The organism is Lactonifactor longoviformis DSM 17459 (genome assembly GCF_900129135.1).
Lineage (GTDB): Bacteria > Bacillota > Clostridia > Lachnospirales > Lachnospiraceae > Lactonifactor > Lactonifactor longoviformis.
On record NZ_FQVI01000013.1, the window covers coordinates 1 to 57,671 of the forward strand.

The 57,671-nt window shown below is 47.0% G+C and carries 53 protein-coding genes, 2 pseudogenes and 1 other annotated feature (1 of these 56 running past the window's edge); of the genes and pseudogenes, 33 read left to right on the plus strand and 22 right to left on the minus strand.

Features of this window, described 5'->3' with window-relative positions; all coding sequences use genetic code 11:
* Positions 1–57: 57 nt before the first annotated feature.
* Entirely contained in the window at positions 58–231 is a 174-nt protein-coding gene (locus BUA56_RS12620; protein ID WP_341443427.1) for a hypothetical protein, read from the plus strand.
* A 199-nt stretch (positions 232–430) separates the two neighbouring features.
* Here the strand turns inward: BUA56_RS12620 and gap are convergent, their stop codons facing one another.
* Positions 431–1,456, minus strand: coding sequence for a type I glyceraldehyde-3-phosphate dehydrogenase (gene gap, locus BUA56_RS12625; protein WP_072852274.1), 1,026 nt, complete (start codon positions 1,454–1,456; stop codon positions 431–433).
* Positions 1,457–1,878: 422 nt separating this feature from the next.
* Between gap and BUA56_RS12630 the strand changes: the two genes are divergently transcribed.
* On the plus strand, positions 1,879–2,100 hold the full coding sequence (locus BUA56_RS12630) for a tautomerase family protein (protein ID WP_072852276.1): 222 nt from the start codon (positions 1,879–1,881) through the stop codon (positions 2,098–2,100).
* Between the two features lie 45 nt (positions 2,101–2,145).
* The gene (locus tag BUA56_RS12635; protein ID WP_072852278.1) at positions 2,146–3,072 is read left to right on the plus strand and encodes an AEC family transporter; all 927 of its coding nucleotides are present in this window, start codon (positions 2,146–2,148) and stop codon (positions 3,070–3,072) included.
* 181 nt (positions 3,073–3,253) lie between these two features.
* Here the strand turns inward: BUA56_RS12635 and BUA56_RS23660 are convergent, their stop codons facing one another.
* Positions 3,254–3,394, minus strand: a complete 141-nt coding sequence (locus BUA56_RS23660; RefSeq protein ID WP_242946769.1) for a hypothetical protein — start codon at positions 3,392–3,394, stop codon at positions 3,254–3,256.
* A 20-nt stretch (positions 3,395–3,414) separates the two neighbouring features.
* Positions 3,415–3,855, minus strand: coding sequence for a hypothetical protein (locus BUA56_RS23665; RefSeq protein ID WP_072852280.1), 441 nt, complete (start codon positions 3,853–3,855; stop codon positions 3,415–3,417).
* 161 nt (positions 3,856–4,016) lie between these two features.
* Between BUA56_RS23665 and BUA56_RS12645 the strand changes: the two genes are divergently transcribed.
* The 9 genes and pseudogenes from BUA56_RS12645 to BUA56_RS12690 all read left to right on the plus strand — a co-directional run bounded on the left by BUA56_RS12645 (position 4,017) and on the right by BUA56_RS12690 (position 9,964).
* The gene (locus BUA56_RS12645; RefSeq protein ID WP_072852282.1) at positions 4,017–4,358 is read left to right on the plus strand and encodes an arsenate reductase family protein; all 342 of its coding nucleotides are present in this window, start codon (positions 4,017–4,019) and stop codon (positions 4,356–4,358) included.
* Positions 4,359–4,655, plus strand: coding sequence for a hypothetical protein (locus BUA56_RS12650; protein ID WP_242946770.1), 297 nt, complete (start codon positions 4,359–4,361; stop codon positions 4,653–4,655).
* Positions 4,655–5,146, plus strand: coding sequence for an RNA 2',3'-cyclic phosphodiesterase (gene thpR, locus BUA56_RS12655; protein WP_072852285.1), 492 nt, complete (start codon positions 4,655–4,657; stop codon positions 5,144–5,146). The genes BUA56_RS12650 and thpR overlap by 1 nt, the downstream gene beginning before the upstream one ends.
* Positions 5,147–5,362: 216 nt before the next feature.
* The gene (locus BUA56_RS12660; RefSeq protein WP_072852287.1) at positions 5,363–5,965 is read left to right on the plus strand and encodes a (Fe-S)-binding protein; all 603 of its coding nucleotides are present in this window, start codon (positions 5,363–5,365) and stop codon (positions 5,963–5,965) included.
* Between the two features lie 160 nt (positions 5,966–6,125).
* A pseudogene (locus tag BUA56_RS23670) lies at positions 6,126–6,340 on the plus strand (peptide deformylase); the annotation flags it as partial.
* Positions 6,326–6,598 (plus strand): annotated as a pseudogene (locus BUA56_RS12665) (EamA family transporter); the annotation flags it as partial. The pseudogenes BUA56_RS23670 and BUA56_RS12665, both read left to right, overlap by 15 nt.
* Positions 6,599–6,697: 99 nt before the next feature.
* Entirely contained in the window at positions 6,698–6,841 is a 144-nt protein-coding gene (locus tag BUA56_RS24080) for a LysR family transcriptional regulator (protein WP_084067913.1), read from the plus strand.
* Entirely contained in the window at positions 6,826–7,554 is a 729-nt protein-coding gene (locus BUA56_RS22640) for an aminomethyltransferase family protein (RefSeq protein WP_084067915.1), read from the plus strand. The genes BUA56_RS24080 and BUA56_RS22640 overlap by 16 nt, the downstream gene beginning before the upstream one ends.
* A 340-nt stretch (positions 7,555–7,894) precedes the next feature.
* Positions 7,895–8,146: a binding site (T-box leader), on the plus strand.
* Positions 8,147–8,251: 105 nt separating this feature from the next.
* Positions 8,252–9,964 (plus strand): proline--tRNA ligase, encoded by a 1,713-nt coding sequence (locus BUA56_RS12690; protein WP_072852291.1) that lies wholly within the window; start codon positions 8,252–8,254, stop codon positions 9,962–9,964.
* A gap of 65 nt (positions 9,965–10,029) precedes the next feature.
* Here the strand turns inward: BUA56_RS12690 and BUA56_RS12695 are convergent, their stop codons facing one another.
* The 6 genes from BUA56_RS12695 to BUA56_RS12720 all read right to left on the minus strand — a co-directional run bounded on the left by BUA56_RS12695 (position 10,030) and on the right by BUA56_RS12720 (position 17,543).
* On the minus strand, positions 10,030–11,058 hold the full coding sequence (locus BUA56_RS12695) for a LacI family DNA-binding transcriptional regulator (protein WP_072852293.1): 1,029 nt from the start codon (positions 11,056–11,058) through the stop codon (positions 10,030–10,032).
* Positions 11,059–11,270: 212 nt separating this feature from the next.
* On the minus strand, positions 11,271–12,749 hold the full coding sequence (locus BUA56_RS12700) for a trimethylamine methyltransferase family protein (RefSeq protein WP_072852483.1): 1,479 nt from the start codon (positions 12,747–12,749) through the stop codon (positions 11,271–11,273).
* Between the two features lie 165 nt (positions 12,750–12,914).
* A complete protein-coding gene (locus tag BUA56_RS12705; protein ID WP_072852295.1) occupies positions 12,915–14,297 on the minus strand; it encodes an MFS transporter in 1,383 nt (460 codons plus the stop codon).
* A 16-nt stretch (positions 14,298–14,313) separates the two neighbouring features.
* Positions 14,314–15,528: an MFS transporter gene (locus tag BUA56_RS12710; protein ID WP_072852297.1), complete on the minus strand. Its 1,215-nt coding sequence runs from the start codon at positions 15,526–15,528 to the stop codon at positions 14,314–14,316.
* A gap of 19 nt (positions 15,529–15,547) precedes the next feature.
* Positions 15,548–16,540 (minus strand): uroporphyrinogen decarboxylase family protein, encoded by a 993-nt coding sequence (locus tag BUA56_RS12715; RefSeq protein ID WP_072852299.1) that lies wholly within the window; start codon positions 16,538–16,540, stop codon positions 15,548–15,550.
* A 4-nt stretch (positions 16,541–16,544) separates the two neighbouring features.
* A complete protein-coding gene (locus tag BUA56_RS12720; protein ID WP_072852301.1) occupies positions 16,545–17,543 on the minus strand; it encodes a uroporphyrinogen decarboxylase family protein in 999 nt (332 codons plus the stop codon).
* Positions 17,544–17,852: 309 nt separating this feature from the next.
* On the opposite strand from BUA56_RS12720, the gene BUA56_RS12725 reads away from it, so the two are divergent.
* On the plus strand, positions 17,853–19,421 hold the full coding sequence (locus tag BUA56_RS12725; protein WP_072852303.1) for a PucR family transcriptional regulator: 1,569 nt from the start codon (positions 17,853–17,855) through the stop codon (positions 19,419–19,421).
* A gap of 196 nt (positions 19,422–19,617) precedes the next feature.
* Here BUA56_RS12725 and BUA56_RS12730 read toward each other — a convergent pair whose 3' ends face one another.
* Genes BUA56_RS12730 through BUA56_RS12740 form a run of 3 tightly spaced genes read right to left on the minus strand, consistent with a single transcriptional unit; the run spans position 19,618 to position 22,060 of the window.
* Positions 19,618–20,205 (minus strand): hypothetical protein, encoded by a 588-nt coding sequence (locus BUA56_RS12730; RefSeq protein ID WP_072852305.1) that lies wholly within the window; start codon positions 20,203–20,205, stop codon positions 19,618–19,620.
* Between the two features lie 32 nt (positions 20,206–20,237).
* Positions 20,238–21,806 carry a sodium:solute symporter family protein gene (locus BUA56_RS12735; protein WP_072852307.1) on the minus strand — a complete coding sequence of 523 codons (1,569 nt, stop codon included), beginning with the start codon at positions 21,804–21,806 and terminating at the stop codon, positions 20,238–20,240.
* 44 nt (positions 21,807–21,850) lie between these two features.
* Positions 21,851–22,060, minus strand: a complete 210-nt coding sequence (locus tag BUA56_RS12740; protein ID WP_072852309.1) for a hypothetical protein — start codon at positions 22,058–22,060, stop codon at positions 21,851–21,853.
* A gap of 402 nt (positions 22,061–22,462) precedes the next feature.
* Between BUA56_RS12740 and BUA56_RS12745 the strand changes: the two genes are divergently transcribed.
* From BUA56_RS12745 to BUA56_RS12765, 5 genes are read left to right on the plus strand one after another with little or no spacing between them, the layout of a single operon-like run.
* The gene (locus tag BUA56_RS12745; protein WP_072852312.1) at positions 22,463–24,082 is read left to right on the plus strand and encodes a class I adenylate-forming enzyme family protein; all 1,620 of its coding nucleotides are present in this window, start codon (positions 22,463–22,465) and stop codon (positions 24,080–24,082) included.
* A gap of 3 nt (positions 24,083–24,085) precedes the next feature.
* Positions 24,086–25,651, plus strand: coding sequence for an acyl CoA:acetate/3-ketoacid CoA transferase (locus BUA56_RS12750; protein WP_072852314.1), 1,566 nt, complete (start codon positions 24,086–24,088; stop codon positions 25,649–25,651).
* 19 nt (positions 25,652–25,670) lie between these two features.
* Positions 25,671–26,408, plus strand: coding sequence for a 3-oxoacyl-ACP reductase FabG (gene fabG, locus BUA56_RS12755; RefSeq protein ID WP_072852316.1), 738 nt, complete (start codon positions 25,671–25,673; stop codon positions 26,406–26,408).
* 44 nt (positions 26,409–26,452) lie between these two features.
* Positions 26,453–27,295 (plus strand): 3-hydroxyacyl-CoA dehydrogenase family protein, encoded by an 843-nt coding sequence (locus tag BUA56_RS12760; RefSeq protein WP_341443428.1) that lies wholly within the window; start codon positions 26,453–26,455, stop codon positions 27,293–27,295.
* A gap of 36 nt (positions 27,296–27,331) precedes the next feature.
* Positions 27,332–28,513 (plus strand): thiolase family protein, encoded by a 1,182-nt coding sequence (locus BUA56_RS12765; RefSeq protein ID WP_072852319.1) that lies wholly within the window; start codon positions 27,332–27,334, stop codon positions 28,511–28,513.
* 21 nt (positions 28,514–28,534) lie between these two features.
* Here BUA56_RS12765 and BUA56_RS12770 read toward each other — a convergent pair whose 3' ends face one another.
* The 8 genes from BUA56_RS12770 to BUA56_RS12805 form a co-directional block, all read right to left on the minus strand.
* The gene (locus BUA56_RS12770; protein ID WP_072852321.1) at positions 28,535–29,212 is read right to left on the minus strand and encodes a hypothetical protein; all 678 of its coding nucleotides are present in this window, start codon (positions 29,210–29,212) and stop codon (positions 28,535–28,537) included.
* 2 nt (positions 29,213–29,214) lie between these two features.
* Complete coding sequence (locus tag BUA56_RS12775) at positions 29,215–29,946, minus strand: sulfite exporter TauE/SafE family protein (protein ID WP_072852323.1); 732 nt, start codon at positions 29,944–29,946, stop codon at positions 29,215–29,217.
* Positions 29,947–29,961: 15 nt separating this feature from the next.
* A complete protein-coding gene (locus tag BUA56_RS12780) occupies positions 29,962–30,699 on the minus strand; it encodes a sulfite exporter TauE/SafE family protein (protein WP_158641003.1) in 738 nt (245 codons plus the stop codon).
* Positions 30,700–30,738: 39 nt separating this feature from the next.
* Positions 30,739–31,674, minus strand: a complete 936-nt coding sequence (locus tag BUA56_RS12785; RefSeq protein WP_072852327.1) for a pterin-binding domain-containing protein — start codon at positions 31,672–31,674, stop codon at positions 30,739–30,741.
* A gap of 49 nt (positions 31,675–31,723) precedes the next feature.
* Entirely contained in the window at positions 31,724–32,860 is a 1,137-nt protein-coding gene (locus tag BUA56_RS12790; RefSeq protein ID WP_072852329.1) for a uroporphyrinogen decarboxylase family protein, read from the minus strand.
* 22 nt (positions 32,861–32,882) lie between these two features.
* Entirely contained in the window at positions 32,883–33,533 is a 651-nt protein-coding gene (locus BUA56_RS12795; RefSeq protein ID WP_072852331.1) for a cobalamin-dependent protein, read from the minus strand.
* Positions 33,534–33,692: 159 nt separating this feature from the next.
* Complete coding sequence (locus BUA56_RS12800; RefSeq protein ID WP_072852333.1) at positions 33,693–34,439, minus strand: GntR family transcriptional regulator; 747 nt, start codon at positions 34,437–34,439, stop codon at positions 33,693–33,695.
* 414 nt (positions 34,440–34,853) lie between these two features.
* The gene (locus BUA56_RS12805) at positions 34,854–35,801 is read right to left on the minus strand and encodes a LysR family transcriptional regulator (RefSeq protein ID WP_072852335.1); all 948 of its coding nucleotides are present in this window, start codon (positions 35,799–35,801) and stop codon (positions 34,854–34,856) included.
* Positions 35,802–35,972: 171 nt separating this feature from the next.
* On the opposite strand from BUA56_RS12805, the gene BUA56_RS12810 reads away from it, so the two are divergent.
* The 12 genes from BUA56_RS12810 to BUA56_RS12860 all read left to right on the plus strand — a co-directional run bounded on the left by BUA56_RS12810 (position 35,973) and on the right by BUA56_RS12860 (position 53,910).
* Positions 35,973–37,172, plus strand: coding sequence for a DUF819 family protein (locus BUA56_RS12810; protein ID WP_072852337.1), 1,200 nt, complete (start codon positions 35,973–35,975; stop codon positions 37,170–37,172).
* A gap of 25 nt (positions 37,173–37,197) precedes the next feature.
* Positions 37,198–38,682 (plus strand): M81 family metallopeptidase, encoded by a 1,485-nt coding sequence (locus BUA56_RS12815; RefSeq protein ID WP_072852339.1) that lies wholly within the window; start codon positions 37,198–37,200, stop codon positions 38,680–38,682.
* A gap of 346 nt (positions 38,683–39,028) precedes the next feature.
* Positions 39,029–39,151 carry a hypothetical protein gene (locus BUA56_RS23875; RefSeq protein WP_278320862.1) on the plus strand — a complete coding sequence of 41 codons (123 nt, stop codon included), beginning with the start codon at positions 39,029–39,031 and terminating at the stop codon, positions 39,149–39,151.
* 145 nt (positions 39,152–39,296) lie between these two features.
* On the plus strand, positions 39,297–40,298 hold the full coding sequence (locus BUA56_RS12820; protein WP_158641004.1) for a substrate-binding domain-containing protein: 1,002 nt from the start codon (positions 39,297–39,299) through the stop codon (positions 40,296–40,298).
* A 15-nt stretch (positions 40,299–40,313) separates the two neighbouring features.
* A complete protein-coding gene (locus BUA56_RS12825; protein WP_072852343.1) occupies positions 40,314–41,801 on the plus strand; it encodes a sensor histidine kinase in 1,488 nt (495 codons plus the stop codon).
* 21 nt (positions 41,802–41,822) lie between these two features.
* Positions 41,823–43,418 carry a response regulator gene (locus tag BUA56_RS12830; RefSeq protein ID WP_072852346.1) on the plus strand — a complete coding sequence of 532 codons (1,596 nt, stop codon included), beginning with the start codon at positions 41,823–41,825 and terminating at the stop codon, positions 43,416–43,418.
* Positions 43,418–44,458, plus strand: a complete 1,041-nt coding sequence (locus BUA56_RS12835; protein WP_072852348.1) for a sugar ABC transporter substrate-binding protein — start codon at positions 43,418–43,420, stop codon at positions 44,456–44,458. Before BUA56_RS12830 ends, BUA56_RS12835 begins: the two co-directional genes overlap by 1 nt.
* 155 nt (positions 44,459–44,613) lie before the next feature.
* A complete protein-coding gene (gene chvE, locus BUA56_RS12840; RefSeq protein WP_072852350.1) occupies positions 44,614–45,774 on the plus strand; it encodes a multiple monosaccharide ABC transporter substrate-binding protein in 1,161 nt (386 codons plus the stop codon).
* Between the two features lie 66 nt (positions 45,775–45,840).
* Positions 45,841–47,379, plus strand: a complete 1,539-nt coding sequence (mmsA, locus tag BUA56_RS12845) for a multiple monosaccharide ABC transporter ATP-binding protein (RefSeq protein WP_072852352.1) — start codon at positions 45,841–45,843, stop codon at positions 47,377–47,379.
* 3 nt (positions 47,380–47,382) lie between these two features.
* Entirely contained in the window at positions 47,383–48,543 is a 1,161-nt protein-coding gene (gene mmsB, locus BUA56_RS12850) for a multiple monosaccharide ABC transporter permease (RefSeq protein ID WP_072852354.1), read from the plus strand.
* A 130-nt stretch (positions 48,544–48,673) separates the two neighbouring features.
* The gene (locus BUA56_RS12855) at positions 48,674–53,389 is read left to right on the plus strand and encodes a bacterial Ig-like domain-containing protein (protein ID WP_072852356.1); all 4,716 of its coding nucleotides are present in this window, start codon (positions 48,674–48,676) and stop codon (positions 53,387–53,389) included.
* Positions 53,390–53,568: 179 nt separating this feature from the next.
* A complete protein-coding gene (locus BUA56_RS12860) occupies positions 53,569–53,910 on the plus strand; it encodes a transporter (RefSeq protein WP_072852358.1) in 342 nt (113 codons plus the stop codon).
* A 6-nt stretch (positions 53,911–53,916) separates the two neighbouring features.
* Here BUA56_RS12860 and BUA56_RS12865 read toward each other — a convergent pair whose 3' ends face one another.
* Both BUA56_RS12865 and BUA56_RS12870 read right to left on the minus strand, forming a co-directional pair.
* The gene (locus BUA56_RS12865; protein WP_072852360.1) at positions 53,917–54,519 is read right to left on the minus strand and encodes a DNA-3-methyladenine glycosylase I; all 603 of its coding nucleotides are present in this window, start codon (positions 54,517–54,519) and stop codon (positions 53,917–53,919) included.
* A gap of 95 nt (positions 54,520–54,614) precedes the next feature.
* On the minus strand, positions 54,615–55,364 hold the full coding sequence (locus tag BUA56_RS12870) for a FadR/GntR family transcriptional regulator (RefSeq protein ID WP_072852362.1): 750 nt from the start codon (positions 55,362–55,364) through the stop codon (positions 54,615–54,617).
* A gap of 346 nt (positions 55,365–55,710) precedes the next feature.
* On the opposite strand from BUA56_RS12870, the gene BUA56_RS12875 reads away from it, so the two are divergent.
* The 3 genes from BUA56_RS12875 to BUA56_RS12885 form a co-directional block, all read left to right on the plus strand.
* Entirely contained in the window at positions 55,711–55,980 is a 270-nt protein-coding gene (locus BUA56_RS12875; protein WP_072852364.1) for a hypothetical protein, read from the plus strand.
* Between the two features lie 22 nt (positions 55,981–56,002).
* The gene (locus BUA56_RS12880) at positions 56,003–56,947 is read left to right on the plus strand and encodes a serine hydrolase domain-containing protein (protein WP_072852366.1); all 945 of its coding nucleotides are present in this window, start codon (positions 56,003–56,005) and stop codon (positions 56,945–56,947) included.
* A gap of 83 nt (positions 56,948–57,030) precedes the next feature.
* Positions 57,031–57,671 carry the 5' portion of a polysaccharide deacetylase family protein gene (locus BUA56_RS12885; protein ID WP_072852368.1) on the plus strand. The gene runs 295 nt beyond the window's last position, so only the first 641 of its 936 coding nucleotides appear in the window; its start codon is at positions 57,031–57,033; the stop codon falls past the right edge of the window.

Consider the following 57,671-nt stretch of genomic DNA (forward strand, 5'->3'; position numbering starts at 1 on the left):
ATTCGTATGTGCATATGGAAACAGTGGAAGTTACCCAAAACAAGGAAAAGAAACCTTATGAAACACGGAATACCCGAATATTTTGCACATCAGGCGGCAAACAGCCGCAGGAAATACTGGTATGTATCGGGAATGGGAGCGGTCAACAGAGCATTAACAAAAGAAAGATTGATAAACAGTGGCTTCTATGATTTAGCCACTGCCTATCAGTCTGTGCACGTCAACTATTGAAACCGCCGTGTACCGAACGGTACGCACGGTGGTGTGAGAGGACGGGAGTTAATCACTCCCTCCTACTCGATCCGGAAACCGGGTGATATAGTATTCTATGTATGGTACATAATCGTAATGACGAATGTATATGCCCCCTACAAGTAACCGGATACAGCGACAAAGATACGCTTAGCTGCAAAAATGGTAATCCGGCGTGTTACGCCTCCTGATAATCTACCTGATGCATGTGCTGAATCATGCGGAAAATCTGGCTGGTATAGCCCCACTCGTTGTCGTAAAAACAGATAAGCTTGAAGAAGTGCCCGTTCACCTGGATTCCCTCTCTGGCATCAAAAATGGAAGCATGAGGATCTCCGATAAAGTCAGAGGATACTACCTCATCATCTACGTAGTCCAAAATTCCCGCCAGTTCATTTTCTGTGGCTTCTCTTACTTTCTTACATATATCTTGGTAGTTTGTCTCTGTTTTCAACATAACATTTAGGTCAACAATTGAGACATCTGAGGTTGGAACCCGGTATGAGATTCCGGTCATCTTTCCCTTTAAGGAAGGGATGACCTTGGATACTGCCTTCGCGGCACCTGTGCTGGAAGGGATCAGGTTTCCGAACACAGCCCGTCCCGTCCGCCAATCTTTTAGGGAACGGCAGTCTACTACTTTCTGTTTCGCGGTAGCTGCATGAATGGTTGACATAAGGCCCTGCTCAATCCCATAGTGATCTTCAAGAACTTTGCAGATTGGAGCAAGACAGTTAGTGGTACAGGAAGCATTGGATATTACCTTCATATCTCTGGTGTAGTTTGCTTGATTGATTCCCATAACAAAGGTAGGAGTCTCCTCATCTTTCGCCGGAGCCGATATAATAACTTTTTTAGCGCCTGCATCAATATGTCCCATTGCTTTTGCTGTGGTGCAGAAGGCACCTGTGGCATCGATAATATATTCTGCGCCGCATGAGTCCCACGGGATATGAGATGCATCACTTTCTGAAAAGACAGGGATTTTCTTTCCGTTTACGATAATCCCCCCATCGCAGGCGGAAAGTTCTCCCCTGAAACGCCCGAATATGGTATCGTATCGGATCATATATACCATATAATCCAGATCTGCGTTGCGGACATTGATTCCGCACAGGTGGAATGTTTCGGGTTGACTGATGGCTATACGGAATGAAACCCTCCCAATACGTCCAAATCCGTTTATGCCAATGTTAATCGCCATTATTTGAATACCTCCTCATAAGATACATTGCCGTGCAGCAGTTTTGGCACGGCTGACCCGGGGCATGTGCAGCCTCGGGTATACATTAGTTTTTGCACTGCTCCTTCTTTGTTATGACAGCTATATTCCTGTACCAAGCGATTTTCTTTGTTCTCTGCAATCCAGTGTTAGTTTATCATGTCTGTCAGAGGAATACTATAGAACGGGAAGTAATTAAAGTTTTAACGTGAAAGTACAGGATGTTGTACAAATGAATCTGGTTTTACCCTGGGAAAACGGGGTGCAAATTGAGGAAATTGTACAAAAAGCAGTGAGTAATACAAAGATTATTGATAAAATGTTCACAGAATGTTCAAAAAGTTCACAGATAGTATTTTTTTATAAGGTATTCTATTAAGAAACAGCAGAAAGGAGATAAAAATATGCCGCATATTATCGTACAAATGTTCCCTGGAAGGGATGAAGCATCTAAAAAGGAATTGGCAGAAAAGCTGGCAGGGCTCACTGCAGAGACTCTGGGGCTTTCAAAGAGTGCCGTCTCGGTCACCGTGGAGGAGGTGGCCAGAGAGGAGTGGAAGGACAGAGTATACCGCAAACTCCTGGAGGATAAAAATCTGTTGGTTCCTCCGGGCTATGAGATGTAGGAGTGAAGGATACATATGTATACGAAAGATGAGTGGTACAGATAAATGGGGATTAGTATTGTAATAATGGAACAGATGCTCCAGCTTTTTCTGATAATGGTAATGGGGGGAGTCATAGTCAAAACTGGAGTCTTAAAGGGGCAGGACAGCCATATTTTGTCGGCAGTGACACTGTATCTCATATCGCCCTGTGTGATTTTGGAGGCATTTCAGGTGGATTACACCCTTCGGGTAAGAAACGGGCTTCTTTTGGCTTTGGGAGCTGCTGTCATCATACACATACTAATCCTGCTGTCTCTCCCGGTTCTAGGGCGGATATTCCGGCTGGATGCAGTGGAGAAGGCATCTATTGCCTACTCAAATTCAGGAAATCTGATCATTCCTCTGGTGACAGCCGCATTGGGGAAGGAGTGGGTTATTTACTCCAGTGCATTTTTGTCTGTGCAGCTGTTTTTTATGTGGAGCCACGGAAAGATGCTCCTCTGCGGGGAGAAAAAGATAGCGCTAAGAAAGATATTTTCTAATATAAATATGATTGCTGTTATAGCCGGAGCGGTACTTTTTATATCCGGATGCAGGCTGCCCTCTCTGGTGCGGGGAGCTATGGACTCTGCAGGGAAGATGATAGGTCCCATGTCCATGCTGATTGCCGGGATGCTGATAGGAGATATGAGCCTGAAAAAAGTATTCTCCTACCGCAGGCTGGGGCTGATTACATTTCTGCGGATGATTGTATTTCCGGCCCTTTCCCTGGCAATACTAAAATACAGCCCGCTGGCCGGGCTGACGGAAGACGGATTTACCATACTTTTGATTACACTTCTGGCGGTTATCACACCAACGGCCTCCTCTATTACACAGATGTCTCAGATATACGGGAAGAATGCGGAGTATGCCAGTGTAATTAATGCAGCAACCTCTGTGGTCTGTATGGTTACCATGCCTCTTATGGTTTTTTTGTACCAGCTATAACATATGATACGGCGTTCCCGGAACCGCGGCGTGTGAACAGCGGCGATATGGTTACTATTCACGGGGCGGTTGAAACTTAAAGCCTCCATAATCTTAAGAGCTCCCGGCCAATAGGCCGGGAGCTCTTAGATAAAACAATGGTTTTAATTATTTTTGCACGGCAACAGGAAGCAGCCTCTTCTTAAACTGCCCCTGCCTCCGGGATGCTGTTCCTGTAATGGATTGCTTCTTTTATCCATTCCAGCACCTGCCCTTCTGACACACATATCATGACAGAACCCTGTTTCCCATTTACACGGCCAAAGGTGAAATCCACGTGCATGTAAGGGGAGGACAGCAGCTTCAGGAAGATTTCACTGCGTTCTTCTTCCGTTTTCTCTGAAAACTCTTTGAAAGACCGCATATCATCCCGGCGGACAGGGCAAGCTTTCCCCCTGAGACTGCTTTTAGGAATTCTCCTGTTTTGCTGATGGATACGCAGCATTGGTTATTGAGCAGGTATGCCGCCGCCTTTACCGTCCCGTCATAGTTCACATCATCCCTGACACCACCTCGGTCGTCACATGCAGGATGACCACCTGCCTGCGGATCTGTCTGCCCCGGCTTCCGGCCGGTCTTTTCCCTGCCGTTATGGATTTTTACATGGTTCGGGCTCTGGGATGAGGGTTTTGACGAATTGGTATAGTCGCAGTTGACGCGCGCCGCCAGTTCCCGGTTCTTTTCCTTTTCCTCCTCAAGCTGTGTCTTCTCTTCATAAAGTTCTCGATAATAGGAAGTTTGCACAGCGTGCGTTCTATTATTGTCATGCTGTAGTCTGTAGATTGTATATAACGTATAAGGGGATTTACAGATTTATATAGATTTTCATATTTTGTAATAGTATAATTAAGATAACAGTGAAGGTGCTGAACAGTTGCCAATTAAGTAAAAGACAGGGGACGCATATGAATATACAGATTTTTGGAAGCAAGAAGGACTTTGATACTAAGAAAGCAGAGCGATATTTTAAGGAGCGCGGTATCAAGGCCCAGTTTATAGATATGAAAGAGAAGGGCATGAGTAAGGGTGAGTTCAACTCCGTTTGCCAGGCTGTTGGTGGATATGAAAAACTAATCGATCAGAACTGCAAGGATAAAGACTTATTAGCTCTTGTGACCTATATTGCAGAAGAAGACCGTGTCGAGAAGATGCTGGAAAATCAAAAGATCATCAAGAAGCCCATTGTCCGAAATGGTAAGCAGGCCACTATCGGCTATCAACCTGATGTCTGGAAGGAGTGGAAGTAAATGAAGCCCAGGAGCGAAAAATGCATGGAGCTTTATCGCTTGATGCTGAAGCGCGGCTATTCGGAACCATTTTGCGATGAGGTAACAAAGAATCTGAATACCGATTGGACTGCACAGCGAATGATCGGATATTTATCTCATTATGAAAAGCTGCGTCTGGAAGATATGGCAGATGAGGTGCTGGCAATCTTGAGTGACCGGAATCGGATCATGGATAAAAAATTAACCGAGGCTGCCAATATCAGATGGAATGAGATGATGTGGGATGGGTTTCCCTACGGAGAGGAGGATGAATAATGCGTTTATTTGTGGCAATCCAGCTTTCCGATGAGATGAAGACATCCCTGATTGGCCTGATGCATGACTGCAAAACTCAGGGAATCAAGGGAAATTATACGCCGGCTCAGAATCTGCATCTTACTTTGTGCTTCATCGGTGAGACGAAGGAAAAGGATACGATCAAGCAGGCATTGAAGGCAGTAAAATATAAGCCATTCAAATTGGCACTGACCGAAACCGGCAATTTTGATGATCTGATTTGGGCAGGAGCCCGCAGCGGACAGAGTATCAACTCGCTGGTGACAGATATTAGTAAAGCCCTGCACGAAGCTGGGATTCCTTTCGATGAGAAGAAGTTTGTTCCGCATATTACCCTTATTCGGAAAGCTTCGAAAAATCCGGGAAAACTGGCCATAAAGAAAGTGGATATGATGGTGAAGAAAATTTCACTGATGAAGTCAGAACGAGTGAATGGGAAAATGGTATACACTGAGATTTTCTCATTTTGATGTAAGAGAGGAGGACGAGTAATGTTGCAGCAGCCGATATCAGAGAGCCATCTACAGAGAAATTGGTCACGGCCTGAATCCGAAGGTGCTGCGGATCGTGGGTGGAGACAATCCGGGAATTACAGCGGACGAGATCCTTTATTCGCTGCTTAGCAGAGCTGCAAATACCGCTAAGCTAATGATAAAAGATAAATCCCAGTTTGCGCAGGAGGTAACATGAAAATATTATTTGCGTCAGGGTGTGCCTTACGAAATTATAAGCCAGAATTGGTAAATAGAATGACTTCCTTTTTGACAGAAGCCGGTATAATCGACGGAACCTATGAAATCTGCTGTAAGTCCGGTCAGACCATAGATGAAGAGACGATTCTGATCGATTGCTGTCCAGGATGCAGTTATAAATTTGAGATATACCCAAATGTGAAGGTCGTTTCTCTTTGGAAGGTTCTTCTTAATTCTGATTTTCCATTTCCAAATTACAACGGAAGAATGATGACGATACACGATACTTGTCATGCACGAAAACGAAACTCCACGGAAATGCAGGATACTGCCAGAGAATTGTGCGGAAGGATGAATATTACTCTGATAGAACCATTAAAGACAAGAGATGAAACTCCTTGCTGCGGAGGATGCGCGAAGGATTATGAAACCAGAAAGAAGATGGCAATACACAGAGCAGGACAGCTTCCGGTGAAAGATGTAGTTCTATATTGTACCGGATGCACACGCAGCTTCAGCATTACGGAGACCGTACCGCATCATCTGCTTGATCTACTTTTTGAGGAAGAAACAGATGGTCTTACAGTAATCAGATAGATCCCAGTTTGTCGAGGAGTAACGCATACTCACATAAATGGTAATTGCGAGGAGTAGGATAATCAAGTAGGAGAAAAAGAAAATGAAATTTATTTGTTATGCAAAATGTCAGAGAGACCAATCAAGGAAGCCGAGTGGGCAGGAAAGTTAGGGAAATAAGATGGTTAAACCAATCGTAAAGGATGTCTTCTTCCTGGGCCACGCCTTAGCGCCCAGTGGACCTTGTCATCGGAGAAGTCAGAGCCAGCCCCCAAGGAGGATCTGCAGGTGGGAAGAGACTTACAGGATACATTAAAAGCACACTGGGCAGAGTGCGTCGGCATGGCGGCTAACATGATCGGTGTGAAGAAGAATATTATTATCGTTAACATGGGCTTCAGTGATGGTGTGAATTCCAATCTGGCGACGGCCATCCGTACCATGGTCGTGGTAGTGATGGCCTGGGGAATGGTATTTCTGACACATGCTCAGAGTGCATTGCCATAAATCAGCAGGAAAAGCTGAATCTTCTTGGTGCTGTCCGGTCTGGCAACGGGGGCATCCTGGCTTTGCTATTACAGGGCCCTGCAGATGGGCGAAGCCTCCACGGTGGTGCCCATCGACAAGCTGTTGGTGGTAATCACTCTGGTGTTGACGAGCGCCGGGAGTTAGATGAGCGCGAAAATCATAATCCATGTGAACAATCTAGTAACAGCGCATGAAGTCACTAACAAAGAACGATAGGTGGCAGAAATGAAGATTGAATATATTAGAGAATTCATAGAATTGATACAATCACAAAGTTTCAGTAGAACTGCAGAGAAATATTATTTATCCAGATCTGCTCTTACTAAACATATCTCAGCACTGGAAGAACCGGAATGGCAGGCACTTTAGGGTATGAAGTCCATGGGAAATTTGAAGATGCACTTACCGTATATGAAGCACTAATGGATGCCGGAAAAAAATATGGAATTACTCCAATTGGAAATCATGCCTATAGGAATGCTCATACAGAGGGCAGTATTCCACAGGCAACGCTTCATTTCTCTTATGGTGCTGAGGGAATGGAATCCACAGTTACCGGAAGCTTCGGTTCAGACTGTCCTTACCGTTTGCTTAGTCCTATTGACTGTGGTTGGGAAAAAATGATTAATTTCAAACATAACTTCCCGGGAAAAGAAGCTTTGGAAAAGGAACTTAATTCACCACATAATACCATGGTTCATCTGATTTGGAATACAGAGGATTGTGTGAAAGCAATTGCAGCTAGCATGGATCCTTCAATGCGTGTGGATGAAATGCCTTTATCAGAAGATTTTAGCTATCTAAAAGGAGGATTCGAGGTTCACATTGATCAGATCCTGGATGGAGACCGAGTAATCGGAGGCGCATCGGGAAGAATGTTCTCACCGAAAAACTATGAGATGCATTCTCTTGGAATAATTGAAGAAAAGTATGCAGTCGAAGGTAAAGAAGTTGAGGTTTTATGGGGACGTCCCGGAACGACGCAGATGAGAATCCGTGCAAAAGTTGTCTTGAAACCGTATATCAAAGAGAACAGAAATGATGAATTTGATGTTGAAAACATACCACATCCGATTTTTTAATAACATTTACATAGCTGGAACTGACCGATCAACAGCTTTTATAGTTTCCGCGGACAAGGGCATCCTCGGTGGTGTCCTTTTCTTTTCCGCATATTTTACACCTGCAGTGCCAGAATACAGACCCCCGGGAGTCCCGCTATTCGGCGAGGTGTTTTCATGCAGAATGCATGAAAATCCCGAGGCCAGTCAGCGCGATATGAAGCAGATGCTTCATATCTGTGCATCGCGAAGCGTGTTACTGAGAACGGAGTGAACAGTAACGCGATATGGGTTGGATTGCTGCGGCAGGAGAGAAAGGGATTGACTTTGAGAAAAAAATATGCTAATATTCCATCAATAGCAAAAGGCGTTGAGAAGAGATAGTAAGTATCCTGAATACTTCAGAGAGAAGCCGGACGGTGCAAGGCTTTGTGGAGGGGTGCTGAACCGGTCTTTGAGCCGCAGGCCGAAAAGAGATGAGTAGGCCCCGCCGGAGTTCCACCGTTACAGGGAAAGAGTATCAGACACAGGATGTGTTACGTACTCGCAGAGAGCAGAATGTAAGTTCTGAAGTTAGGTGGTACCACGGATAATGTATTTATTCGCCCTAAACCGGAGATTTCCGGTTAGGGCGTTTTTTTACTTTATACAGCGCTCCTTCCCGGGAACCTGGCAGGCTAAAATTATTTATGATAATATTTTAAGGAGGAATCTAATTATGAAGATGGAAAGAATAGTAGGAGAGCGTTTTAAGGAGCGCCCTGCAGACTGTGTCATTGACAGCCATGCCCTTATGATCCGGGGCGGCTATATGAAATATGTGGCTAACGGCATCTACTCTCAGTATGCCCCTTTGAAGAGAATCTGCAGGAAAATCGAACAGATTATCAGGGAGGAGATGGATGCCATAGACGGACAGGAGGTACAGTTTCCCGTAGCGCTTCCCGCCAGTCTGTGGGAAGAGACAGGCAGATACGAGAGCGTGGGAAACGAACTGCTCCGCTTTAAAGACAGGAACGGCAGTAAAATGGTTCTGGGCATGACCCACGAGGAGGCCGCGGTTCATCTGGTAAAAGAATACGGGCAGACCTATGCCAAGTATCCGTTTATGATTTACCAGATTCAGACCAAATTCAGGGATGAGGCCCGCCCGAGAGCCGGACTGATCCGTGTCCGCGAATTTACCATGAAGGATGCCTATTCCTTCCATACGTCACAGGAGGATCTGGAAGAATATTATGAGAGATGCTATAAAGCCTATGAGCGGATCTTCGCAAGGGCGGGCATCCCTGAGACCATAGCCGTAGCTTCTGATTCCGGTATGATGGGGGGCAGCCTGTCCCATGAATTCATGCTTCTGACTCCTGTGGGAGAAGACTCCATTGCCATCTGTCCGGAGTGCGGGTACAGGGCGAACGTGGAGATGGCAGAGAGCATCATTGAGAATGAAAAGGATGCAGTTCAGGAAGAGCTGACGCTGGTCCACACGCCTGATATTCACACCATAGAGGATGTGTGCAGGTTCCTGGGAACACCGGAAGAGAAGTCCTGCAAAGCTGTTGTATACCAGAAGAATGCCACGGATGAGTTTGTGGTGATCTTTATCCGAGGCGATCTGGATGTAAATGAAACTAAGGTAACCAATTTCCTGAAAGAGGAGATACATCCCGGGGAGATTACAGAGGGATGCGGGCTTCTGGCCGGATATATCGGGCCTTATAATCTGCCCGACCATATCACTGTGCTCTATGACAGCTCCCTGAAGGGAACCTCCAATCTTTCCTGCGGCGGGAACAAGGAAGAATACCACTACACAGGGCTGTGTATGGAAAGAGACCTGCCGGAAGCGGAATATCATGACTTTGCTAAGATTAAAGAGGGGGGAATCTGCCCCCAGTGCAAAAAGCCTGCCGTTAAAGTATCCAGAGGCATTGAAGTGGGAAATATCTTCCAGCTGGGAACCAAGTACTCCAAGAGTATGGAGATGAAGTACCTGGACAAAGACGGAACAGAAAAGTATCCAATCATGGGGTGCTACGGGATTGGCGTGGGAAGACTGGCAGCATCTGTCTGTGAGGCACACCACGATGAATACGGCCCCATCTGGCCTATGTCAATTGCTCCATGGCAGGTACATCTGTGCTGTGTAAGGCCGGACAATGAGGAAGTAAAGGGATATGCGGATAAATTATATGAGGAGCTGCAGAGCCAGGGCATAGAAGTGCTGTATGACGACAGAAAAGTAAGCGCCGGTGTTATGTTCTCAGATGCGGATCTTATGGGGGTACCTGTAAGGGTGATTGCCAGCCCAAGGAATATGAAGGAGGGCTGCTGTGAGATTGTAAGCAGAGACAAGAGCATCCAGAAGAAGGCCGGGCTGGATCAGGTGTGCAGTGAAGTAAAGCTGCTTGTGGAAGAGATGATGAGATAAATTCTGCAGAAAGAAAGGGGGGTCCGGGAAAGCCGGACGCCCTTTCTTTCTGTTGACAGAGGCTCTTACATACCCGGACAGGGTCCTGTTGTCTTGCGGATTACCAGGGTTGGCTCCAGGATAATCCGTTTCGGTTCTACCTGAGATTTCGTCATCAGTGACACCATCAGCCGTGCAGCCTCTTCGCTCATAAGTTCTACGTGCTGGCTCACGGTGGTCAGCTGAATCTGGGAGAGATTGGCGTATTCGATATTGTCAAAGCTTATTATGGACAGCTCGTCCGGTATCTTAATTCCATGGCTGCCGCAGTAATCCATGAAGCCGATGGCCAGAAGGTCATTGGCCAGCAAAAGAGCAGTGGGGCGGCTGTCTGCATCTTTAGCAAAATACTCCTCGGCTGCCTGGTAGCCGGTTTCCAGTCTCCAGTCCTTGTTATAGCTGCAGTACTCTTCCCTGTATTCCAGGTGATAATTGGACAGGGCCTGCCGGAATCCCCGGTACCGGTCATAGGAAGCTGTGGAACTCTGATGATGGCCCGAGATGAAGCCGATCTCCTTATGGCCGAGATTAATCAGGTGACGTGTAGCGATGTATCCGGCCTGGAAGTTATCTGTAACCACCAGGGAGCCATCGTAGTTCGAGGTAATGCGGTTTACCATCAAAAGAGGTATATCCATATTGGTGAGATACTTGTCGGCCGCTTCCGAGTTCACGGTCACAAGGATAATACCCCCGTAGCTGTATTGCTGCGCGATCCTCATGTACTGGGCCTCTTTATCGGGATCGTATTCGCTGTTGAAGGTTGTTACAATATATCCCTGCTCTGTGAGATGACGCTGGATGTAAAAGGCCAGATCAGAGTAAAAGGGATTTCTGATGTCTCCCAGGATTAAAGCTACCATATTACTGGTGCCCCGGCTGAGACTCTGGGCGATGGTGTTGGGGTGATAGCCGATCTCATCAACAAAATCCAATATTTTTTCCCGCACGGCCTTGCTGACACCAGGGGAATTATTCATTGCCCTGGAAACTGTGGAGGGGGATACCCCAAGCATTTTCGCCACCTCCGCTATGGTATAAGAATGTTCTTTCATAGTGCACTCCTCATTCTCAATGTTCTGACGCCAATACAAGCTTTATTACATATTATACAGAATCCGGGGGAAAAAGCAATGAAGGTCTTTCCGGAAAATAAGAAAACGGAACCGGAATTTTCCGGTTCCTTCTGTCAATTCTTCCAATGTTACCAAACCACAATGTAATTCGACAGCTCAAGGCTACTTTCAGTCTTTTGTTCCCGCTGCTGTCATTTTTGCCTGTGCAGCGTTTCAGATGCCTTTGCCATAATTTCATCAAGACGCTTCCGCGTTTCCTGGGCAAGAGGCCGTCTTACTCCGCCGCTCAAGATTTTTTTGACCGCTTCATTGGCTCGTTCCTTATAATCCTTTGAACCGTTTTCTGTAAAAGACGCCCAGTTCTGGCGGGCAAGCGTCCCCGGTTTCCAGTTTTCCTGGTAATGTTCCAGCGTATGTTCTTCGCTGAGAAAATTTCCTTCGGGTCCCACCTCATCGATCACATCCAGCGCCAGCGTTTCCTCACTGATTTCCATGCCTCCGATGATATGATTCAAATATTCCACCAAATCATTGGCAAAATACAGCACTTCCAGTGAACCGGACATGGCTGTTTCCAGAAAACCGCTGAAGAAGTTCAGGTTTGCCCCGGACAGCATGGCCGTATACAGCTGCGCCGTCACATCCATTGCCGCCTGCTGATCAAACACACAGGAATCTGTCATTCCCATATGGCAGACACAGGGGATTCCCAGATAACGGTAGATGTCCGCGCTGGCCGCTCCGCCCAGAGAAAGCTCCGGCGCGGTCATAGCAAAAGAAGTGGTCTGCATATCCATCATATCGATAAAACAGCTTCCCATAAGCGGACAGCCTGGATTGACCAGCTGAGACAGCACCATTCCTACCAGATTATCCGCGATCCCCAGGGCAACCGCGCCCGCCAGCGTTACCGGAGCCGTTGCTCCGGTCATGGGGGCAGCAATATAGGGGGTCGGAATACCTTTTTCAAACATAAACAGCAGCGTTTCCACATTTTCCGCATTATGCGTCAGCGGAGAGGTCGCAGATGCTCCTGCCACGGCAAAAGGTTTTTTCCGGAAATTTTCTTCTCCGCCCGCCACTTCACAGCAGAGGCGGTAGGTAGTTTCAATCTCCAGAAGATTCGTTGTCATCAGAAGCACCGGCTTCGCGGTCGCCTCCAGCAGTTCCCGTGCTTCATAGGCCGCCGCCAGTTCCGGTTCACAGTCGGAAATCAGAGTCAGACCGCAGGCCATGTCAATATTGGGAAGTGCTTCGACCAGAAGCCCTGTATCAAACGTATCCTTTTTCACCGCCGGCCGCCGTTCTCCTGTTTCCACGTCTATGCGGTAGAAGTTGCACATGCCCGGAACAAAGTAGCTGTTTCCCGTATGACTGCCAAGCACCATGGCCGGATTCCCTTCCCTGTCATATATGGCAATCTCCCGGGGAATGGTTTTTAGACATTTGTGAACCAGCGTTTCCGGAATCTTTACCCTCTCGCCTTCCACACTGCAGCCATGCGCCTTCAGGATCTCCCGGGCGCGTTCATTTTTCATGCAGCATCCTGTATGCTCCAGAATGTGGAACGCCGCGTCTGCCATTTTTATGCACTGGATCTCATTTAACACCTGGAACTGTACAGTCTGATTTATGCTGTCTTTTTTCTGATTTGACGGATTCCGCTTCATTTCTGTGCCTCCTTTTCCGCTGCGCAAGCAGCTCATCCAGTTTTCTCTTTATCTCTTCATCCTGCGGATATCGGGGACCCTGCTCCAGACACGGAGCAACGGACTTGTTTCCGTTCGTCTGATCATATGACTCTCCTCTCTTTCCGCAATGAAATCCTCATTTTATTACTGTTCTGTCACATATTTTCCGGATATTTCCCTGCTGTCGATGTCCTCCCGGTATCCCTCCACCGCCTTTCTGGACACTTCCTTCATCCGGAAAGACAGGATTATCGCTGCAGTCATAAAAATGATGGAAAAGACAGGCAGGTACACCCGCAGCATCTGAAGGGTGAAATCGCTCTGCACAGTCAGCTGATCGCTGTAACCGGCCCATACCAGCACCTGGCTGGCCAGCAGTGTGGAGGCCGCTCCGCCCATTTTCATGGCAAAAGTGGCAATGGCGGAAATTATCCCCGAAAGGGAAATTCCTGTTTTCCACTCTGTATAATCTGTCACATCGGGCAGCATGGCAAAGGCTACTCCGTTGAACAGCCCGTTGCCTGCTCCAAGCAGCAGCTGATAAACAGCAGCGCCGCCGAAGCTTTCTGCCGTAAGCAGAAAGAGATTTGCCGCCACAATACAGCCTCCCCCGACCAGCAGGAGCGTATGTTTTTCATATCGTCTTCCCAGATAAAACAGCAGCACCGTAACAGCAATCTGCATTGCAAATCCCATGGAAAGAAGCGGAGACACCCATTCCTCATGGCCGAGATTGTAAATACAGAAATAAGTAAACAGCGCGGAACTTATATAAAAATGTGCCATAAAAAACAGAATGATGCCGATCAGCTTCCAGAATGGCCGGTTGTGTTTCAGCGACCTGCATTTTTCCCGGAAAGTAATCTGCTTTCCGCCGGCTCTTTCATAGGAAACCTGAATGCGTTCTTTCGTGCCGGAAAAGCAGATCAGCGTACAGAGGATAATAATCCCTCCAATTACCGCCGCCATCACTCTCCACCCGGTAATTTCCCGATAGTCTCCGAAAAGAAGGATCAGCGGCATGACCGCCAGCGAAACAATCAACTGCGCGCCGGCCTCTCCGAGAGCACGGGCATTGGAAAAATCCAGCCTGTCCTTCGGATCTTTGGACATGGTAACTACCATCGCCATATACGGACAGGATACAGACGTCTCCAGGATGGGAACCAGTATGGTATAGATTACACAGATCCAGAGGATCTTCGCCCGGTCTACCTGTAAAAATCCCGGATCAGAAAACATCAGAAACAGTACCAGGGCCAGAGGAATCCCGTTCAGGATCCAGATCCTGTATTTCCCCCAGCGGGTCCGGGTGCGGTCCGCGATATTGGTAATGACAATATCCGAAACAGCGTCCAGTATCTTCACCGCCGCCATGACGATCCAGATCACCGCCACGTCGATATGCAGCACATCGGTGCAGAACGGCATCAGATAGGTAAGCACCAGCGTCATCTCCATGCAGTAGACAACCGCACCTGCCCCAAAAGACAGTTTTTCATGAAGTGTTGCTCTATCACCAGTCAAGATCTCTCACCGCCTGTTAGTTCCCGGCTGTCTGAAAGAGTTTGTCTTTTCTGTCTTTCAGGCAGCAAATCAGTTCCAATACAATCGCTGCAGCCAGAATAATGATCGTGGCAGGATACGTTGCCGTAATGGAGCCATCGTTTGCGTTCATCAGCCACTCACCCACATATACGCCCAGGAAAATCCCCACGCTGTAGTTCATGGTCATCAGACCCATGGCAAAACCCTGTTTTTCCAGAGGTACGCAGTATCCCGGGTAAGCATAGATAAAGGTAAAAACTCCTCCGTAGCAGATGCCGTATATCAGGCTTCCCGCAATGGTTGTCGCCTGACAGGGAGCAAAATAGAGCATCAGATAGACAAGCACCGGCAGAATATAAAACAGCAGATTCAGCGTCCGGTGCATTTTCGCAAACAGGAACCCGAATACCAGGCCGATCACAAAGCTACCTACTGTAGTCAGCGTGCTGGCAAGACCGGTAAAGTCGGTGCCGCCCAGATTATTTTCTCCGATATACACGGAAATATAGCTGAAGAACGGGCAGTAGGCGATGAAGAAAATAAACACAGAAATAAAGAACAGCCAGAATCTGGCGCCGAATCCGCCTTTTGTTCTGCTTCCGGAGTTCTCTGCTCCTGCCGTTTCCTCGCTGGGACGGTCTGCAGGACGGATATTGGGCAGAAACAGGATACACAGCAGCAGCATCGGAACCGTAAACCAATAAATATGGAAGCCCGTCTGCCAGCCCTGAACAGCCAGAACCCCGCCAATCAAGGTAATGCCACAACTCAGCAGCGACATGGAAGCATTGTACCAGCCCATCATTCTGGATCGTTTGTTTTCATCCAGATATACCTCCGAAATGATCGCCATGCCGGCTGTATTGGAAATACCCGCAGCAATCGCCATCAGGATACTGCACACCAGCAGCACGTATACATCCGCTGAAAAAGCCGGTACGATGCCCGCCAGCATCAGCACGCCAGCGACAATCAGCTCCGCTTTTGTAGAAAGCTTTTTCAGCAACGAACCTGCCGCCAAACTGGCCAGAGCCGTTAATAGGGCAGGCCACGAAAGAATTCCCGTAATGATAGCCGCATGATTGGGAAATACCATATAGAGATCATTGATGATGACCACCTCATACATCTGCCACATGATCGTGAAAGATGACAGAAAGCAGGCCAGTGCAAAAAGAGACGCTTTTGCCTTGCTCATTTTAACTGACATTTTTAATTGCCCCCTTTGATTATAGTTTTTTCGTCTGCTCATGTGCGTAGGCAATTGCCTGCTCACACATAATCCCGGAAAGCGCCCAGACCTCTTCCGGATTAGCCGCCGCGGTCAGGATAAATCCGGCGAAAATATATCCCGGCTTTGCCCCGTAGTCCCGGAAACATCTTTCAATTTCCTTCTTAATTATCGCTTCGTCCGACGTCTGCCCCGGAGCCCCGTTGGTATCGTAGCCGCCTGCAATGCAGAAGCGGTCTCCGTATTTTTCCAACAGCCTGGCAATATTGTTACAGGGCTGAACCGATGCCCAGGCGTCAAAGCCTTCCTCCATAAAATCCTCGATCAACGCCTCTGCATGGCCACAGCAATGGAGGATGGGAACCATGCCCAGTTCTCTGGCTCTTGCTGCGATTCTTTTATGCTGGGGCTTAATCATTTCCCGGTATGTATCCGGCGACATGAAGGTACACTGCTGGGTAGCCACGTCGTCGTACAGCGTATAGGTATCCGGATGATAATACTCCGCAATATAATCCAGACACCGGATTTTGAAATTTGCAATAGCCACCAGCAGTTCTTCTACCGCCTCCGGCTCCTCAGCCATAGCCATCAGGGCATTTTCGAATCCCATAAAAGCTGCCAGCCTCTCATACGGCCCGTTGCCGTCTCCGTAATCCACGCATGTAACGTTCCTGTCTACGCCGGCCAGCTGGGCCTTTGCATCCTCCTTCCAGTGATAAGCGGCTGGATCCGGGAATTTCAGTATCTTTTTCCAGTCGCAGACATTATCCACGTTCAGCAGAAAATATCCAGGCTCCGGTATGGCAGTGCCTCCTCCGGATTCCGGCGCAGCCCATTTTACGCCGAAGCCGTCGAAACCGCCTCCCGCAGGCCCCTTTTCCATGGAGTTAAACTCAAAACCTGTATAAAGCAGGTCCTCACCTTCCACCGGGATCCATTCGCCCTGCCCGTGCCGCAGGACACTCAGGTAGTTTTCCTTTCCGTTCATCCTATTACCTCCATCTATATTTCTTTTCGTTATAAGCGGAAATGGCATCCGTAACCGCCTGATAAACGCCGTCAAAGCTGGAAATGTCTCCGCCGAAAGTGCAGTTGGGTATGAGATAAGGCGAATCCACCCAGTCCAGGACACGGTTGACTTCTGCAGAAACCTTTTCTGGTGTCCAGTCCGCCCTGTCTACAATTCCGTTATTGACACCGCCCATGACCGTCAGCTTTCCTTTGTATTCCTCCGCGATCTTCGGCAGGTTATTGGTGGACAGTGCGCCCTGCCATACGTCGATACCCATTTCGATCATCTCCGGGATCAGCGTTTCTCCATAAGAGTCCGAATGGTGGATCACCACTTCTACACCGTTATCCTTCCAGAATTTGTAGATTTTCTTCGTGGGCTCCAGATAGAACTCCCGGAACATATTGTTGGACATAAAGGTGGATCGCTGGCTTCCCCAGTCATCATGACGGTACAGAGCCTCCGGATGGATATGGTCAATGATATTCCTTGCCATTTTCAGCTCGTATTCCGTCAGCATGTCAATGATCTCATGTATGATTTCCGGCTCTTCATACAGATTGACCATGCAATTTTCCATATTCATCATGTGATGGGAGTTTTCGAACAGTCCCGGCCAAAACACTGCGGTCACCAGCTGTCTGCTGCGGTCTACCTTGTCTGCCTCCTCCACGATCCAGGCCCACTCTTCCTCCGGAAATTCTGTTTCCGGCATTTTCAAATAATTTCTCCAGTGCTCCAGATCCCTGATCAGCAGATGTTCGGGATCCTGAAGCGGGAACGGCCCGGGCGTTCCTTCCGGCCACTCAAACCAGACGCCCCAGGCGTTCTGTGCCGGCGCTTTTCCGCATTCCGTATCCGGATGGCGGACATCCTGAGGAGAGCACCACTGCAGCGCCAGCGCTTCAAACTGGTTGGAATACCGATCCGGCTTTCCTCCTCTTACAGTTTCCAGAAAATTTTCTTTCGGTGTCAACATATCTCTCTTCCTTTCCTCATTTTTCTTATTTCATATACTTTCACCCATTTTTCTTGCCATTTTGGTATATATTATACATATCTTTTTTGCTTTCTGTTTTTGTATATTTTTTACAATCTTATCCTTTACAAAATTATTATATTATCTTTTATAAACAAAAACCAGAGGTCAAACTATCCGTTTTTTCCTCTGGTTTTCGTTTACTTTATCTATGTCCCTTGCATTTTTTCGTAATTTTTCGTATACTATATTTCAGAAATGCGGTCCACAGTCGTTTACTGCGGCACTTTTACCGAGAGGGGGATTATCTTGAAACTAAATCTGAATATTTTAAAAGAAGACCTGAAGGACCTGAAGCCTGAGGGTAAGCTCCCGGAGGCTCCCTGGATCCTCCGGCTGGAATATCCTGCTGCCTGCACTGCTTATCCCGCTTCTTTTCAGGAAAATATCCTTTATCTTCTAACCGCCGATCTGCTCCCTGACACGCCAGATATCCCGGAGAACATATCCGTTCTCTGTCTCGGGAAGCCGCCGGGAATCTGGAAAAGGACGGCCTGCAGCTTTCTTTTTTTGGATCATTCCATTTCCCTGCTGGTGCTGTTTAACCGGGTTACCCGGGCGTTTGCCCGCTACCAGAAATGGGAAAGCCAGCTGCAGGATATTCTGGACCAGAATTTCCCCCTCCATGAAATGGCCTCCTGTTCCCATTGCCTGATCAGAAACGGTATCTATCTCCAGGGACCATCTTTCCGGGTAATGACCTGGACGCTTCCGGAAGATGCAGAAGACACTCCTCTGCTTCAGTACTACAGAAAGAATTACCTTCTGCCGGATTTTTCCACGCTCCCCGCCGATGTCATTAATATGCTGATCTCTGATTTCGAATACAATCAAGCGATTGAAGCGGATGAGCCTTCCATTTATTCCGGTTCTCTCTACGGATTCCGGTCCCTTTACTACAACATCCGGGTTAACAACGTCTTCGTAGCCCGTCTCTGCATTGACGAAGTTATTTCCCCTTTTACAGACCGGGATTTCGCACTGATAAAGGTTCTGGGAGACTATCTGGGAAAAGGCCTTAGCACTGAGCGAGTCTGCAGCTTCAACCGGCCAAAGGATCTGGATACCATCCTTCATAACCTGCTTTTGCACCGGCTGATTCCGGAAAAGAAGATCAGCCGTGTCCTGGACAGCTGCGGATGGGGCGTGAACGATCCCTATCTGTGTCTGATTCTAAAATTGAAAACCAGAGAAGACAACAGTGCCGCGCTGGAACCTCTGGCTCTCAGCCTGACGCAGCTGCTGTCCAGCGAATGCTATACCATTTATGAAGGTTCCATTATCTTTATCTGCAACCTGACCCGGCTGGGCATGGAGGACGGACAGCTGCCGGCCCATATTCTCCCCCCGCTACGGGACAATCTGCTGACTGCAGCTTTCAGCTCTGTATATTATGATTTTAAAGAGCTTTATTATTATTACAATCAGGCAAAGATCATCTTTCAGATTGGCACACAGAAAAATCCCACCCGATGGTATTTCCGGTTTGAGGATTATCTGACTGATTATCTAATTTTCAAACTAAAGGAAAAGAATGTACCCGGCGTGCTAATCCCCGCCGGACTCCAGAGGCTTCTAGAATACGACAGAAAAAAAGGGAGCGGCTACGCGGATCTGCTCCGCATCTATCTGGAAAAAGAACGAAATATCGCAGAAACTATTCGTGTTGCTTATATGCACAGAAACACTTTCCTGTACCGTATCCGGAAAATCCAGGAAATCCTTCAGATGGATCTGGACCAGTCGGACGTCCGTCTGGCGCTGCAGATCGCTTTCCATATCATGGACAGTACCAATAAGGAAACGGGACCTTACTGAAGATTACCTGGCGAAATATCCGGCGATTTCCTTCATCTGCTCCGACTGCTCCACAGAGAATAGAACTTTTTGGAAGGCTATTACAACATTGTGTTACAGGTTAAAGGGGCTGTCAAAAAACAGTCTGAATAAAAAAGAGGATTTTCAATACACATTAGTGGTTGAAAATCCTCTTTTTTATTCAGACTGTTTTTACTCAATGGCAGGTAAGAGAAAAAAGAATTTCTCTGTAAGTTTCCCGTTTTGACTCAAAATCTTCAGGAGTAGAAGCCAGGCTGGCGATGACAAGACGTTTGGTTACGTCGCAGTAGGTTGTAAGCTGCAGCGACAGTATAGATTCCTCCTTGCCCAGGGTGCGGTATACCGAATGGTTTGCACGGATGGAAGACTCCATGAGATATGCCTTGTGAGGCAGGTCTTCCACAGGGGTCATGGACAGTATCTTAAAACTGTCCTTTTTGTTTTTCTTCTGCTTCTTCTCATATTGGAGCTTTATCTCGTCCATATATTCATCAATAGTGGTTTCCTTTTTCAGCTTGGCCCAGCGCAGGGCCAGAGAGGCCTGATCCGGACAGCTTTTCTCCGCGGAGCGGTCTATCTTGGCAAATCCGTCGTGAAACGCAAAGGTCTTGCTGGGATTAATGTATACCTGCCAGGTATCCGGATGGAGGATGCCTACCTGATATACCTGAAACGGAATTAAATGATAGGTATTGGGGATGACCTCATGGAGGTATTCTTCCCGCGGGGCGGGGGCGAGGCTCGTCTTGTTAAAACCAAACATGTGCAGCTTCCTTTCTTGTTATGTATTATCTTTTATCTGGCATCAGCGGCTTTCGCATTTACAGAGGCAATAGTAGCGTCTGTCAGTGAGGTAAGCTCTGCGCCGGAGTAGATAATGGAGTCAATTCTCTTATGGTATTTTGCAACAATTTCTTCGGGTACTGTTGTGAACATACTGACAGCTACCAGAAGGATGGTGTTTACCACCAAAGCCCAGATGAGTGCGGAAAAACCTAACGGAGGAGTGATAAAAAAGGTGAATATAATGGCAACAATCAGTCCTGACACAGTGCCTGCAATTGCCCCCTCCTTTGTAGCTTTCTTCCAGAACAGTCCGAATACGGTGGCGGGCAGAATCTGGGCAAAGAACGGCGACGAAAGCTTATAGGCATAATCCGTGATTGATGCAGGCTTAATGGCAACAATTACAAGTGTAACGACCATGAGAACCAAAAGTACGATTCTTCCGAATTTTACTACCTGTTTAGGGTCTGAGGTACGGCCCTTCAGCTCATATACATGATGCAGATAAATATCCCTGGATGCCATGGCGCTGGCAGACAGAAGTAAGGAGTCTGCAGTGGACACACCAAATGCAAACAGGCAGAGCAGTGAGATAAAAGCAATAAAAGGCGGTGCGTACTGGGTGGATAAAACTGCAACAATATTGTCAGGCTGTGCAAAGCCTTTTCCCAGAATGGCAGGTGCCAGGATCGCGCCGATGATTACAATCGGGGAGTACACAAGTACATAGGAGATCGGCATCATCCAGGACATCTGGCGGAAGTTCTCTTTGCTGGAGGCCACGAAGGTACGCATAAAAATATGAGGCCAGACAACGGTGGCAATGGCGCCTGTTAAGGCATTGCCCAGCATTCCCTTCCAGTTAAAGGTGCCGTTGGGACCGGGGCAGGACAGAATATCATAGGTACCGTTTTGCTGCATAATGGCAACCGCCTCCGCGAACCCTCCGTTGGGGAAGTAGGTCATAGTCAGGTATACAATTAAAGTTATCAGAGTGCCGAATCCCAGTACCATGTGGAAGGTATCCATCCAGGCAACCGATCCCATACCGCCGCCGATGATATGTAAGGATACAACAATTGTGCCAACTGCCACCGCCACAACGTAGGGGACCATGCCCTCTGTGGTGACAACGACTGCATCCCCGATGGCGATCAGCTGCATGGCTACATAGGGAACGATAAAAAGAACAAGAACGATGGAGATAAATAAGCCAAACCCATCGGAATAGTATCTGGAACGCAGGTAATCCACCGGTGTGGTAAACCCATATTCCTTTCCTAAAAGCCAGAGGCGGTAGCCCAGAATTACAAATAAGAGTCCGGCTACCATACCGCCGGTATTTGAATAAAAGCCGATTCCGTCTTTATAGATGCCTGAAGGGGCACCGTAGAAGGCAAGAGCGCTGAAGACGGAAATGGATGTGGTGCACAGAAGCACAAACGGATTCAGGCCCCTGTCGGCTGTAAAAAACTTTTCAGATGATTCACTTGTGGATTTAAAGGAGCGAAAGCCATGCCAGACAATAAACACGGCATAGACTAGAATTCCTAAACTGATAAAAATTGCTGGTTTCATAATATTCCTCCCGAATCTCTTATGAAAGAGTTAGTATCAATAGATTATTTTAAATCTTTCTGTGTCTTGAAAAAGGCATTAAAGTATATTCCCCAGACGATTGCCGCAGGTACTGGGAGAAACAGAAGAATTCCCAGCTGCAGTGGCAGCCATCCGAACAAAACTGGGTTGGGGAGAACCGTCACAACAATGTAATCGAAAAAGAAATAAATGATATTAAAGATTACAAAAGCAATTTTCACTCCTTTTTTCATAAACATTCCACTCCTTTCTTTAGAAATTTTCCTGAATATATTTTAATACAGGGAATCGATAACGAGAAAATCGAAAATAAATACGAAATCGATTTCTCTTTTTCGGTAACCAAATAATAGCACACGAATCATTAAAATACAATGGGTTTTGTGGCAAAAATAAACAAATTGGTATATAAATATAAAAAATGGGTGAATAATTTGTAAAAAATCGACAAAAACAAAAGGAAATAGCAGGGGAGAACCCAAGAAGTGCGTTTTAATAGAAGAATATCAAAAATGCACAAAATGGTGTGTGCTAATATGTGAATGTTATACATTGACGATAAAAAAATCATTTGTTATGATACATAAAAGAGAAATCGGTTGCGTAAATGCAATCTGTGCGGAGGATAAAATAGTATGAAGGATGGCAATGAACTATGGAAGGATAGATGCCCCGGAGGGATGGAACAAAAAACTCTGGGGGAAGAGACAATCGAAACGTTTCCGGGTCTTATGGATAATCTGTATCAGGCCCTGAGGCAAACGGCGGACAAATTTCCTCAAAGACCGGCCATTACCGATAATTACGGAAAAACCAGCAGCTATGCGCAGCTTTTGGAACAGACGGATCTGCTGGCGGAGTTTCTGAGAAAGGAAAAGCAAATTGGTGAGGGCACCCATGTAGGGCTTATTCTGTATAACAGCGCGGAATTCTGTACGGCATTTCTGGCCCTGCAAAAGCTGGGAGCTGTTGCCGTCCCTCTGCCCGGAAAGTTCAGAAAATCCGAAGTGCTGCCCCTGGCCTCCCGTGCGGAGGCGGAATACATAATCTGCGACGAGGCGTATGCGGACTGGTTTTTTGAAACCTATTCCAGAGAACGGCTGGTGACAGTGACTGATGCAGAAAAGGGCTGGGGATACCGCGAGGAATACAGGGCGGCCGGCTTTGATGAGGAAACCGGCGGCCGTGATGCATACCCGGGCGGAGGCTGGGAGAAGCCTGCGATTATTATGTTTACTTCAGGGACCACTTCCCGATCCAAAGGAGTGCTGCTAAAAAACTATAATATCATGCACGCAGTTGAGGTGTACAGAAGAACCCTGGGGATTACGGAGAAGGATGTGTCGGTGATTGCAACCCCTATCTATCATATTACCGGATTGGTGGCCCTTCTGGGACTGTTTGTCTATACCGGAGGACATCTTTATCTCCACAAGTTTTTTGACGGAGCGCGCATTGTGGAGGAGGCCAGAAGGCATGGCTTTACGTTTATCCATGCCTCCCCCACGGCCTTTAATCTAATCATACAGGCAGGGGAAGGAACGCCCCCCATAGAAAGTCTTCGTTCTTTTGCCTGCGGAAGCAGCAATATGCCCAAGGATAAGCTGCGCAGACTGCACCAATGGCTGCCAAAGTCCAGTTTTCATACGGTGTATGGCCTTACGGAGACCACATCCCCGGGAGCGGTTTTTCCCGACGATGCCGCTTCCAGCCCGTATATCGGATCCTCGGGACTGCCTGTGCCCGGTACGCGGTTTAAGATTACAGATGAGAATGGCAAAGAGATGGAGGACGGCCAGGTGGGGGAAATCTGCATATCCGGTACTCTGGTGCCGGACGGCTACTATAAGCAGACCTCTGATACGCTCCGGGACGGCTGGCTCCGCACCGGCGATCTGGGATACTTTAACCGGGACGGCTATTTGTTCGTAGTTGACCGGATCAAAAACATGATAAACCGGGGCGGGGAAAAAATCTGGTGTTTTGATGTGGAGAATGAGCTGGAAATGATGGATGGAATACGGGATGCCGCTGTGACAGGGATTCCGGATGAGCTCTACGGGGAGGTGGCTGCTGCCGTGGTCTGCCTGGAACCGGGGAGCGGCCTGAATCAGGAATCCATTCAGCAGTACCTGGGGGAGAGAATAGCCAGATATAAAGTACCGGTGAAAATTAAAATCGTAGACAAAGTTCCCCAGACACCCAACGGGAAAACAGATAAGATTGCCATCAGGAAAATGTTAATGGAGGAGTAAAGAATGTTAAAAGCTAAGTTTATTACCGCAGAAGAAGCGGCCGGATATCTGAAAGACGGTATGACCCTGTGTCCGGTGGGGATGACGCTGGTGAGCGCGTGTGAATCAATTTTAAAAGGGATTGAGACCTCCTTTCTGGAAACCGGGCACCCCGCCGATCTGACGCTGCTTCACTCCTGCGGACAGAGCGACCGGAAGGACGGCATACAGCATCTTGCCCATGAGGGTCTTGTGAAGAGAATTATTGGTTCCCACTGGGGCCTGCAGCCCCGGTGGATGGAGATGATCGCCAACAGCCAGGTGGAGGCATACTGCCTGCCCCAGGGACAGATTGCCCAGCTATACAGAAGCATGGCCTGCGGTCTGCCGGGAAAAATGTCAAAGGTAGGGCTCGGTACGTTTGTAGATCCCCGGTATGAAGGGGGCAAGATGAATGACCGGACCAAAAAGCTGGATGACATCGTGGAAATTATGGATTTACACGGAGAGGAATATATGTTTTACCGGGAGATTCCGATCGATGTATGCCTCATAAGAGGCACGGAATGCGATGAGATGGGGAATCTGACAACCACGGAGGAGGCCATGAAGCTGGAAGTCCTTCCCGCAGTCCTTGCGGCCAAGAGGTATGGGGGAAAGGTAATCGCCCAGGTAAAGCGGGTGGTGCAGACAGGAACGCTGAACCCTAAGGATGTAACGGTGCCGGGCGTTTTTATCGACGGGATCGTGGTGTGTGAAAATCCAGAGCAGGATCACCGGCAGACTTCATCCTGGGTGTATGACCCATCCTACAGCGGCCAGGCCAGGGTTCCGCAGAATGCCATAGAGCCTCTGCCCTTAAATGTGAGAAAATTTATCGGCAGAAGGGCTGTACAGGAGGTATATGCCGGATGCGTGGTGAATCTGGGAACGGGGATACCCAATGATGTAATAGGGAATATCAGCAATGAAGAAGGAATCAATAACGATATTATGATTACTGTAGAGTCCGGTATCTACGGCGGGGTACAGGCCGGAGGCATAGACTTCGGCATCGGCCGGAACCTGTATGCCATGATAGGCCACCATGAGCAGATGGACTACTACAATGGGGCCGGTGTTGATATTACCTTTATGGGATTCGGAGAGCTGGATGGAGAGGGAAATGTGAACGCCACGAAAATGGGACCCAGGTGTACCGGGTGCGGCGGTTTTATAGATATCACCCAGAATGCCAAGAAAGTGGTGTTCTGCGGTACCTTTACAGCAGGCGGGTGCGAATTTTCCTTTGAAAATCAAAGACTGACCATAGTAAAGGAAGGAAGGATCCGGAAAATGGTAGGCCGGGCAGCCCAGTATTCCTTTAACGGGAAGCTGGCCAGGGAAAAGAGTCAGGAAGTATATGTGGTAACTGAGCGTGCGGTATTCAAGCTTGTGCCGGAAGGGGTAATGCTGACGGAGATAGCCCCCGGCATTGACTTAAAAACCCAGGTACTGGATTTGATGGATTTTGCTCCTATAGTAAGCAGCGAGCTGGCACTCATGGACGTGCGGCTGTTTAACCAGGGGCCTATGAATATGAAACTGTAAAAAAGAGAGGAGAAACAAGATGAGATTAGAAGGAAAAACAGCTATTGTAACAGGCGCAGGCAGAGGACTGGGTAAGGGAATTGCCCTTAAACTGGCACAAGAGGGAGCCAGTGTAATGATCTGTGACATGGTGGAGGAAAATGCCCAAAGCGTGGTTCAGGAGATTGAGGCATCCGGGGGAAAGGCCTCTTACCAAATCTGCAATGTAGCGGTCCTCGATGAGGTAAACGCATTATTTGAAAAGACACTGGATGCATACGGAAAGGTAGATATTCTGGTGAATAATGCCGGGATCAACCGGGATTCCATGCTGCATAAGATGTCCGTGGAACAGTGGGATCAGGTAATTGCCGTTAACCTTACTGGCACTTTTTATATGACACAGGCAGCTGCAAAACTGATGCGGGAACAGGAGAGCGGCGCCATTATAAATATTTCTTCCGCCAGCTGGCTGGGGAATGTGGGACAGGCCAACTATGCGGCTTCCAAGGCGGGCGTGGTCGGACTGACAAAGACAGCGGCAAGAGAACTGGCAAAAAAAGGGGTGACCTGCAATGCCATCTGTCCGGGCTTTATAGAGACAGATATGACTAGAGGCGTTCCGGAAAAAGTATGGGACATTATGGTGGGAAAGATCCCTATGGGCCGCGCAGGCAAGCCCTCAGATGTTGCGAATATGGTGGCATTTCTGGCTTCAGAGGAAGCAGACTATATTACCGGAGAGGTAATTAATGTTGGAGGCGGCATGGTGCTGTAAAAAAGGGACAGGGATCCCAAAAGAAAGGATGAGAGGAAATGGAGCTGAATAAAGTAGCTGTAATCGGCGCCGGACTTATGGGCAGCGGTATCGCCCAGACCTGTGCGCAGGCAGGATATGAGGTAGTAAATGTAGATGTCTTCCCGGGTGCTCTGGAGAAGGCAGAGGCTAACCTGAGCGCCTTGTTTGACAAGAAAGTGCAGAAGGGGAAGATGACGGAAGGGGAAAAATGTGAGATCCTGGGAAGAATCTCCTACAGCAGCACGTACGAAGATGTAAAAGGCGCGTATCTGATTGTGGAGGCAGTTCCGGAAAAAATAGATATAAAAAAGGAAACCTTTGCAAATCTGGATCAATATGCAGATGAGGAAACCATCCTCGTTTCCAACACTTCAGGCTTAAGCATTTCAGAGATCGCCGCAGCCACAAAAAGGCCGCACAAGGTAATGGGAGTCCATTTCTTCTATCCGGCACCCGTAATGAAGCTGGCAGAGCTTATCCGGGGGCTTGCCACCTCCGATGATACCTACCGCACGGTGCGTGAATTCGCAGATCGCATAAAAAAGACCATTGTAGATGCCCCTGAGTTCCCGGGTTTTATCGTAAACAGAATCCTGGTTCCTATGCAGAATGAGGCAGCATTTATGGTAATGGAAGGCTGCAGTCCGGAGGATGTGGACAATGCCATGAAGCTGGGGGCGAACCATCCCATGGGTCCCCTGGAGCTTACGGATTTTGTGGGGGTGGATGTGATGCTGGCTACCATGACAGGGCTGTACGAAGGATTCCATGACAGCAAATACAGACCGTGTCCTCTGCTGGAGACTATGGTAAAGGCCGGTCATCTGGGCCGCAAGAGCGGCCGCGGATTCTATAAATACGAGTAAAGAGCAGATGTTCAGATAAGATGAGGAGGAAGCAGGATGAAAGAAGTAGTAGCAGTAAGCGGTGTAAGGCTCCCGGTGGGAGCTTTTGGAGGAAGTCTGAAAGATATTTCCGCTATCGATATGGGCGCTATGGTGGTGAAAGAGGCAGTAAAACGTGCGGGAATTGCACCGGAAAAGGTGGATGAGGTTATCATCGGACAGGTCGGACAGATTGCAGAGAATGGATTTGTAGCCAGGGCCATCAGCCTGAAGGCAGGTCTTCCCAATGAGACTACAGCATACTCTGTAAACCGACAGTGCGGATCCGGTCTTCAGGCCATTGCCGACGCTGTGATGGAGATTCAGACCGGATATGCCGACATAGTAGTGGCCGGAGGGGCGGAGAACATATCTCAGCTGCCTTATTATGTGAAGGACGCAAGGTGGGGAGCCAGAATGGGTCACAAGGTCTTTGAGGATGGAGTGATTGATATTCTCACATGGCCGTTAGGCCCTTATCACAATGGTGTAACGGCGGAAAATGTGGCAAGAGAGTACCATGTGTCCAGAGAAGAACAGGATGCCTTTGCTCTGGAAAGTCACAGAAGAGCAGTACAGGCAATCAAAGACGGGAAATTCAGGGACGAGATTCTTCCTGTGGAGTTAAAGGACCGGAAAGGGAATGTCACTGTATTTGACACCGACGAGGGCCCCAGAGACGGGCAGACCATAGAAAAGCTCCAAAAGCTCAGACCCTGTTTTGTAAAGGACGGAACGGTTACCGCGGGGAATGCATCCAGCCTGAATGACGGGGCCGCTGCAGTAGTTCTTATGAGCCGTGAGAAGGCAGAGGAATTAGGAATAAAACCAGTGCTTGCCATCAGGGGATATGCAGTGGCCGGCAATGACGGGGCCCTTATGGGCTATGCGCCTAAGCTGTCCAGCGAAAAACTGGCCGGAAAGCTGGGATTAGATTTACAGGCCATTGACATGTTTGAGATCAATGAGGCCTTTGCCAGCCAGGCACTTGCGGTATCCAGAGATCTTGGCCTGGATATGAATAAAGTAAATATATACGGGGGAGGAATCTCCATCGGCCATCCCATTGGAGCAACGGGCGCAATTCTTACAGTGAAAGTAATGTACGAGCTGGCGCGTACGGATAAGAAGGACGCCATGATCAGCATGTGCATCGGCGGAGGCCAGGGAATCTCTATGTATGTTACAAAGTGTGAATAGAACAGCAAGAAAAACCGGATATCAGTCCGGTTTTTCTGCTGCCTGAACCTGAGGTCCGGACAACGGCTGCCTGCCGTTTCTTCGAAGGCATTCTTTGTTTTTACAGGTACTGCAGTCATGAACTGCGGCGAAGCAGTCCTGTTTGTGGGTTAGCTCCAGGATATAGCCCATACTCCTGGGGGGATGAAAGACATAGCTGCCGCTTACAGTGACTCCTGTATGCTGGTTTTTTTCTATCTTTTTTAGGATGATCTGCTGTGCTTTCCAGGGCAGCTGTTCCGGAGCTTCTAAACGCCTTTTGATTCCCACCTCCCTTCTTCTGCACTCAGCTTTTACTGCAGCAGCAACGGTGCTGTCCATAGAGAAGAGCAGCTCCTCGGCAGCCTTATCCGCCAGCAGCCCTTTCAGAAGGGTGTCCTTAGCACAGGAGACAACATAGGGTTCTGCTCCGCTGCCCAGGGTAAGCAGACAGTACCAGTGGGTTTTGCCAAAGCAGATCCATGCACAGGGGGACACGGCGTTTCGCAGGCCCTGCACGATTTCGGGATATATTGTTTCTGCTTTTTTGTAAGACGGCATCCCGGGATAACATTCTGCTGTCCGGAAGACACGCTCTTTCTCTAATGTAAAATCAAATGCAGTTATTGTTTTTACAAGTTCCACTATCATTCCCCCCGGCTTCTGTCCTGCTGTATTCATTTCTACTTAAATACTACGGTATAGATCTGTACCAGCATGATCACAGCCAGTACCATATAAAACATCCGCCGGACCGTCCCCTGGCTTATCAGGTCAGTGACCTTCCGGCCGATCAGACCGCCGCAGATCCCTGCAGGCACGCAGTAGAGCACCAGGGAGAGATCTGCATATCCGCTCATGGTATAGCGTACCATAGAACCGGAGGTGGTGAGAAGGGTGATTAAGATACTCTGTATCGCCGCCTCCTTTGGCTCCAAATCCAGGAAGACCAAAAGCACAGTCATCAAGAACGGACCGCCCCCTATGCCGAAAAAGCTGGAAAGCATACCGCAGCTCATGCCGAGAAGTACCTTGAGGAGAGGATTCTCCACGGCCTTCATCTTTACTCTCTCCCGAACAATTACAGATACCAGCATGACCAGAATTGCAGCCAAATACGCTTTGTTCACAGTATCTGCAGGGACATATGCCATCATGGAAGCGCCTACAAAGCTGCCGGCAATCCCTCCGAAGCCCATATAGACAATATTATTTAGTTTTACCTTATTGCCCTGTGCCTTATAGGTAATCAGATTTGTAGCTGCCATAGCAAGGACTGTGAAGGATGAGGTGAAGGAGGCCAGACCCTTTGAGACATCAAAGAGATTCAGCAGGGGCCGCAGGATCATACCTCCCCCCACACCTACTACTGTGCCGATGACAGTGGCTGCTAAAGCTAATATGAAGTAAACCATGGGATCCCCTCTTCCTTAAAATAGTTTCATGCCTTTGCAGAATTGGTAAGCTCCCATGATAATCAGCATGGTGTACACAAGAACAGACACGAGTTTTTTGTTGAACTTCTTAAACAGGTGAAGGCCTGCGATGCCGCTGATGATAACGGCAACGGCTCCGGGTATCAGGTATTTTACGGTCTCAGTGGTGTAGGAACCTGACATAAATTTGAGGATAGTGGCCCACCCGTACATCATAAAGAAGTTAAATTCGATACAGGCTTTATACTGAAGGGGGGAATCTGCCGCCGCATTATAGTAGATGGCCAGAGGCGGTCCCCCAATGTTCAGAAGACCTGTAAAAACACCGGCTACAAATCCCGCGATTCCGCCGTTTGCATAGGTGGGTTTTATCTTAATGGTTTTTTTCATGGTGGCAAAGAAATAAATGCCTACAATCACAAGGAATACGCCCAATACCAGCTGCATCGTGGTGGCTGTTGTAAATGTCATAATCCATGCACCGATAGCTGTGCTGATAAAGGATACCACGAGGGGTACAACACTCATTTTCCAGTTGATATTTTTATGGAGCTTAATGGTCATCTGGATACCAATAATTGTGAGCATAGCCGGGGTCAGTGCCGATGCTTCCGGAAGGGCAATAACCAGAGGAAGAAAGGACATCCACACCATAGCGGATCCAAAGCCTGTGATACCCTGGACAAACGCTCCGGCAAAAGCAATAACAAATACCATAATATAAGTAAACATAATCATTTCACCTCCCAAGGTCTGATTATAGTAGATTTGCTACAGCACTTTGTACATAGGGTGTTCTTTTGTCAGGGGACAGATTCCCCCGGAGCGCTTCCCGTAGACGTGGAATGCGTTTACTGCCGCAACAGAGGGCATAACCCAGCGGCATCCGTCCAGGGGACCGATAAATAGAAAATTACATCCGTTTGCTGCCAGATAGGAGTTAACTGATGCATCCACGGCTCTGAACTGTTCAGTGCTGATGGTTTCCTTGTTTCTTAGCCAGGGGCTGGCATAGGTGGCGTTTGACGGCGCCGTACCGACCGGAATTCCCAGTTCCTCTTTGATCACTCTGGCGGCATAGGGGATGGTCCCCATATTAGAGAGATCCAGCGCGGGAATATCTACCATGATTTTCGTCATTCCAGCCCGGGCTGCTTTGTCCAGGAAGCCCTCCTTTCCTCCCTTGCCAGTGAGTACCTTATATGGTCCGTCAGCCTTTTTGCTGCCGGGATTGTAAGCCTGAATGACAGACGCCTGAATGGGAAGCCGGGACAGAACCTCCAGCTCCTCTGAGGTGCTGAAGCCATTGATGGAGTTATAGACGATTCCGTCCAGCATCCCCCTGCGGTTAAGCTCCTGAAGTGCTGCAATCCGTACCTCAGGCAGAGTTGCATTTAATAATATCGGGGCATCAGTAATACCTTTTAAAAATGTTATATACCGGATCAGGGCTTCCGGGGTATTGCCGATAACGTCAAGCATGTACTTTACCCCCAGCTGCTCGGATAATGCATTGCAGGTTTTTATCAGGGCACCTGCCTTTTCTTCGTCAAAGCTTCCGGTCTGCGGATCCTTTACAATCCGGTGATTCATATAAAATATACTGCCGATGAGTACCGTGGGTATTTCCCCGTAATCGCCCCCGATCCTTACGTTGCCAATTGTAAAATCCTTTTCAAAACAGTCGTATAATTTTTTTTGCTCCATAAAAGTTAACCTCCGCTTGGTGCCGGGCATTCAGGCTGACCCGTTCCGCTTAACATTTTCCGTATTTTTTCATAGCGTGCATCCAGGCTTTCACCAGCTCCGGCTTTGAGGTATCGTTAAGCATATTGGGTCCCATCAGGAAATAACCTTCATATCCCCTGGCATATGTATCGATATATTCTTTTACCAGGGTCTCCATCTCATCCTCTGTCAGATTGGCAAAGGCCGCAGGCGCTATTCCAAACCACAGGCACGCCCCGTAAGACTTCAGAATATCCAGGATTCTCTTAATATCACAGTTTAATGCCCAGGGCGTTGCCACATGAAATACGGTATTGCCGGCCTCGCAGGACTCTGTAACAAATTTCTCGATATCAGCAACCTCATCAATGCCGGACTGGGAATGCCATCTTACCCCGGGCGGGGTCATGCATGCCAGCGCTTTCTGAATCTTCATATAGGCAGGCATAAATAATTCGTTGTATTGTTTGGGGCTGCACAGGGACGGAGATCCGGTGGCGTCTGCCATTGAGATGCCCACGGCACCCCGATCCAGAAGGGCTTTTCCTATAGTTATTGTCACGTCCGCACAGTAGTCCAGCAATTCCCGGACAAAATCCGGTCTCCTTTTCATATCAACCACAAACTTGCTGGCGCCTCTCAGGCAGCAGGCAAGGGAGATGGGTCCGCTTAAATGACCGATAATAGGATAAATATCCCCGATCTTCTCTCTCAGCAGCGCTACGGTATCCAGAACCACCGGAAGCCTTCCGTCTGTTTCCGGGTTAATTGCCTTCAGGAGCTTCAGATCCTCAGGCTTTTTCAGCACGGCAGCCTTTGGAACGGAGACTGCGTCCTCAATCATATCAATGTCTACACCCATTATTTCCGGTGTTACAGAGTAGAGGTCCACGTTCGTCCATATAGTGTCAAACCCGAATTCAACTAACCCTGCCAGCATGGATTCACATTCTTTCAGATAATCGGTCTCCAGGTCACGTACCTTATAATCCACCAAATACCTGGGGTATTCTCTGTAAAATGCCCAGGCCATAAGGCGGTCCGGTTTTGCGTGGTGGACGTTTACGCAGTTGAATCTTTCCAGGGGAGTCATCCGTTCCCCGGAATTCATTACCTGTTCATGCAGCTGTGCGGCCAGCCTGTCAATTCTTTCATTTGATTTCATAAATTAGCACTCCTTCCCCGGACTATGCCTGTAAATCATCCATTAAACGGTTACACACCCGAATACACTCATTTCCGTTTTTAGACCATGCATCCGCCAGTACCTGCGCTGCAGTCTCGGGATTGGTGGAAGCCCCGCCGATGGTGATTTTTACTTTACCCCTCAGTCCCTCGGCTTCCAGCTTTTCCGCCGTTTCCTTCATATACTTAGTAGTCTGCAGCATGGGGTTAGACATGGCGAGGATATCGGCATTGACCTCTTTTACTTTACTGATGAAGGTGTCCGGGGCTACATTAGTACCTAAGTCATAGACTTTGTAGCCCGCCCCGCTCAGCATAGCCGCAACTATATTCTTTCCGATTTCCTGGCTGCATTCCTTTACCACTCCAATTACTACGGTTCCTTTGTCTTCTCCATCCTTTTGTTCCAACAGGGGCTTCAGAATATCCAGTGCTTCTGTCATGGCGTCCGCAGAAGCGGCCAGATCCGGAACAAAATACTCTTTCTGGTCATACTTGTCTGAGACCATCTGCATACCCACAACCAGAGCCTTGTCAATAATATCCGCTGCCGGAATTCCCGCATCCAGCGCTTCCTGGACAAGCTCCGCCGCATCGTCCCCTTCTCCGTCCACAATCACGTCAATGATAGGCTGAAAATCAAAATCGCACATAAAATACCTCCTTTGGTTCACTTTTTACGGGTTACTATTTAAAATATAGCGCTATAAATAAACACAGAGTGTTTATATACATTTAAACGTATATACGTTTATACCTTTATAAAAAGCGCAAGAATACCAGATGTATTCTAATGCGCATGGCTTTCCTATTCATCTTGTTACACTAAAATAATATCGGCATCTGTCGCCGCGGATCAGTGCATGGCTGTATATTGCCGGTTTATTATCATGCTGATAAATGACACGGTCCATGACCAGTGCAGGCAGACCTTCGTCAAGATCTAAAAGCTTTGCATACTTCTCGTTAATAATGGTGGGCTCTACAAATGCGGAAACCCGGGTCAGATTAATATTGTAATCCTGTACGAGTATCTCAGTCAGCAGCTCGGTATCGAAGTTGCGCTGCTCCAGACCTGGAAACGCAGCGGCCTCCAGATAGTTTTCCTCATAGATCCAGGGCTCTTCATCAGCCCAGCGGATGCGGATGAGATGAATTACTTCTGATTTTTTATCTATCTCCAGTCTGTCAGTGATGCTTCTCTTGCCCGGAATGACTTCTTTTAATAAGGTCTGTGTCTTAAGAGTAAGTCCCTGCTTCCGGATTCCCATGCCGAAGCTGTAATCCCCGAGAAGGTCATGGTTCAGACTGGGCCTTCTCACACAGGTGCCCTTTCCCCGTTCCTTTGTAACATACCCTTTTTCGGCCAGCATATTGATTGCCTGCCGTACAGTTCCACGGCTTAGTCCAAAGGTATCGCACAGTTCTGACTCTGACGGAAGGAGATCTCCTGACTTCAGGACTCCTGTCTGTATTAAATGGTAGATCTGCTCTTTCAGCTGATAATATAAAGGCACCATACTCTGTCTGTCCAATGTAATGTCCAAAGTGGTGACCAAAATTTTACCTCCTTTTTGCTACGGTTTCTTATGAAGTGGTTTCAATATAACATATAAACGTATAGACGTCAATACAATTGGCGCTTAGTATAATATTTAACGAAAATTTCGTGATAACTCCATAAGTTATCTCATCTTTTTTGTGCATTATAACTTGTAAAACACACATATATGTTTTTACTGACAATCTGTGGAGGAGAAATTTTGAACGAAAAGGGTCTGAAATGAAGGAGAGCCAGCATCCTGCGGGGGATGCTGGCTTTAGAAAAAGAAAAAGTTTTGCGTTAGGTTGTTGGCCTCTTAACAATTATTATAATACAGGTAAAATGTGATGAATCTGTGATGAAGAGTTGAAAAAAATATAAACTGTGTATTAAGACTTTGGGATAGGAACAAACGCTTGTGAAATAAAAACTATTTGATTGTAGGGTTTTTTTCGAGAATGAGCATGCTTTGTGCTTTTACGAGGAATTGCTTTCCAAGGGTAGACAGATAATTGTTTTTCCCTTTGATCCATCCGATTTCATAAGAAAAAGGGCAGTCCATAAGACGAAGAGGCTTGATTCCGTCATGGTAGGTGTATTGTTGATAGGCGTTTCTGTTTGAAGTTGCAATATGATAGCAGGGTGTTTTATGCAGAAAGTCAATTAAGGTCGCCCGGTCGGATACCTTTAACAGAGTTGAAGGTACGAATACAGAGGGGGAAATATGCGCATTTGCCCCATCAAAAAGCTTTTGTTTTTCCTCATAATCAACCATTGGCATATCCTTCAGCATCTCGATGGAAATGATGTCTTCATCCGTTTTTTCATATAACGGAGAAGCTGAACCTACCATGACCATGGGTATTTCATCGGAGATCTTCTGATATTCCAGATCATGCTGCTCAATGTATTTGATCCATTTATTTCGTGTAGAAGTAGGCAGGCTAAGTATTCCCAATTCTGATTCACGGTTATATACGGAATGGATGATATCTCCCCGGGATGCTTCTTCAAAATGAAAAGTAATATTTTTATCCTGATTTTGCTGAAACAGCTCTAAATAAATATAGGAGGCAAACAAAAAATAATAGGAAGATATACTTAGATTCATTGACCACTTATTCTGAATATCTGCCATATTTCTGATATAATCAAACTGTTTAATAGTCAGTTTTGCCTGGGTTAGAAATTCTTCACCAAAAGGGGTGAGCTGCATTCCCTTTTCGGTTCGATTAAATATTGTTTGGTTAAGTTCCTCTTCCAGTGATTTGAGGGATGTACTCAAATTTGACTGAGCCATATACATGTTTTTTGCAGCTTGGGTGATAGACTTGGCTCTTGCAATTTCAACAACCTGGATTAACTGTACAATCTTCATTTGTATATCCTCCCAATTATTGATTTGATGGTTTTATTTTAACATAAAAGCAAGTGTAATATATTTTTTTTAATATATATTTTTCATAAGACATTTGTATTTTTTATATTACCAGTGTACAGGGCGGTTCTGCTAAAATGAAATTAAGAAAAAATACGAGGAGGTAACAAAATGGCATCTATTATTTCTGGTGATAATCTGTGGGCAATGTGGGCGATTGTTGCGGGTATTACTGCTCTTGCATTCTACACTGAACAGAAATTTACCTGGGGCGCAAAGATTTCAGCTGTATTGTTAGCATTAATTGCTTCACTTATTCTGGTAAACGTTGGCGTGATTCCCACGTCGTCTCCAGTTTATGGAACTCTTGGGGAGTATGTTCTTCCGCTGGCAATTCCCTTGCTGCTTTTCCAATCTAATCTGAAAAAAATTGTAAAGGAAAGTGGAAGATTATTTCTGATTTTTCATGTAGCAGCTATTTTCAGTGTTATTGGAGGTATTATCTGCGGATTCCTTTTTAAAGGTGCACTGGCAGATCAGACAGCTGGCATGGTAGCGGTTGAGGTGGGCGCTGATATTGGTGGGAGTGTAAATCTTGTTGCCATGGCTAATGCATTTAAGCTGGATGATTCGATTATGAATGCATCCCTTATCATTGGCAATCTGATTATTATTGTATGGACTACGGCTATTATAGCTATGCCAAACATGAAGTTTTTCCGAAAGAACTTTAAACATGAGCATATTGATGCTCTTGAAGCAAATCTTGTAAACGAAGCAGATGATGGAACCACGCAGGCCGCCAAGTTCTGGAAAAGGAATGAAATATCTCTTTTAGATATCGCAAAGTGTATTGCCATCTCCTTTATTATTCTGGCAATAACGCAGACATTCTGTAACTTTATCAATGCACAGGCACTTCCGGAAGTTGTTAAACTGCTCTTGGGTAATATTTATCTGGTCATGACAACCATTACCATTGCTCTTAGCACGGCATTTCCAAAGGTTTTTGAAAATATTCATGGAGCAACGGAATTGGGAACAATTATGATCACCATGTGGTTTGTGCAGGTAGGCGCAGGTGCAAAGATAATGGATGTAATAGCTGTTGCTCCTGCAGTGTTTGGGTTTAAATTGATTATGGCTGTGTTAAATATTGGCGGAGTTATGCTGGTTGGAAAATTCTTCAAATGGAACATTGAGGAATGCTTTGCCGCTTCCAATGCTTCTCTTGGAGGACCTACAACTGCTGCAGCTTATGTAATCAGTAAGGGCTGGAAGAGCTTGATTGCTCCGGCAACACTGGTAGGACTTTACGGTTATATTATCGGAAGCTATTTTGCGGTGTTTACAGCAAATATTTTCCACTAGAGACAGTTTGAATGAGAGGAAAGTCATGAAGAGGATTATAGTTGGTGAGGTGATGCATGAGAGCAGTTCTCTTGCAAAATACCCTACAGAAGAAATAAATTTCAGAAGGACATTGATGTGGCATGAGAAGGAAGATGTTTTTAATCTTTGCAAGATTAGGTTTCGGGACTACTTGACCGGTATTATGGAAGGTGGAGCGGCAATCGGCCTTGAAATAGTTCCTGCGTTCTGTGCGTTTGCTTCTCCGTCCGGAAAGATCTCCCAAAGATGCTTTGAGTCACTTAAGGAAAGCTTTTTTGCCGGAGTTGATGATTCAATTCCAATTGATGGGTTCTGTCTTGCTTTTCACGGTGCAGGTGTGTCTGAATCGGAGGCGGATCTTGAAGGTGCATTTCTTGAGGAGATCCGCAGCCGCTTTGGCTGGGAGACTCCAATCGTGATGACTCTGGATCCCCATGCTAATATCACAGAGAAAATGATAAAAAATGCAGACCTTCTCGTTCCCTCAAAGCTTTATCCCCATATTGATACCTATGAGACGGGGGAACTGGCGGCCAGGTTCATGAAAACTTTGATTGAAGAACCGGATAAGCTTAAGATGCATGTAGAGAAAATCCCTATCCTTTTGCCCATTACCATGGGGTGTACGGATAATGAACCTATGAAATCGATCCTTCAATACTGCAATGGGAAGGAAAAAATAGAAAATATAAAATACAGTGTCTTCGTACAGGGATTTCCTTATAGTGATATCGAAGACTGCAGCTGTGCCGCAGTTGTAATCACGGATGGAGATATTGTTTTAGCGGAAGCCGCTGCCAAAGATATTGCAGATTATGTGTATGACAGAAGAGAAGAACTGAGATCAGATTGTTTGTCTGTGAAAGAAGGTCTTGATGAAGCAGAAACTTACATCACAGAAGGAAAAAAGATTATTGTTATTAACGAAACTTCAGATAATCCCGGAGCTGGCACGCCTGGAGACGGTACATGGCTCCTCAGAGAAATGCTTGAGAGAAATATTGAAAAAACATGTATCGGTGCAATCAATGATCCTGAGGCGGTTCAGGAAGCAATCCGCTCAGGCGTGGGTACCACACTTAATTTACTGGTTGGGGGGAAAACGGATGATCAACATGGGGAACCCGTACGGATTCAAAATGCTTATGTAAAGAGTATTTGCGATGGAAAATACTGTATATTGAGTGATATGACCCACGGTCAGCCGGTTAACTTCGGTGCCTCAGTGAGGATTCAGGCGGGGAATGTGGATGTGATCATTGCTAGCAATAGTTATCAGATCATGGATGATGGAATATTTTCTTTACTGGGAATAGATTTCAGAGAATACAATATCATTGGTGTGAAATCTGCTCAGCATTTTAAGGCGTATTTTAAAAAGTTTACGGATCATATTATTACGGTTGATCCGCCTGGAATCAGTACAGGAAATCTTGAAACATTGAATCTGAAAAAAATAAAAAGGCCAATTTTCCCCCTGGACTTCTGATGAGATAAACACAATCAGCGTAGAGCGCCGCGAAGAACTACGTTGAGCCCTTCTATAAAAATAAATGGATGATTAGAAGAAAACAGAGCATTTCAGCAAAAAGAACAGGCATCTAAAAGCATGCTTCTTTTTGTCGAAGTGCTCTGTTTTATCCACGGATGTGTATACAAAATGAAAGACGAAAAACAGGGAATTTGATTTCTATGGCATATTGTAGGAGAAAATTGTCATGCATAATAGCAAAAAAGTCCTATCATATATTAAAAAAACTACTTGACACAAAAACATACAGCAATTAACAATTTTATCCTGTTTCATCCATGCTATTCTGGTGATAACAAATAAAATGAGCGGAGAAAAGGAAAAAAGACATGTGAGCTATGGCAACCGGACGATTGTATACGGGTGGAAGATGGTACTATTTGAACGGTTCAGGAGAATGGACAGAGACAAAATAACGGGACTGTAAAAATCCGTCATTATTGGAAATATCTCCGATAATGGCGGTTTTTTAGACACTTATTTTACAGATTCCATTGAGGAGTTGTTACTTTTTTTATTTCCTGATATAGTATAATGAATAAACAAAGAAAGGCGTATCTGAGATGAAGTATATGAAGAAAAGCATAATACCGGTTATAGCAGTACTGGTTGTATTGGTTTTGATTACAGCAGGGGGATGGGGATTTTACCGTCACATCGTTAGAGACATGCAGACCGGTGAGATAGACAGCGGCGAGAAATACTTATATCATTATGTTTTGATTGCAGACAATATCAGTTCTCCTCTATGGCAGGCGATTTATGAAAGTGCAAAAAAAGAAGCCACAGAGCATAATGCATATCTGGAGTATGTAGGCGGGGACATGGTATCGGAATATACCACGAAAGATTATCTGGAGATTGGTATTGCATCCAAAGTAAATGGCATCATTGTAGAACCTAACGGAGACCCAGAGGTGGAGAGACTGATTAACAAAGCATCTGCCAACAATATTCCTGTGGTAACTGTGATGGAAGATGCTTCCAATACCAAAAGAAAAAGCTTTATCGGAGTCAATAGCTTTCAGCTTGGGCAGGAGTACGGGGAGATTATCTGCAGAACCATGACAGAAAATACAAAAAAGATATTGGTGCTGATCAATGGGGATATCGAAGATCCCAGTAAAAATCTTACATTTTCTCAGATTAAATCAGAAATAAAAGAAAAATCTCCCTATGGTAGCCAGGTGGAGATAGAGGCCCTGAGGATCAACAGCGGTAATACCTTTGAGTCTGAAGAGGCAATCCGGGATGTGTTTCTGGATTCACAGGCCATCCCGGATATTCTGGTCTGCCTGGATGAGATAGATACTAAGTGTGCTTATCAGGCTCTCATAGACTATAATAAAGTCGGGCAGATGGATATCATCGGCTACTATCCCACCCAGTCATTTCTGAACGCCATATCCCGGGGAACAACCTCGGCTGCTTTTGAGCTGGATACGGAGCAGGTAGGGAGATACAGTGTGGAGGCTCTGCAGGAGTACAGAGAGATGGGATATGTAAGTGAATATTTCAGTGTGGATCTGGAGCTGATTACCAAAGAAAATGTTGCGGATTATATGGAAGAGTAAAGAGAGAATAGAAGAATGAGACATTGGAAACAGATTATAAAGGATTTATCGATCAGAAAAAAGCTGCTCCTCTGCTTTGGATTTACCTCCCTTCTGCTGCTGATAAGTAATCTGCTGCTTTATAAGGAAGTAAACCGATCCATCAACCGGATCGATCAGATCTATGTGAGCAATATTACCCTCAATGACTTGTCGGATGCCCTGACCAGTACCCATGAGGATGTGTATGAGTATCTGAGTACCAAAAGCTCCTCCGCGCTGGAGAACTATTACAGAAGCGGACAGCAGTTTCGGGATCTGCTGGAGGATCTGAACGGAGAAACCCGGGACAACAGTATGCTTTTACTGGAAAAAAATATTAAAAACATGTCGGATACGTATCTGGCTACAATGGATAACACGGTAGCTGCCAAGAGAGGACGCAATATACAGCGGTATAAAGACTGCTATGCGGAGGCTGAGGAGCTGTACCGGTACATAACTTCTTATATAGACAATCTGAACCGGCAGCAGTTTCAGGTGAATTCCAGCAGCTACAAAACCCTTCTGGTTTCTCTGCAATATATGGAGGTTGTGAGCACGGCGATCCTCATATTTGTGGCAGTGGTCAATATTATCTTTCTGGTTCTGCTTACCCAAAGCATCATAGGTCCCCTGATTCTGCTGGCCCGGACTGCGGACGAGGTGGCGGAAGGGAACCTGAATGCTCCGCTTTTGGAGGTTACATCCGCAGACGAGGTGGGCACTGTTACAAAAGCCTTTAACCAGATGGTTTACAGCATCAGGGACCATATTCAGAGAACGAAGGAAAGTATGGAAAAAGAGCAGCGGATGATGGAGCGGGAACTGCTGATGAAAAACCATCTCAAGGATGCGCAGCTGAAATACCTGCAGGCACAGATTAATCCGCATTTTCTCTTTAATTCCCTGAACGCGGGGGCACAGCTTGCCATGATGGAGGATGCGGAGAAGACCTGTCTGTTTGTGGAACGGATGGCAGACTTTTTCCGGTATAATGTGCGGAAGATGTCTGAGGACGCCACGCTTGGGGAAGAACTGGAGGCGGTTGACAACTATATTTATATTTTAAATGTGAGATTTGCAGGAGACATTAATTATATTAAAGAGACAGATGCCGGGGTGGAGGATATCCGTGTTCCCAGCATGATCCTCCAGCCCATTGTAGAGAATTCTGTGAATTACGGGATCCGCCACATGGAGGGAGAGGGGTACATCCATGTTACTGTAAAAAGAGAAGACGGAGAGGTTATCATCCGGATAAAGGATAATGGAAAGGGGATGGAGCCTGAGAAGATACAAGCTATACTGGAGAATACGCTGGAGGGCCATAGGGGGCAGTCAGATTCCACCGGCATTGGAATCAATAATGTAAAGAGCAGGATGGAACTTTATTATGACCGCAAAGGGCTGCTTCAAATAGAGAGCAGAGGGCAGGATCAAGGTACGGTCGTGTCACTTATCATTCCTCTGGAGACAGCGTAAGTACACGGAAAGGAGAAGGATATGTTTAGGATATTGCTGGCAGATGACGAAGGAATTATGTTGGAATCACTGAAAACCATTATTGAATCGAACTTCAGGGGCACGGTAGAAATACAGTGTGTGAAAAGCGGAAGGGCTGCCATTGAACTGGCAGAGACCTTCCGGCCGGATATTGTCTTTATGGATATTCAGATGCCGGGAATCAATGGGATTCATGCGATGCAGGAGATACGCAAATTCCATACATCGGTGCATTTTATCGTAATCTCAGCCTATGATAAGTTTGCCTACGCACAGGAGGCCATTAATCTTGGCGTTCTGGAGTACCTCACAAAGCCTGTAAACCGTAAGGTAGTCATTGACGTCCTGGTCCGGGCCATGCAGAAGGTAGAGGAAGAGCGGAGGAAACGGAGCGAGTCCCTGAAAATCCAGGAAAAGCTGGAGACGGTAATTCCTGTGATAGAGAGCGGGTTTATTTACAGCCTTCTGCTGCAGGAGGGAAGGAACAGGGAAATCGGGAATTACAGGCAGCTTCTGGATGTCAGGGAGGAATACGGATTCATGATGGTGGTCCAGTTTGGGGAAGCAATTACGGAGGGGGTTCTTACCAATGCTGTGGGGATGAGTGTAAAAGCCCAGTCCTTTTACTCCCAGTTTCGGGAAATTATCAGAGGGTTTTTCTACTGCTGCATCGGACCGGTGATGTCCAATAAGATAGCTTTGTTTGTACCCTGGGAACAGGAGAGCTTAACATATGACGAGAGGATCCAAATCATAGAGAAGTCCAGGAATATGGTCCGCCGTCTGGAAAAGGATATAGACGCCAAGTTCAAAGTGGGCATCGGCGGGGTGAAGCCTTTTGAGGAACTTAATGATTCCTATAAAGAGGCATCCAGAGCATTGACAGAGAGCAAGGGGCGGGTTGCCCATGTGGAAGACCTGCCCATTGGATGCGGGTATGTGGGGGATTATCCTGCAGATACGGAAAAGAAGCTTTTTCAGATGATTCTCAGAGGCGATATGGACGGGGCCAGACAGCAGGCAGATCTCTTCTTTGAGTGGATGGTACAGAATTACCCGGACTGCCAGGCGGATATACAGATAAAGGTTCTGGAGTTTGTGATGCGGGCGGAGAGAGAGGCGTTTCTCAATGGGGGAATGACGTATGAATTCCGCTACCGGAAGGATTACCTGGAGCAGGTAACGGGATACTCCAGCTACGAGGGGCTGCGTACCTGGTTTTTGAAGAAAATCACAGAGGTGTGCAGAAATATCACCAGTAAACAGGAGGAACAGACAGAAGGAATCGTAACCAGGGTAAAGCAGTACATTAACTCCAATTTTCAAAAGGATATTTCTCTGGACGGGGTGTCTGAGATGGTTAACATAAGTCCATATTACTTCAGTAAGGTGTTTAAGGAAGAGGCCGGGGAAAACTTTATTGAGTATCTCACCAAGGTAAGAATGGAAAATGCCAAGGAATATCTCAAGAATCCGGAGCTGAGTGTAAAAGAGATATGTTCCATGTCAGGATACGGTGACCCCAATTATTTTAGCAGAATCTTTAAAAAATACATAGGAGTTACCCCCAGCGAGTATAGAGAGAGGTTAGGCTAATGAAGAAGGAAAAGAAAATGATAGGACTGTTCCTGCTGCTGGGCATCTGCGCGGCCCTCACCGGATGCGGCAGTGAGGAGAAGAAGGAGGAACCCGCTCCGCGGGAGAGTAAGGTGAAGATAGGGCTTTGTTTTGACACCTTTGTACTGGAGCGGTGGATACGGGACCGGGATGTGTTCGAGACCACAGCGAAGATTCAGGGAGCAGAGGTTAACGTTCAGAACGCCAACGGGGATGTGGATCAGCAGATTTCCCAGATCCGCTACTTTATCAAGAAGAGAATGGATGTAATCACCATAATTGCAGTGGACAGCAGCAGTCTGACAGATGTAGTGCAGGAGGCAAAGGATGCGGGAATCAAGGTGATTGCCTATGACAGACTGATCCGGAATGCGGACGTGGATCTCTATATTTCCTTTGACAATGAACAGGTGGGAAGGCTCATGGGGGAGGCCCTGAAAGAGAGACTGCCGGAAGGGGGCGATATATTCGCCATTAAAGGGCCCCCGACGGATAATAATGTGAGCCAGGTAGAAAAAGGGTTTTCTGAGGCTATAAAGGGCAGCGGGCTGAATGTGGTCTACCAGCAGTACTGTGACGCATGGACCGCGGAGCTGGCCTACGATGCGGTTAGCAGAGGGCTTGAGGCTTACCCGGACGTGGCAGGCATCATGTGCGGCAACGACGGGCTGGCCACAGAGGCGGTGAGGGCCCTCACGGAAAACCGTCTGGCAGGTACCGTAGTGGTCACCGGCCAGGATGCGGATCTGAATGCCTGCCAGAGGATTGTGGAGGGAACACAGGCTATGACTGTGTATAAACCGGTGGAGACCGAGGCAGAGACAGCAGCTGAGTACGCAGTAAAGATGGGGAACGGCATTTGCGTCAATGTGACAGGTACCATAAACGACGGAACTTTTGATGTTCCGTACATCAGCCTGGATCCCATAGCGGTTACAAAAGAAAATATGCAGACCCAGATCATTGACACTAATTTCCATTCAGAGGAAGAGGTCTATCTGAACATTAGAAAAGAATAGCACATAGTATTTTTTTACCACAAAAATGTCCTGTTGACACGGGGCATTTTTTTATTATGGCAATAAAGTGCAGGATGTCGTAAAAAAGTCCTATAGATCCTGTGATATAGTTTAGACATAACAAAAAACAAATACATTTGGGAGGTAAGTAAAGAATGAAAAAGAGAGTAGTCAGTATTTTATTATCAACCATGGTAGTCGCAGGACTATTTGCAGGCTGTGGAACTTCGGGCGATGACAGTTCAAGCGCAAGCTCCTCTGATACAAAGACGGAGGCACCTGCTGAAGATAAGGCAGACGACGCCAAAGAGGCTTCTGATACCGCTGCACCGGCCGGCGGAAACATTGTAGGCGTGGTAATGCCCACAAAGGATCTCCAGCGCTGGAACCAGGACGGACAGAATATGGAGCAGCAGCTGAAGGACGCAGGGTACGAAGTAGACATTCAGTACTCCAACAACGACATTGCCACACAGGTATCTCAGATTGAAACCATGATATCCAACGGCGTAAATGTTCTGGTAATTGCCTCCATTGACGGAGAGTCCCTGGGCACCCCGCTGGAAAAGGCAAAAGAAGCAGGCATTCCTGTAATTTCCTATGACCGTTTGATTATGAACTCCGATGCAATCTCTTATTATGCAACCTTTGACAACTATATGGTAGGCCAGAAACAGGGCGAGTACATTAAGGAAGCGCTGGATCTGGAAAATGCAGAGGGACCGTTTAATCTGGAAATCGTAACCGGTGACCCGGGAGACAACAATGCACAGTTCTTCTACGGAGGAGCCATGGATGTGCTTCAGCCTTACATTGACTCCGGCAAATTAGTAGTACCTTCCGGACAGATTGAATTCGCAAAGGTTGCTACTGCTGACTGGTCTACAGAGAAAGCACAGAACCGTATGGACACTATTATTTCCGGTAATTACTCTGACGGAACAAACCTTGACGCAGTTCTCTGCTCTAACGACTCTACTTCTCTGGGCGTACAGAATGCTCTGGCATCCTCCTACACAGGAGAATATCCGGTAATCACCGGACAGGATTGTGATGTTGCCAATGTGAAGAACTTAATCGCAGGAAAGCAGTCTATGGACATCTTCAAGGATACCCGTGACCTGGCAAACCAGACCGTTAAGATGGTAGACGCTATTATGCAGGGCAAAGAAGCAGAAGTAAACGATACAGAATCCTATGACAACGGCACAGGCGTTATCCCAACCTATCTTTGCGAGCCAAAGGTTTGTACAGTTGATAACTATAAAGACCTGCTGATTGATTCCGGATACTATACAGAAGATGATTTAAAATAAACATTACTTCAGGTACAGGCGGGCATATACCCGCCTGTACTAAATGATAGAAAAGGAGGGAGACAATTGGCAAAGATACTTTTGGAAATGAAAAATATCACCAAGACATTCCCTGGCGTAAAGGCGCTGGACAATGTAAACCTGAAGGTCGAAGAAGGCGAGATCCACGCGCTGGTTGGTGAAAACGGAGCGGGGAAATCCACTCTGATGAATGTATTAAGCGGTATTTATCCCCACGGATCCTATGAGGGAGACATTATCTATGACGGGGAAGTATGCAAATTCAATAAAATTAAAGACAGTGAATCAAAGGGAATCGTAATTATCCATCAGGAACTGGCTCTGATCCCATATATGACCATCGGAGAGAATATGTACCTGGGGAATGAAAAAGGAAAAAAAGCAGCCATAGACTGGAATGAAACGTATGGAGAAGCTGACAAATATCTGAGAACGGTAGGTTTGCAGGAGTCCTCCAGAACACTGATCAAGGATATTGGTGTGGGCAAGCAGCAGCTGGTAGAAATTGCAAAAGCACTGGCAAAAAAGGCGAGACTGCTGATACTGGATGAACCTACGGCTTCCCTGAATGAAGCCGACTCAAAAGCCCTTCTGGACTTAATGCTGAAGTTCAAGAAGGAAGGCATGACTTCGATTATAATCTCTCATAAATTAAATGAGATTGCATATGTGGCAGATAAAATTACCGTCATCCGTGACGGAAGTACCATTGAAACCCTGGATAAAAGCAAGGATGATATTTCTGAGGACCGTATCATTAAGGGTATGGTAGGAAGGGAGATGACCGACAGGTTCCCGAAGCGGGAGAATACAGTTAAGCCCGAGGTTCTTCTGGAGGTAAAGGACTGGACCGTACACCACCCTCTGTATTCTGAACGGAAGGTTTGTGACGGTGTATCTATGAAAGTACATAAGGGAGAAGTGGTGGGCATCGCCGGTCTTATGGGCGCAGGCAGAACAGAGCTTGGCATGAGCGTGTTCGGAAAAAGCTACGGCTCACAGATCAGCGGACAGCTCTATCTAAACGGAGAGGAAGTGCACCTGAACAATGTCCGCCAGGCCATAGGAAAGAAACTGGCCTATGTCACAGAGGACAGAAAAGGAAACGGCTTGATCCTTTCGAACCCTATTAAAATTAATACAACCCTTGCCAATCTGAAGGCAGTCAGCAGTCACGGGGTAATTGACCGGGATAAGGAATACCAGGCGGCTGTGGAGTACAAAGAGAAGCTGAATACAAAATGCCCTACGGTAGAGCAGAATGTGGGCAACTTAAGCGGCGGAAACCAGCAGAAGGTACTGCTGGCCAAGTGGATGTTTGCCCAGCCGGATGTCCTGATCCTGGATGAACCTACCAGGGGAATCGACGTGGGGGCCAAGTATGAGATTTACTGTATCATTAACGATTTGGTGGCGGCGGGCAAGTCCGTAATCATGATATCCTCTGAGCTGCCGGAGGTACTGGGGATGTCGGACCGCATCTACGTTATGAACGAAGGTAAGATGGTGGGAGAACTGCGGCGGGAAGAGGCATCCCAGGAGGTCATCATGGCCCGCATCTTGAAATCAAGCAAAGGAGAGTAGACAATGGATAAAGCAAAAGTTTCAGTAGTTGTAAAAAAATATACCATGGTAATTGCTTTAATACTGGTAACACTGTTTTTTACCTGGAAAACCGGGGGGAAGATGCTGCTTCCCCAGAACGTGACGAACCTGATAGCCCAGAATGCCTATGTATTCATCCTTGCAACCGGTATGCTGCTGTGCATTCTCACAGGAGGAAACATCGATCTGTCTGTGGGATCCGTAGTGTGCTTTGTGGGAGCAGTGGGCGGTTCACTGATGGTAAACAAACACGTTAACACGTATCTGGCGATTCTTATTATGCTGGGTGTGGGCCTTCTAATCGGAGCGTGGCAGGGATTCTGGATCGCTTACGTGCGGATACCGCCTTTCATTGTGACACTGGCCGGGATGCTCATCTTCCGGGGACTGTCCAACGTTGTGCTGGACGGACTGACCATTGCGCCTATGCCGGATAATTATCTGGAATTGTTCAACAATTATGTGGTAAACCCATTGGGAGGAAACGGGATTAATCTCACTTGTATGCTGGCAGGGGTTCTGGCCTGCGTGATTTATCTGGTGGTTGTATTTAACGGAAGACGAAGCAGGACAAAAAAGGGATATGAGACAGAACCTATGGCAGGCGTTGTGGTTAAGTCTGTAATTATATGTGCAGTCATCTTTGCGTTTATGTTCCGTCTGGCACAGTACAAGGGAATTCCTAATGTACTTGTGTGGGTGCTGGTGGTAATTCTGGTGTACGCGTATATCACCTCTAAGACAACCATCGGCCGTTACTTCTATGCGGTGGGAGGCAATGAAAAAGCCACCAAACTCTCCGGAATTAACACGGACAACGTATACTTTATGGCATACCTGAATATGGGATTCCTGTCTGCCATGGCAGCCCTGGTAACCATTGCCCGTCTGAATTCAGCGAATCCTACGGCAGGTACCAACTATGAGATGGATGCCATCGGTTCCTGTTTCATTGGCGGAGCCTCCGCATACGGCGGAACCGGAACAGTACCCGGGGTCATCATCGGCGCAACTCTGATGGGCGTAATTAACCTGGGTATGAACATCATGGGAGTTGATTCCAACTACCAAAAGGTGGTAAAAGGGCTTGTGCTTCTGGCAGCGGTAATCTTTGACGTAGTCAGCAAGAAAAAGTCGCAGTAATATAGAGTGAACGGACATACGGCTGTTGCCGTATAGAGGTAGAGACAAAAAATGCCGGCATTGCAGCAGCGCGAAGGGAGGTGGAACTGCAGCCGGTGTTTTTTTATAGTATGAGGAGAAAGGAGAAAATATGGGAAGAAGTATTAAGAATGTATTTTTAGGTATCATCGCGGCTGCAGGTACGGCAATGGCGGTTCCGTCTCTGACAGTGGAAGCGGCCAATCCGCTTTTGCCACTGGATGAGTATATCCCGGATGTGGAGGCAAAGGTGTTCACAAATGAGAAGGGGGAGGAGCGCCTCTATCTGTATGGTTCGCATGATGATTATAACTCCGGAACCTGGTGCTCTTACCAGTACAGAGTGTGGTCTGCTCCTCTGGAGGATCTGGAGGACTGGACGGATCACGGGGTTTCCTTTGCCTCAAGAAAGGGAGAGGGGTATTTCTGGGAGGGACAGGACACAGACGGTGTGGACTGGAGCGATACACAGCTCTATGCACCCGATGTGTGCAAAATCGGCGATACCTATTATCTGGTTACCTGCAATGCCGGGGGACCGGCTCTGGGTATGGCAACAAGCAAGAACCCGGAAGGGCCATTCAGCCCTGCCAAGAAAATTCTGTATGATGACGGCACTGAGACGAGCAATATCGATCCCAGCCTTTATACCGAAGGTGAGGGAGAGAATCAGAAGGTCTATCTTGTCTGGGGGCAGACAACCTCATTCGGCGGGCAGGGACTGCTGGGGGCAGAACTGATCAAAGATGAGAATGGTTTGTATACCGTGGTGAAAAAGGATACCCAGAAGGTGCTGTTCGGAGCAGGCAATGACGGCTTTGGATACTATGAGGGACCGTCCCTTAAGAAAATAAACGGAAAATATTACATCCTTTATCCGTCCAACAAAGGCAAAGGGGTTCACATGATGTCCTATGCCATAGCAGATGAGCCTCTCGGCCCATATACATTCGGAGGAAATATTCTGGATAATGACGGCTGCGATCTGGCAGGGGGCAATAACCACGGCTCTTTCTGCAAAATAAAGGATCAGTGGTACCTCTTCTACCACAGGGGCTTTGGCAACAGCAATATGAGGCGAAAGGTCTGTGCGGAGAAAATTTACTTTGATGAAAATGGAAAAATAGGGGATATCAATGGGAATATGGTGCAGATGACTAACCATGGACTGGGCGGGCCTCTGAGTCCCTATGAAAAAGTAGAGGCTGCCTATGCCACTCACGTGAGAATGGACGGCTATCCTTCGGGCTGCTATCTCTCCGAACAGGCAGCGGATCTGCATCCTCTGATAAATATTACAGACGGGAACTGTGTGGAATACAGGGACTTTGACTTTGGAACCACGGATCAGGATCTTCAGTTCACCGCACGGTTAAAGGCTAAGTCAGGGGGAAGCATAGATATTGTACTGGATGATCCAGAAAATGCACCTATAGGTACCGTAATCGTAGGCTCTCTGGCTTCCTCCGAATGGACAGAGTTCACGGCCCCTGTCTCCAAAGTCCAGGGAATTCATACCGTTTACCTCAAATTCCACAGTCAGAGCAGTGAAAAGATATGTGAGATGGAATCCTTCCGGTTCTCTGAGAGAAATGCAATGTTTTCAGAGACATTTGACGGGGATTTAAGAGCCTGGAAAAATAAAGCGAATTCCAGAATAATCGGCGGGTCACTCCAGTTAATGAATAATACCAGTATGACAGCCCGCGAAGGAATTGATTGGAAGAACTATAGTTTCGAAGCTAATGTGAAACTGGAAGATCAGGCAGCGGGGCTGACCTTTAGAAAATCAGATGATAAGAACTATTATCTCCTGCTAATGGGAGAGAACGGTCTGGAACTGAAAAAGTCAGTAAATGGCACGGAAACCACAGTTGGGAGTATGGAACAGGCCATAGATCCGGGCCAGTATACCAGAGTAAAGATAGAATGCTGCAATGAGTGGATCACCGTGTATGTGAACGGAGCTAAGAAAGGCGAATTCCGTGATTATTCTCTGCAGTCAGGTACAGTTGGATTCTATCAGCCTGAGGGAAGTATGGCTTCTTATGACGATGTGGCGGTCATGGATACCATTGCAAGAGTAGACAAAATAGAGATCAACGGTATGCCTTTAACGGAATTCACAGGAGATGTAAAGACATATTCGGTGCCGGCAGACGGCGGCGGGGCAGTTCCTTTTGTGAAGGCTTACTCTACAGCGGCCAAAGTCAGCGTGGAACAGGCCCAGGCGGTGCCCGGTTCTGCCAAAGTGACGTTTGATGACGGGGAGAATACCGCAGAATACGAAATCAAGTTCTACACCAGTGACAAGGTACAGAGCGATGACTTTACCCGAGACAGCGTTGGTGAGTTCTGGCAGATAGTAAATCCAAACGAAGCCAATGTTACATATGAGCAGAATAAAGGACTGACCATACAGACGGAAGGCGGGGATCTGGGAAATCAGTCTAACCCTGCAAAGAATCTGTTTCTGCAGAACGCAAACAGTGACTGGACGATAGAAACAGTGCTGAGTGCGAATCCCGCTTTTGATCTCATCGGCGGAAACTGGCCCTCAGCCGGCCTGGTAGCCTATGGGGACGATTCCCATTATGTGAAGCTGGTATACCTTCCCAACGGCGTGGAATTAAATACTGGTGACGGGGACAAGCAGCAGATCGGAGTCAGCTTAACGGATCCCAACCAAAAATTAAGACTGAAATTAGAGAAGTCAGGCAATACCTACACGGGGTACTATGCCCTGGGAGAGACAGGGGAATATAAAACCTTCAGCAGCAGGCGCAGTATGAGCTCTGACCATGTAAAAGCCGGCTTAATGACCACCGGATTCATGGCTTCCGGCAATCAGACAAAGGTCACCTTCCATAGCTTTACAGCCGCAAACGGCAGTTCATCAGCTCTGCCTGAGCTAGTACCGGCAGAAGGGGTTGCAGCCGATCAGGATGCTATAGAGCTGACCACGGGAGATACTGTCTCACTGAACGCATCTGTCACACCTCAGAATGCGACTTATAAGGATGTGGTATGGAGTATTACAGAGGGTGCAGATGCTGTGGAAATCGTAAACGATGTAAAGTCAGATACCATCGTACTGAAGGGAGTCAGAGAAGGGGACGCGGTAGTGAGGCTGTCCCTGCAGGACAATCCCGATATTTACGCAGATTGCGAACTACATGTTCAATCCCCGGCATTAGATTCCCTGACGGTAACCCCGCCCTCCAAAACGGAGTATAAACTGGGCGAGGATCTGGACTTCCATGATCTTGCAGTAAAGGCAAACTATGTGAATGGAACCAGTGCAGCAGTGGAGCCTTCTGACTGTGAGATTACCGGATTTGATTCTTTAGCACCCGGAGAACAGACCGTTGCTGTTTCCTATACGGAAAATGGAATTACCAAAACAGGAGAGTTTACAGTTACAGTTCTGAATGAAAAGGCTTTGACTGGGATTCTGGTAACGCCTCCGGCTAAGACGGAATACGAGGAGTGCGAACCCTTTGACCGTACGGGTATGGCAGTTAAGGCACAATTCTCAGACGGCTCGGAGGAAGAGGTATCAGAGTACGTGCTATCTGACGTGAACACGATGACGGCAGGAACAAAAGAAGTCACAGTAACCTATGAGGATAAGGCGGCAGCCTTCACAATTACGGTAAAGGAGAAAAAACTCACAGGCATTGAGATTATTGTGCCGGACAAGACGGATTACCTGGTGGGAGAGGCATTCGACCCTGCAGGAATGATCGTAAATGCGGTTTACAGCAATCAGGTGAAAGAGGAAATCAGCCAGGGGTCTTACACACTGGAAGGGTTCGACTCAACAGAGCCCGGAGACAAGACGGTGGTTGTGTCATATGAGGGAAATACTGCAGAATTCACAGTGAAGGTATCAGAGAAATCAGAAGAACCAGTATTGGCAAAGCTTGTTCTCACACCGCCCGCCAAGACCGAGTATCTTGTGGGGGAGGAAGGAGATCTGACAGGTCTTGCTGTCTACGCCTGGTATTCGGACGGGGCCTGCAGAGAACTGGAAAGCGAAAGCTATGAAGTGGGCGCACTTGATACATCAGCCCCCGGCATTCAGTACATTACAGTTTCTTATGAGGGTATGACGGAAGAGTTCATGATTGTAGTGTCAGAGGATACGCAGACAGAGATTCCTCACTGGGAACACGACAGGAACGGCTGGTGGTACAGCAACGGAGACGGGACCTGGCCCAGATTATGCTGGAAGTCTATCCATGATACCTGGTATTACTTTGATAAGTACGGGTACCGTATGACTGGCTGGGTAGATGATGGAAGCCACTGGTATTACTGCGATGAAGACGGTGTGATGCAGACTGGCTGGCTGTTAGAGGGGAATACCTGGTATTACCTGAAGAATAACGGAATGATGGCCACAGGGTGGATAAAGGACGGAAATACCTGGTACTATCTGAAGAATAGCGGGGCCATGGCAACCGGGTGGCTGCTGGACAGAAACACATGGTATTACCTGAGGGGAAATGGCGCTATGATTACCGGCTGGTATCAGGAGGGGAATACCTGGTATTATCTGAGAAATAACGGAGCCATGGCCACAGGGTGGCTGCTGGACGGAAACACCTGGTATTATCTGAAGAGCAGCGGGGCGATGGAAACCGGATGGATTCTGGACAGAGGAACCTGGTATTACCTGAAAAACAGAGGAGCCATGGCGACAGGCTGGGTGCAGACCGGCGGCAGATGGTATTATCTGAAATCCGGCGGGGGAATGGCCGCAAACCAATGGATTGGAAAATACTATGTGAATAAAAACGGGGTCTGGACAAAGACCAGATAACTGAAACAACTCAAATTTTTAAACTGTAGGATTATTTTAACTATAATAAAACAGGAGATTACCACAAAGAAATCGGTAAATCTCCTGTTTTGTTTCTGAGAAAAAATGACTTATCAGTATGCATATGGTAAAATACAGACAGAATATGCAAACTACTATGCGAAAGGAAGATCAAAAATATGGAAGTATTTTACCGCCTGTGCGTCAGTGTGTCCATTGGAATTATCGGAGGCTTTCTGGTGGGAGGCATTAAGCTTTCTCTGAGAAAGGAGTATACAGAGCGGCAGATTCAGAAAAGCCGCAGAGTAATGAATAAGATATCCGCTGTTCTAAAATACAGTACCCTCCTGCTGTTGGTGCTGGGATTTATCTGGTGTGTTTACTATTTGGTATTAGGAGCCATGGACCGGGGGCAGGCTGACTATGCCAATAATATGTCGGAGAATATTGTTGCTGTTCTGACAGTAATATCAATTATCTTTGCATTTTTTGAGTTTTTGCGGCATACAGGGGACAAATGAGGGGATTCACCCCTCCAGGTATCTCCTTTTACGGATGACAGGATACTGTGCAATCAGTTTTTGATAACAATCGCAGGACTCCTCATGATCATTTATCACCCCGCAGGCCTGCAGATGAGAATATACGGTGATAGAACCGAGATACTTGAACCCCCGTTTTTTCAAATCTTTGCTGATAAGGTCCGAGAGCCCGTTTCTGGCAGGAATGTTTCCTTTCTGGTGACCTGCATACAGGATGGTCTTCCCTTTGGAATACTCCCACAGATACCGGCTGAAGCTGCCGAACTCTTCCCGTATCTCCAGGAAACACCTGGCATTGTGGATGACAGCTTCTATTTTACGGCGTGACTTTATCATTCCTTCGGTATTCATAATACGTTCTATATCTGCTTCTGCAAAACCGGCGACCGCATGATAGTCAAAACCGGCGAAACAGTTTCTGAAGATCTCCCGTTTCCGGATCATCATATTCCAGTTCAGCCCGCACTGCATGACTTCCATCATTAAGAACTCAAATTGCTTCTGGTCATCATGTACGGGAACTCCCCACTCCTGGTCGTGGTACTTAATCATTGGCTCATTGATGAGACACCATGAACATCGTTTCATATTGTTTTCAATCCTTTCCTATTGCTGTGACCCTGCATCCGGCTGAAAAGGCTGCCGCATAAACTTGATACGGCAGCCTAAGAGGGTAAGGTATATTATTCTGTTGGATTATTATAATCTATCATGTCTATCAGTAAACTGCGGCACATATCAAAATCCTTTTTCTCTATTGCGTGGTAAATTTCCCAATGATTTTTAACACTGCCAATATCCTCTCCAGGCTCAAGGTGGATAACCCTCTGGTGCCCGATCGTGTACATATGTTCCCGGATCGCCTCTTTTGCCGTGGAAAAAGCGTATATTAGGAGATCATTATGAGACATTTTACAGAGCTGCGTATGGATTTCTATATCACTGTCATTGAACTTTTCATAAAAAAGTTCCCGGTTCCGGCTTCCTCTGGGAGCATTCACATAAGCCGTTATATCCTTCTCAAACACTTCACAGCAGCGCTTTAACTGCAGAAGGTCCTCCTCTGTGGCCCGCAGAATGGCAAGCCTGGCACATTCCACCTCAATTATGGCCCGGAACTCAGCGACATCATTCAGCAGATCAGGAGTCATATAGAATTCTGAAATATTCTGCATATGTTTGTCAAAATCAAAGGAGCATACATACGTACCATCTCCCATACGGGTGTCCAGGACACCCAGAGTATTCAGCTTCTGCAGAGCCATACGGACCGTAAAACGGTTTACACCGAATGTTTCCGCTAATTCCCCCTCCGAAGGTATCTTTTTATTTTCCTCCCAGATTCCCTGGGAGATCAGTGCTTTCATCTCTTTGCACACCAGATCAGGTGCAGACATTTTCCTGATTTTTAAATCTTTTGTTTTTGCAGACATGCTTCATTCCTCCGGTTTCTTATAACTAAAATGATACCCTCAAAGGGTTACCCCGTCAAGTTTATTCTACTGTATTTGTACGGGCGAACCGGATACTTCCGACAATTCACATTACTGCCGGGAGGTAGGAATAGGTACAAAGAATTTATTTAGCAACATGCACAAAAAAATAAGATAAATTTCAGATGATTTATGAAAAATGTAAATAACGGATTGACAAGATGTGATACTAATGGTATGATTCACCTAGTGAACAAGTGAAACAGAGAGCTTCTCAGTCAACAACGATACAGCACCGGACAGTGACATTACATAGTGGAAACGTCCCCTGGGAAAGGAGAAATGTATGGCAAATATTCTGGAAATACTTATGCTGCTTTGCTTTGGCGCTTCATGGCCGATTAATTTCAGAAAAGCGATGAAGGCAGGAACAACGAAGGGTACCAGCCTGGCTTTCCTTTTCCTGATAGAATTTGGATATATATGCGGTGCCGCGGCAAAAGTCCTGAATCACAGCATTAATTATGTTTTGATCTTTTATGGGATTAATCTGGTGGTTGTTGCGGCGAACATTGGAATTTATTTTGTTAATAAAAAGAAAGATACGGCATTGTAATCAAAAAAAGGAGGTTACTATAATGACACTGGTTAAAAGATTCATGGAGGATGCGGAAAGGGGAGGGATGCACATCTTGGCTGCCCAGGTCCGTATGAATGGAGAGATAGTCGATGAATGGACACGGTTCCCGGCAAAGCCCAGGTTTGAGACCTACTCCGTGTCAAAGACGTTTGCAGGGGTGGGCGCAGGCATAGCTTTGGAGGAAGGGCTGATTACGCTGGATGAGCGCATCAGCGAAAGCTTTCCGGAAGCAAGTTATGACATTACTGATGAGAATGCTCTTAGTATCACAGTGCGGGATTTGCTGACCATGACTTCAGGGCTGAGCGAGACTATGCTCTGGCGTGATGGCTACGAAAGAAAATACGAGCGAGACTGGATTCGATTCTTTTATAAGGCGGGCAAATTTGTAAACAAGCCAGGAACGGCTTTTCTGTATAACAATGTTAACCCTTATATTCTTGGCTGCCTTATTGAGAAAAAGTCTGGTCAAAACCTGCGGGAGTATCTCAGATACCGCCTCTTTGAACCGGTGGGAATACATAACGTAGAGTGGACCAGCTGCCCCATGGGGCATACCATTGCGGCCAATGCCCTGCAGATCAACGTGGATGAGCTGGGGCAGTTTGGGCAGATGCTTGCCAATGGAGGAGAATATAACGGCAAACGTATTGTATCAGAGTCTTATATAAAGGCAATGATGACTTCGTATTCTGAGACCGGGGAATACATTCCCTCCCAGCCTCCGGTCAGGGCTGGGTATGGATATCAGACATGGATAGACGGGGTGAATCACGCTGCCTACATGTGGGGGATCTTTGGCCAGTACTGCGTAGTCCTCCCTGAAAAGAATGCGGTAGTTACGGTATTGTCTCTGGAGCCGTCAGACGGCGGATCCAACGGCAATTATGATACATCTCCCCTGCGAAAGGTGATTTGGGAGGATCTTGTGACGCAAGTCTGAAAGCGGCAGTAACTTTATTTACATTAAAAGGGTTTTAAATTTTCGAATTTAAAATAAAAAATTATTAAGGAGGTAACATCATTATGAGTACCAAGAAAGACATTAAAATCTGTATTAATCCGCATTTTGATGCCGTATCCCTTTGGATTGGTTCCTGGGGCGGCGAGGATTCTCCGTGTGACATCTCCAGAGGTGTATTCGGTGCTAAACGCGGTGTTCCGCGTCTCTTGGACCTGTTTAAACGCTTCAATATACCTGTAACCTGGGGCGTGACAGGACATTCCATGGAGAGCTTCCCTAAGGCAGCCGATATGATCTGCGATGCTGTGAACAATGCGGGACACGAGATCGGTATTCATGGCTATGTGCATGAGAATCCTCTTGCCATGACCCGCCAGCAGGAGGCTGATGTTCTGGATCGTACAATCAGTACTATTGAGAAGATTTCCGGCAAAAAGCCCCAGGGCTACATGGCACCGTGGTGGGAGCTGAGCCAAAACACGGTTGAACTGCTGTTTGAGCGCGGAATTACTTATGACAGCAGTCTGATGGAAGATGACTATTGGCCATATTACGTGCGTGTGGGCGACAGCTGGACGAAGATTAATTACAATGGACCTGCTGCAGACTGGATGAAGCCATGGCAGCCGGGCAAAGCGGTAGATTTGGTTGAACTTCCGGCCAACTGGCACTTAGATGATGCGCCGCCGCTTCTGTTCGTAAA

Excerpts from the sequence above, each read along its gene's own strand:
- BUA56_RS12620 (WP_341443427.1), top strand. The coding sequence starts at position 58 with ATGAAACACGGAATACCCGAATATTTTGCACATCAGGCGGCAAACAGC.
- gap (WP_072852274.1), bottom strand. The coding sequence starts at position 1,456 with ATGGCGATTAACATTGGCATAAACGGATTTGGACGTATTGGGAGGGTT.
- BUA56_RS12630 (WP_072852276.1), top strand. The coding sequence starts at position 1,879 with ATGCCGCATATTATCGTACAAATGTTCCCTGGAAGGGATGAAGCATCT.
- BUA56_RS12635 (WP_072852278.1), top strand. The coding sequence starts at position 2,146 with ATGGGGATTAGTATTGTAATAATGGAACAGATGCTCCAGCTTTTTCTG.
- BUA56_RS23660 (WP_242946769.1), bottom strand. The coding sequence starts at position 3,394 with ATGCACGTGGATTTCACCTTTGGCCGTGTAAATGGGAAACAGGGTTCT.
- BUA56_RS12645 (WP_072852282.1), top strand. The coding sequence starts at position 4,017 with ATGAATATACAGATTTTTGGAAGCAAGAAGGACTTTGATACTAAGAAA.
- BUA56_RS12650 (WP_242946770.1), top strand. The coding sequence starts at position 4,359 with ATGAAGCCCAGGAGCGAAAAATGCATGGAGCTTTATCGCTTGATGCTG.
- thpR (WP_072852285.1), top strand. The coding sequence starts at position 4,655 with ATGCGTTTATTTGTGGCAATCCAGCTTTCCGATGAGATGAAGACATCC.
- BUA56_RS12660 (WP_072852287.1), top strand. The coding sequence starts at position 5,363 with ATGAAAATATTATTTGCGTCAGGGTGTGCCTTACGAAATTATAAGCCA.
- BUA56_RS24080 (WP_084067913.1), top strand. The coding sequence starts at position 6,698 with ATGAAGATTGAATATATTAGAGAATTCATAGAATTGATACAATCACAA.
- BUA56_RS22640 (WP_084067915.1), top strand. The coding sequence starts at position 6,826 with ATGGCAGGCACTTTAGGGTATGAAGTCCATGGGAAATTTGAAGATGCA.
- BUA56_RS12690 (WP_072852291.1), top strand. The coding sequence starts at position 8,252 with ATGAAGATGGAAAGAATAGTAGGAGAGCGTTTTAAGGAGCGCCCTGCA.
- BUA56_RS12695 (WP_072852293.1), bottom strand. The coding sequence starts at position 11,058 with ATGAAAGAACATTCTTATACCATAGCGGAGGTGGCGAAAATGCTTGGG.
- BUA56_RS12700 (WP_072852483.1), bottom strand. The coding sequence starts at position 12,749 with ATGAAGCGGAATCCGTCAAATCAGAAAAAAGACAGCATAAATCAGACT.
- BUA56_RS12710 (WP_072852297.1), bottom strand. The coding sequence starts at position 15,528 with ATGTCAGTTAAAATGAGCAAGGCAAAAGCGTCTCTTTTTGCACTGGCC.
- BUA56_RS12715 (WP_072852299.1), bottom strand. The coding sequence starts at position 16,540 with ATGAACGGAAAGGAAAACTACCTGAGTGTCCTGCGGCACGGGCAGGGC.
- BUA56_RS12720 (WP_072852301.1), bottom strand. The coding sequence starts at position 17,543 with ATGTTGACACCGAAAGAAAATTTTCTGGAAACTGTAAGAGGAGGAAAG.
- BUA56_RS12730 (WP_072852305.1), bottom strand. The coding sequence starts at position 20,205 with ATGTTTGGTTTTAACAAGACGAGCCTCGCCCCCGCCCCGCGGGAAGAA.
- BUA56_RS12735 (WP_072852307.1), bottom strand. The coding sequence starts at position 21,806 with ATGAAACCAGCAATTTTTATCAGTTTAGGAATTCTAGTCTATGCCGTG.
- BUA56_RS12740 (WP_072852309.1), bottom strand. The coding sequence starts at position 22,060 with ATGAAAAAAGGAGTGAAAATTGCTTTTGTAATCTTTAATATCATTTAT.
- BUA56_RS12745 (WP_072852312.1), top strand. The coding sequence starts at position 22,463 with ATGAAGGATGGCAATGAACTATGGAAGGATAGATGCCCCGGAGGGATG.
- BUA56_RS12750 (WP_072852314.1), top strand. The coding sequence starts at position 24,086 with ATGTTAAAAGCTAAGTTTATTACCGCAGAAGAAGCGGCCGGATATCTG.
- fabG (WP_072852316.1), top strand. The coding sequence starts at position 25,671 with ATGAGATTAGAAGGAAAAACAGCTATTGTAACAGGCGCAGGCAGAGGA.
- BUA56_RS12765 (WP_072852319.1), top strand. The coding sequence starts at position 27,332 with ATGAAAGAAGTAGTAGCAGTAAGCGGTGTAAGGCTCCCGGTGGGAGCT.
- BUA56_RS12770 (WP_072852321.1), bottom strand. The coding sequence starts at position 29,212 with ATGAATACAGCAGGACAGAAGCCGGGGGGAATGATAGTGGAACTTGTA.
- BUA56_RS12775 (WP_072852323.1), bottom strand. The coding sequence starts at position 29,946 with ATGGTTTACTTCATATTAGCTTTAGCAGCCACTGTCATCGGCACAGTA.
- BUA56_RS12780 (WP_158641003.1), bottom strand. The coding sequence starts at position 30,699 with ATGTTTACTTATATTATGGTATTTGTTATTGCTTTTGCCGGAGCGTTT.
- BUA56_RS12785 (WP_072852327.1), bottom strand. The coding sequence starts at position 31,674 with ATGGAGCAAAAAAAATTATACGACTGTTTTGAAAAGGATTTTACAATT.
- BUA56_RS12790 (WP_072852329.1), bottom strand. The coding sequence starts at position 32,860 with ATGAAATCAAATGAAAGAATTGACAGGCTGGCCGCACAGCTGCATGAA.
- BUA56_RS12795 (WP_072852331.1), bottom strand. The coding sequence starts at position 33,533 with ATGTGCGATTTTGATTTTCAGCCTATCATTGACGTGATTGTGGACGGA.
- BUA56_RS12805 (WP_072852335.1), bottom strand. The coding sequence starts at position 35,801 with ATGAAGATTGTACAGTTAATCCAGGTTGTTGAAATTGCAAGAGCCAAG.
- BUA56_RS12810 (WP_072852337.1), top strand. The coding sequence starts at position 35,973 with ATGGCATCTATTATTTCTGGTGATAATCTGTGGGCAATGTGGGCGATT.
- BUA56_RS12815 (WP_072852339.1), top strand. The coding sequence starts at position 37,198 with ATGAAGAGGATTATAGTTGGTGAGGTGATGCATGAGAGCAGTTCTCTT.
- BUA56_RS23875 (WP_278320862.1), top strand. The coding sequence starts at position 39,029 with ATGAGCGGAGAAAAGGAAAAAAGACATGTGAGCTATGGCAACCGGACG.
- BUA56_RS12820 (WP_158641004.1), top strand. The coding sequence starts at position 39,297 with ATGAAGAAAAGCATAATACCGGTTATAGCAGTACTGGTTGTATTGGTT.
- BUA56_RS12825 (WP_072852343.1), top strand. The coding sequence starts at position 40,314 with ATGAGACATTGGAAACAGATTATAAAGGATTTATCGATCAGAAAAAAG.
- BUA56_RS12830 (WP_072852346.1), top strand. The coding sequence starts at position 41,823 with ATGTTTAGGATATTGCTGGCAGATGACGAAGGAATTATGTTGGAATCA.
- BUA56_RS12835 (WP_072852348.1), top strand. The coding sequence starts at position 43,418 with ATGAAGAAGGAAAAGAAAATGATAGGACTGTTCCTGCTGCTGGGCATC.
- chvE (WP_072852350.1), top strand. The coding sequence starts at position 44,614 with ATGAAAAAGAGAGTAGTCAGTATTTTATTATCAACCATGGTAGTCGCA.
- mmsB (WP_072852354.1), top strand. The coding sequence starts at position 47,383 with ATGGATAAAGCAAAAGTTTCAGTAGTTGTAAAAAAATATACCATGGTA.
- BUA56_RS12855 (WP_072852356.1), top strand. The coding sequence starts at position 48,674 with ATGGGAAGAAGTATTAAGAATGTATTTTTAGGTATCATCGCGGCTGCA.
- BUA56_RS12860 (WP_072852358.1), top strand. The coding sequence starts at position 53,569 with ATGGAAGTATTTTACCGCCTGTGCGTCAGTGTGTCCATTGGAATTATC.
- BUA56_RS12865 (WP_072852360.1), bottom strand. The coding sequence starts at position 54,519 with ATGAAACGATGTTCATGGTGTCTCATCAATGAGCCAATGATTAAGTAC.
- BUA56_RS12870 (WP_072852362.1), bottom strand. The coding sequence starts at position 55,364 with ATGTCTGCAAAAACAAAAGATTTAAAAATCAGGAAAATGTCTGCACCT.
- BUA56_RS12875 (WP_072852364.1), top strand. The coding sequence starts at position 55,711 with ATGGCAAATATTCTGGAAATACTTATGCTGCTTTGCTTTGGCGCTTCA.
- BUA56_RS12880 (WP_072852366.1), top strand. The coding sequence starts at position 56,003 with ATGACACTGGTTAAAAGATTCATGGAGGATGCGGAAAGGGGAGGGATG.